The sequence below is a fragment of the Desulfotomaculum defluvii genome, from assembly GCF_054657375.1.
Genome location: NZ_BAAHYV010000004.1, coordinates 115,343 through 173,013, shown reverse-complemented (window position 1 = coordinate 173,013; position 57,671 = coordinate 115,343). Strand labels below are relative to the sequence as shown.

At 41.8% G+C, this 57,671-nt stretch carries 54 protein-coding genes and 1 riboswitch (1 of these 55 cut by a window edge); of the genes, 4 read left to right on the top strand and 50 right to left on the bottom strand.

From position 1 onward, the window contains the following. From ACYQ03_RS02560 to ACYQ03_RS02375, 38 genes are all read right to left on the bottom strand, one after another. Positions 1–841 carry the 5' portion of a 4Fe-4S dicluster domain-containing protein gene (locus tag ACYQ03_RS02560; protein ID WP_459907394.1) on the bottom strand. Its footprint begins 164 nt before the window's first position, so the window shows 841 of its 1,005 coding nt (coding positions 1–841); it begins with the start codon at positions 839–841; its stop codon lies off the left edge, out of view. A 17-nt stretch (positions 842–858) separates the two neighbouring features. Beyond that, entirely contained in the window at positions 859–1,803 is a 945-nt protein-coding gene (locus tag ACYQ03_RS02555; RefSeq protein ID WP_459907393.1) for a 4Fe-4S dicluster domain-containing protein, read from the bottom strand. A gap of 11 nt (positions 1,804–1,814) precedes the next feature. Beyond that, the gene (locus ACYQ03_RS02550; RefSeq protein WP_459907392.1) at positions 1,815–2,237 is read right to left on the bottom strand and encodes a hydrogenase iron-sulfur subunit; all 423 of its coding nucleotides are present in this window, start codon (positions 2,235–2,237) and stop codon (positions 1,815–1,817) included. Between the two features lie 310 nt (positions 2,238–2,547). Then, positions 2,548–5,577 carry an FAD-dependent oxidoreductase gene (locus ACYQ03_RS02545; protein WP_459907387.1) on the bottom strand — a complete coding sequence of 1,010 codons (3,030 nt, stop codon included), beginning with the start codon at positions 5,575–5,577 and terminating at the stop codon, positions 2,548–2,550. Between the two features lie 727 nt (positions 5,578–6,304). Then, on the bottom strand, positions 6,305–6,526 hold the full coding sequence (locus tag ACYQ03_RS02540; protein WP_459907386.1) for a hypothetical protein: 222 nt from the start codon (positions 6,524–6,526) through the stop codon (positions 6,305–6,307). Between the two features lie 308 nt (positions 6,527–6,834). After that, entirely contained in the window at positions 6,835–7,692 is an 858-nt protein-coding gene (locus ACYQ03_RS02535; RefSeq protein ID WP_459907384.1) for an NAD(P)-dependent oxidoreductase, read from the bottom strand. Between the two features lie 205 nt (positions 7,693–7,897). Beyond that, positions 7,898–9,058: a UxaA family hydrolase gene (locus ACYQ03_RS02530; RefSeq protein ID WP_459907382.1), complete on the bottom strand. Its 1,161-nt coding sequence runs from the start codon at positions 9,056–9,058 to the stop codon at positions 7,898–7,900. 5 nt (positions 9,059–9,063) lie between these two features. Further along, a complete protein-coding gene (locus ACYQ03_RS02525) occupies positions 9,064–9,342 on the bottom strand; it encodes a UxaA family hydrolase (protein ID WP_459907381.1) in 279 nt (92 codons plus the stop codon). Positions 9,343–9,440: 98 nt separating this feature from the next. Next, complete coding sequence (locus ACYQ03_RS02520) at positions 9,441–10,478, bottom strand: Ldh family oxidoreductase (protein ID WP_459907379.1); 1,038 nt, start codon at positions 10,476–10,478, stop codon at positions 9,441–9,443. Between the two features lie 21 nt (positions 10,479–10,499). Then, a complete protein-coding gene (locus ACYQ03_RS02515; RefSeq protein WP_459907378.1) occupies positions 10,500–11,441 on the bottom strand; it encodes a hydroxyacid dehydrogenase in 942 nt (313 codons plus the stop codon). A gap of 485 nt (positions 11,442–11,926) precedes the next feature. Continuing rightward, the gene (locus ACYQ03_RS02510; protein ID WP_459907376.1) at positions 11,927–13,213 is read right to left on the bottom strand and encodes a TRAP transporter large permease; all 1,287 of its coding nucleotides are present in this window, start codon (positions 13,211–13,213) and stop codon (positions 11,927–11,929) included. Beyond that, positions 13,213–13,722 carry a TRAP transporter small permease gene (locus tag ACYQ03_RS02505; RefSeq protein WP_459907375.1) on the bottom strand — a complete coding sequence of 170 codons (510 nt, stop codon included), beginning with the start codon at positions 13,720–13,722 and terminating at the stop codon, positions 13,213–13,215. The genes ACYQ03_RS02510 and ACYQ03_RS02505 overlap by 1 nt, the downstream gene beginning before the upstream one ends. A gap of 78 nt (positions 13,723–13,800) precedes the next feature. Continuing rightward, positions 13,801–14,799 (bottom strand): TRAP transporter substrate-binding protein, encoded by a 999-nt coding sequence (locus ACYQ03_RS02500; protein WP_459907374.1) that lies wholly within the window; start codon positions 14,797–14,799, stop codon positions 13,801–13,803. Positions 14,800–14,892: 93 nt separating this feature from the next. Then, positions 14,893–16,221 carry an IS3 family transposase gene (locus ACYQ03_RS02495; RefSeq protein WP_459907373.1) on the bottom strand — a complete coding sequence of 443 codons (1,329 nt, stop codon included), beginning with the start codon at positions 16,219–16,221 and terminating at the stop codon, positions 14,893–14,895. Positions 16,222–16,509: 288 nt separating this feature from the next. Then, entirely contained in the window at positions 16,510–17,682 is a 1,173-nt protein-coding gene (locus ACYQ03_RS02490) for an iron-containing alcohol dehydrogenase (protein ID WP_459907371.1), read from the bottom strand. Between the two features lie 314 nt (positions 17,683–17,996). Further along, positions 17,997–19,406 carry a sigma-54 interaction domain-containing protein gene (locus ACYQ03_RS02485; protein WP_459907370.1) on the bottom strand — a complete coding sequence of 470 codons (1,410 nt, stop codon included), beginning with the start codon at positions 19,404–19,406 and terminating at the stop codon, positions 17,997–17,999. Positions 19,407–19,699: 293 nt separating this feature from the next. After that, on the bottom strand, positions 19,700–21,403 hold the full coding sequence (locus ACYQ03_RS02480; RefSeq protein ID WP_459907369.1) for a formate--tetrahydrofolate ligase: 1,704 nt from the start codon (positions 21,401–21,403) through the stop codon (positions 19,700–19,702). Positions 21,404–21,419: 16 nt separating this feature from the next. Next, positions 21,420–21,809, bottom strand: coding sequence for a thioesterase family protein (locus ACYQ03_RS02475; RefSeq protein WP_459907368.1), 390 nt, complete (start codon positions 21,807–21,809; stop codon positions 21,420–21,422). Between the two features lie 203 nt (positions 21,810–22,012). After that, positions 22,013–22,462 (bottom strand): nucleoside-diphosphate kinase, encoded by a 450-nt coding sequence (ndk, locus tag ACYQ03_RS02470; protein WP_459907366.1) that lies wholly within the window; start codon positions 22,460–22,462, stop codon positions 22,013–22,015. 116 nt (positions 22,463–22,578) lie between these two features. Beyond that, positions 22,579–24,399 carry an ATP-dependent zinc metalloprotease FtsH gene (gene ftsH / locus ACYQ03_RS02465; RefSeq protein ID WP_459907365.1) on the bottom strand — a complete coding sequence of 607 codons (1,821 nt, stop codon included), beginning with the start codon at positions 24,397–24,399 and terminating at the stop codon, positions 22,579–22,581. A 77-nt stretch (positions 24,400–24,476) separates the two neighbouring features. Beyond that, complete coding sequence (gene tilS / locus ACYQ03_RS02460; RefSeq protein WP_459907364.1) at positions 24,477–25,895, bottom strand: tRNA lysidine(34) synthetase TilS; 1,419 nt, start codon at positions 25,893–25,895, stop codon at positions 24,477–24,479. 233 nt (positions 25,896–26,128) lie between these two features. Beyond that, positions 26,129–28,600, bottom strand: coding sequence for a stage II sporulation protein E (gene spoIIE / locus ACYQ03_RS02455; protein WP_459907362.1), 2,472 nt, complete (start codon positions 28,598–28,600; stop codon positions 26,129–26,131). An 88-nt stretch (positions 28,601–28,688) separates the two neighbouring features. Continuing rightward, complete coding sequence (locus tag ACYQ03_RS02450; protein WP_459907360.1) at positions 28,689–29,582, bottom strand: Ppx/GppA phosphatase family protein; 894 nt, start codon at positions 29,580–29,582, stop codon at positions 28,689–28,691. Between the two features lie 70 nt (positions 29,583–29,652). Next, positions 29,653–30,042 (bottom strand): S1 RNA-binding domain-containing protein, encoded by a 390-nt coding sequence (locus ACYQ03_RS02445; RefSeq protein WP_459907359.1) that lies wholly within the window; start codon positions 30,040–30,042, stop codon positions 29,653–29,655. A gap of 98 nt (positions 30,043–30,140) precedes the next feature. Then, positions 30,141–30,590 carry an FtsB family cell division protein gene (locus ACYQ03_RS02440; RefSeq protein WP_459907358.1) on the bottom strand — a complete coding sequence of 150 codons (450 nt, stop codon included), beginning with the start codon at positions 30,588–30,590 and terminating at the stop codon, positions 30,141–30,143. Next, on the bottom strand, positions 30,587–30,823 hold the full coding sequence (locus tag ACYQ03_RS02435; RefSeq protein WP_459907356.1) for a helix-turn-helix transcriptional regulator: 237 nt from the start codon (positions 30,821–30,823) through the stop codon (positions 30,587–30,589). Before ACYQ03_RS02435 ends, ACYQ03_RS02440 begins: the two co-directional genes overlap by 4 nt. A 176-nt stretch (positions 30,824–30,999) precedes the next feature. Then, positions 31,000–31,569, bottom strand: a complete 570-nt coding sequence (gene yabQ, locus ACYQ03_RS02430) for a spore cortex biosynthesis protein YabQ (protein WP_459907355.1) — start codon at positions 31,567–31,569, stop codon at positions 31,000–31,002. 18 nt (positions 31,570–31,587) lie between these two features. Then, complete coding sequence (gene yabP / locus ACYQ03_RS02425; protein WP_459907442.1) at positions 31,588–31,872, bottom strand: sporulation protein YabP; 285 nt, start codon at positions 31,870–31,872, stop codon at positions 31,588–31,590. A gap of 351 nt (positions 31,873–32,223) precedes the next feature. Further along, positions 32,224–33,177, bottom strand: a complete 954-nt coding sequence (locus tag ACYQ03_RS02420; protein ID WP_459907354.1) for a SpoIID/LytB domain-containing protein — start codon at positions 33,175–33,177, stop codon at positions 32,224–32,226. Between the two features lie 151 nt (positions 33,178–33,328). Then, on the bottom strand, positions 33,329–33,577 hold the full coding sequence (locus tag ACYQ03_RS02415; RefSeq protein WP_459907352.1) for an RNA-binding S4 domain-containing protein: 249 nt from the start codon (positions 33,575–33,577) through the stop codon (positions 33,329–33,331). 16 nt (positions 33,578–33,593) lie between these two features. After that, positions 33,594–33,914, bottom strand: coding sequence for an HU family DNA-binding protein (locus ACYQ03_RS02410; RefSeq protein WP_459907440.1), 321 nt, complete (start codon positions 33,912–33,914; stop codon positions 33,594–33,596). Between the two features lie 13 nt (positions 33,915–33,927). Then, a complete protein-coding gene (yabN, locus tag ACYQ03_RS02405; RefSeq protein WP_459907350.1) occupies positions 33,928–35,493 on the bottom strand; it encodes a bifunctional methyltransferase/pyrophosphohydrolase YabN in 1,566 nt (521 codons plus the stop codon). Between the two features lie 117 nt (positions 35,494–35,610). Continuing rightward, on the bottom strand, positions 35,611–36,171 hold the full coding sequence (spoVT, locus tag ACYQ03_RS02400; RefSeq protein ID WP_459907349.1) for a stage V sporulation protein T: 561 nt from the start codon (positions 36,169–36,171) through the stop codon (positions 35,611–35,613). 132 nt (positions 36,172–36,303) lie between these two features. Next, the gene (locus ACYQ03_RS02395) at positions 36,304–37,338 is read right to left on the bottom strand and encodes a peptidylprolyl isomerase (protein ID WP_459907347.1); all 1,035 of its coding nucleotides are present in this window, start codon (positions 37,336–37,338) and stop codon (positions 36,304–36,306) included. A 63-nt stretch (positions 37,339–37,401) separates the two neighbouring features. Further along, complete coding sequence (mfd, locus tag ACYQ03_RS02390; protein WP_459907345.1) at positions 37,402–40,911, bottom strand: transcription-repair coupling factor; 3,510 nt, start codon at positions 40,909–40,911, stop codon at positions 37,402–37,404. Between the two features lie 169 nt (positions 40,912–41,080). Further along, positions 41,081–41,479, bottom strand: coding sequence for a hypothetical protein (locus ACYQ03_RS02385; RefSeq protein ID WP_459907343.1), 399 nt, complete (start codon positions 41,477–41,479; stop codon positions 41,081–41,083). 158 nt (positions 41,480–41,637) lie between these two features. Then, positions 41,638–42,252, bottom strand: a complete 615-nt coding sequence (gene pth / locus ACYQ03_RS02380; protein WP_459907342.1) for an aminoacyl-tRNA hydrolase — start codon at positions 42,250–42,252, stop codon at positions 41,638–41,640. A gap of 165 nt (positions 42,253–42,417) precedes the next feature. Continuing rightward, positions 42,418–43,050: a 50S ribosomal protein L25/general stress protein Ctc gene (locus ACYQ03_RS02375; RefSeq protein ID WP_459907341.1), complete on the bottom strand. Its 633-nt coding sequence runs from the start codon at positions 43,048–43,050 to the stop codon at positions 42,418–42,420. Between the two features lie 135 nt (positions 43,051–43,185). Between ACYQ03_RS02375 and ACYQ03_RS02370 the strand changes: the two genes are divergently transcribed. Next, positions 43,186–44,214, top strand: a complete 1,029-nt coding sequence (locus ACYQ03_RS02370) for a PRC-barrel domain-containing protein (RefSeq protein WP_459907340.1) — start codon at positions 43,186–43,188, stop codon at positions 44,212–44,214. Between the two features lie 122 nt (positions 44,215–44,336). Here the strand turns inward: ACYQ03_RS02370 and ACYQ03_RS02365 are convergent, their stop codons facing one another. From ACYQ03_RS02365 to ACYQ03_RS02350, 4 genes are all read right to left on the bottom strand, one after another. Further along, positions 44,337–44,756: a ferritin family protein gene (locus ACYQ03_RS02365; protein WP_459907338.1), complete on the bottom strand. Its 420-nt coding sequence runs from the start codon at positions 44,754–44,756 to the stop codon at positions 44,337–44,339. A 108-nt stretch (positions 44,757–44,864) separates the two neighbouring features. Then, positions 44,865–45,608 (bottom strand): UPF0280 family protein, encoded by a 744-nt coding sequence (locus ACYQ03_RS02360; RefSeq protein WP_459907337.1) that lies wholly within the window; start codon positions 45,606–45,608, stop codon positions 44,865–44,867. A gap of 1 nt (position 45,609) precedes the next feature. Then, complete coding sequence (locus tag ACYQ03_RS02355; protein WP_459907335.1) at positions 45,610–46,011, bottom strand: NIL domain-containing protein; 402 nt, start codon at positions 46,009–46,011, stop codon at positions 45,610–45,612. A gap of 18 nt (positions 46,012–46,029) precedes the next feature. Beyond that, the gene (locus ACYQ03_RS02350) at positions 46,030–47,229 is read right to left on the bottom strand and encodes a homocysteine biosynthesis protein (protein WP_459907333.1); all 1,200 of its coding nucleotides are present in this window, start codon (positions 47,227–47,229) and stop codon (positions 46,030–46,032) included. A gap of 100 nt (positions 47,230–47,329) precedes the next feature. Then, positions 47,330–47,438: riboswitch (SAM riboswitch) on the bottom strand. Positions 47,439–47,691: 253 nt separating this feature from the next. On the opposite strand from ACYQ03_RS02350, the gene ACYQ03_RS02345 reads away from it, so the two are divergent. Continuing rightward, entirely contained in the window at positions 47,692–47,817 is a 126-nt protein-coding gene (locus ACYQ03_RS02345; RefSeq protein WP_459907331.1) for a hypothetical protein, read from the top strand. Positions 47,818–48,038: 221 nt separating this feature from the next. On the opposite strand, the gene ACYQ03_RS02340 is transcribed toward ACYQ03_RS02345, so the two are convergent. The 7 genes from ACYQ03_RS02340 to ispE all read right to left on the bottom strand — a co-directional run bounded on the left by ACYQ03_RS02340 (position 48,039) and on the right by ispE (position 54,575). Beyond that, entirely contained in the window at positions 48,039–48,989 is a 951-nt protein-coding gene (locus ACYQ03_RS02340; protein ID WP_459907329.1) for a ribose-phosphate diphosphokinase, read from the bottom strand. A 21-nt stretch (positions 48,990–49,010) separates the two neighbouring features. After that, positions 49,011–50,381 carry a bifunctional UDP-N-acetylglucosamine diphosphorylase/glucosamine-1-phosphate N-acetyltransferase GlmU gene (gene glmU / locus ACYQ03_RS02335; protein ID WP_459907327.1) on the bottom strand — a complete coding sequence of 457 codons (1,371 nt, stop codon included), beginning with the start codon at positions 50,379–50,381 and terminating at the stop codon, positions 49,011–49,013. Positions 50,382–50,558: 177 nt separating this feature from the next. Next, a complete protein-coding gene (spoVG, locus tag ACYQ03_RS02330) occupies positions 50,559–50,813 on the bottom strand; it encodes a septation regulator SpoVG (protein WP_333529973.1) in 255 nt (84 codons plus the stop codon). A gap of 117 nt (positions 50,814–50,930) precedes the next feature. Next, positions 50,931–52,148: a threonine ammonia-lyase gene (gene ilvA / locus ACYQ03_RS02325; RefSeq protein ID WP_459907325.1), complete on the bottom strand. Its 1,218-nt coding sequence runs from the start codon at positions 52,146–52,148 to the stop codon at positions 50,931–50,933. 45 nt (positions 52,149–52,193) lie between these two features. Further along, positions 52,194–52,976 (bottom strand): NTP transferase domain-containing protein, encoded by a 783-nt coding sequence (locus ACYQ03_RS02320; protein ID WP_459907323.1) that lies wholly within the window; start codon positions 52,974–52,976, stop codon positions 52,194–52,196. Beyond that, a complete protein-coding gene (locus ACYQ03_RS02315) occupies positions 52,969–53,661 on the bottom strand; it encodes a GntR family transcriptional regulator (RefSeq protein WP_459907321.1) in 693 nt (230 codons plus the stop codon). The genes ACYQ03_RS02320 and ACYQ03_RS02315 overlap by 8 nt, the downstream gene beginning before the upstream one ends. A gap of 65 nt (positions 53,662–53,726) precedes the next feature. Further along, positions 53,727–54,575: a 4-(cytidine 5'-diphospho)-2-C-methyl-D-erythritol kinase gene (gene ispE / locus ACYQ03_RS02310; protein WP_459907320.1), complete on the bottom strand. Its 849-nt coding sequence runs from the start codon at positions 54,573–54,575 to the stop codon at positions 53,727–53,729. 224 nt (positions 54,576–54,799) lie between these two features. Here ispE and ACYQ03_RS02305 point away from each other — a divergent pair, with 224 nt between their 5' ends. Continuing rightward, positions 54,800–55,372: a L,D-transpeptidase family protein gene (locus tag ACYQ03_RS02305; RefSeq protein WP_459907318.1), complete on the top strand. Its 573-nt coding sequence runs from the start codon at positions 54,800–54,802 to the stop codon at positions 55,370–55,372. 279 nt (positions 55,373–55,651) lie between these two features. After that, the gene (locus ACYQ03_RS02300) at positions 55,652–57,019 is read left to right on the top strand and encodes an alanine/glycine:cation symporter family protein (RefSeq protein WP_459907316.1); all 1,368 of its coding nucleotides are present in this window, start codon (positions 55,652–55,654) and stop codon (positions 57,017–57,019) included. Positions 57,020–57,050: 31 nt separating this feature from the next. Here ACYQ03_RS02300 and ACYQ03_RS02295 read toward each other — a convergent pair whose 3' ends face one another. After that, positions 57,051–57,497 carry a DMT family transporter gene (locus ACYQ03_RS02295; RefSeq protein WP_459907314.1) on the bottom strand — a complete coding sequence of 149 codons (447 nt, stop codon included), beginning with the start codon at positions 57,495–57,497 and terminating at the stop codon, positions 57,051–57,053. Between the last annotated feature and the right edge of the window lie 174 nt (positions 57,498–57,671).

The following is a 57,671-nucleotide window of genomic DNA, read 5'->3' as shown; positions in this document are numbered from 1 at the left end:
GTCTTGGGTTGTGACCAGAACCATGCAGGGTAAATAACGGGAACATGCAGGCATCCCAGTTCCTTACACGACAACCATTGCAATCTGTAGCTTCGTCGGCTATGTCAAAGCAGTGGCAGGTGGGGCACAGGTAGGTACAGGCTCCACAGCCTAGACATTTTTCATACAGTTTGTTCCAGTATTCGTGGTCATATATAGTACGTAGTTTTTCAGCCATTCCTTCAATGTTAACGCTTCCATCTGCCTTCACTTCTGCTTGCAGTTTGGCAGCCGCTGCTTTGGCTTCTGCTCCTGCTTCGCTTAAACCAAGTTTAGCCACCAGTTCTTTCCCTTTTTCACTGATACCTTCCACTACATAGGCTTCTCCTATGTCAGTCAGGAAGATGTCGCTTCCCTCTTTGGCAAAGGGACCACAGGCTACGCTGCTGCAGAAGCAGGTGCTTGCTGGTTCATTGCAGCCTAACCCAACCACTAGGGTATTGGCCCGACGTGTCAGATAGTATACATCTGTGTATTGGTCATTTTTAAATACGTTGTCCAGCAGTACCCAGGATTTTACATCACAGGGGTGCATACCAAATACTATGGTTGCCTGCCCGTCAACGTTATCTTGCATCCTTACTCCTTCAGTGTCCACGGTGTAGTTGAATAGTTCTTCGGACTGAGGGAAAAGGATTTCTTTGCCTGGCTTTTTGGTGTTTGCATAGTCTAGTTTTGCTTCTTCTCCCTTTTGGATAGCTGCGAATTCAACCAAGCCGTTCTTTTCCACTGGAGCGATTACTCGGTATTCACTGGCCAGTTTGTCGAGTAAGTTTGTTACTTCGCTTTTGTTTAGAATCATCCTTTTTCACCTCACTCCTATAACATGAAGTCTTCTTTATCTTCGAACTTATGGGTGTTTAGGGCCGGAGCATCTTCCAGGTTCACGCCGGCTTCTGCATCAAATAGTTCTTTAACGTCTTTCACCATCTTGCGGTTTAACAGGGATAACTTAATACCCATGGGACATGCTCTTTCACAGGCACCACAGTCTACGCAGCGTCCAGCTAAGTGCATTACACGCACGGTCTGGAACAGGGCGTTATCATCTACTTTTTGCGCCCCTTTGCCTATCCAAGCTGGTGCACCACAGTCTACGAAGCACTCTGTGCAGTAGCACATTGGGCAGGCCTGACGGCAGGCGTAGCAGCGGATACATTTTTCCATTTCTTTGGCTATGAAGGCATTACGTTCTGCAGCACTTAGGGCTTCAAAGGCTTCTACATCTGCATAGTTGGCTTCTTTGGCTTCTACTTTTTCGCCAACTAGTTCATCAAAGATTACGGGGTTGTTGTGTTGACAGGTTTTGCAGGAGACGAACATGACATCGGCTTTGGCTATGGTTTGTTCAAAGTCTTTGCCTTTTACTACTAGTTCTGCTCCGTTGTCGGTTGCTTCCATGATTTCTTTGCAACCTACTGCCTCACAGATTTGTTTACGGTCTACCATGCCTTCGCAGGGTACTCCGACGATGGTTAGGTTTTCTCTGTTGATTTGACCTTCTTTAATCAGGGCGACGATGGCTCTGACGTCACAGCCCTTGGCAATGACGGCTACTTTCTCGCTACGCTTACGTACGAAGTTGGCCAGGTTGTTTTCGCAGGTGGCTCCCCAAATTAGGTTGTCTGCTTCTTCCGGTGTTCTTGCAAAGTACGGTGTGCTGCGGAGGGGCAGGCTACCTTGGGCAAATCCTACAACCAAATCCACTTTCTTTTCTTCTAACAGTTTTTTGGCAATTTCTCTAATGCTTTCGGTTTTGTTCATTCCCTCTCACCTCACTCCGCTTTACGAAATAGTCCTGTATTGGGACCCATTGCTTTTACTTTTCCGGTTAGGTCTGTTATTAATTCGGCAAATCTTGCCCCTTCGGACGCTGATACCCAGGTGAAATTCACTCTGTCTTGGTCTACTCCCATGTAATTTAGGAGGTTTTTCATCAGCGCAAATTTACGGCGGGCCACCAGGTTGCCACTAACATAGTGGCAGTCTCCAGGGTGTCAGCCAGAGGTCAGGATTGCATCTGCACCAGATCTCAGGGCACCAATGATAAATAGCGGGTTAATTCTTCCGGAGCAGGGCACCCGTACCACACGGATATTCGGGGGGTATTGCATGCGGCCTACCCCTGCCAGATCTGCGCCGGCGTAACTGCACCAGTTGCATAGAAACGCTACAATTTTAGGCTCTCGTTCGGCCATTTCTTTCTTCCCTCCATTCGAGCTGTCAGCTGTCTACTATCGCTTCGGCTGCTTATTGGGTGGTTCCATGTATTGGCCATGGGCCATGGGCCATGGGCCATGGGCTTTTAGGCCTGATTGTTCTTCATAGGATTATTAATATCTTGATGGTCAGGCGGTGCTTGCACCGCCCTGACCAATTATTACTTCTCTTTGTATTGCTATTTAGTAATTACTTGGGTTTAGCCATTTCCTAATGGCTAAAGGCTTTTAGCCCAAAGCTCACGGCTCATGGCCTACAGCCGACCCCTAAGCATTACCAGTTAGCTAACTAGAACGCTACCGCTTGGACCATTGCCATGAGTTGTTGGTTGCTGCAACCTTTAACATTGATGGCTCCGCAACGGCAGGAGGAGGAGCAGGCGCCGCAACCTTTGCACAGGGCTGGGTTTACTTCGGCTGCTGTGTTGCCTCTTTCGTCTGTTACTAGGGTTGCGGCTTTGGCTGGGCAAACTTCTACGCACACACCACAGGCCATGCATTTACGTTTGTCCACAAAGGCGGCTTTACCGTCGGTCTGGATGTTTTCTTTAGCCAAGGCTGTAACCGCACGTCCTGCTGCAGCTTTTGCCTGGGAAATGTTCTCTTCCAGGTTCTTCGGTCCATGGGCCAGTCCACACATGAATACTCCGTCTGTACCAAAGTCCACTGGACGCAGTTTCATGTGTGCTTCTAGGAAGAAGCCTTCTGCGTTTATCGGTACTTTGAACTGTTTGGATAGGGCTGTGTTATCGTTCGATACGATAGCAGTGGCCAGACCAACGATGTCTGCATAGATTTCTATCGGACGGTTCAGTACGTGGTCTATTACGGTTACTTTGGTTCCTGTTGATGTTCCTTCTACCACTGGTTTGGCATCAGTGCTGTAGCGTACGAAGATGACTCCCTTGCGACGGGCTTCGGTGTACAGGTCTTCAAAGTAGCCGTAGGTCCGAATGTCGCGGTACAGAATGTAGACGTTGGCACTGGGCTTGGCTTCTTTGACTTTCAGGGCCAGTTTGACGGACTTGGTACAGCATATACGGCTGCAGTAGGGTCTCTCGTCATCACGGCTGCCTACGCACTGGATGAAGACAAAGTTGTTGGCGTTTTCTATTTTTTTGCCTGCCAGCAGACCTTCTACTTCCAGTAGGGTGTGTACACGGGTGTTATGGCCGTAGAGGTATTCTGTTGGCTTGTATTCTGCAGCACCGGTGGCTATGATGGCCACCCCATGCTTAATTTCTTGTCCATCGGTCAATTTGGTTACGTAGTTACCCATAAAGCCTTGTACATCGGCTATTGCTACGCTGGTGTATACTTTGATCTTGTCATGGGTTGTTACTTTGTTGATTAGTTCTTTCATATATGCCTGTACGTCTTCGCCACCCATGCCATAGTGGATCCGATTGGCGATGCCGCCCAGTTCTTCGGCTTTTTCTACTACGTATACTTGGTAGCCTTGGTCTGCCAGGTTCAGGGCTGCGGTTAGTCCTGATACCCCACCACCAACTACTAGGGCGTCATGGTTCATGGGCAGGGTTACTGGTTGTACAGGTTCTAGTAATGCAGCTTTTTTAACAGCCATTTTCACTAGGTCTTTGGCTTTTTCAGTGGCTTTTTCAGGTTCGTTTTGGTGTACCCAAGAGCAATGGTCACGGATGTTGGTCATTTCAAAAAGGTGTGGATTTAGTCCAGCCTCTTTTAAGGTCTCTTGGAACATGGGTTCGTGGGTTCGTGGGCTACAGGAGGCCACTACGATACGGTTTAGCTTATATTCTTCGATGGCTTCTTTGATCTGGGCGCTGGCATCCTGGGAGCAGGCGTACAGTTTTTCGGTGGCATAGGCTACGCCCGGCAATGTCCTGGCATATTCTGCCACTGAGGGTACGTTTACTACGCCGCCAATGTTAATACCACAATGGCAGACGAATACTCCGGTCCGTACTAGGTCTCCAGCTACGTCTTTTTGTTCCGGGTACTCTTTGGTTAGGGTCATGGTTCCTTTGGCTTCGGTCAGCAATTTTTGGATTTCTCCTGCTGCTGCACTAGCCTGCATTACGGTTTCGGGAATATCTCTCGGTCCACTGAAGGCACCTGCTACATATATACCTGGTTTGTTGGTGGCTACACCAGTTAGTTTTGGTACATCGGCAAAGTTGTATTGGTTCAGTTCTACTCCTAGGTTCTTGGCCAGTTCTACCGCAGCTTTGTTTGGTTCCAGGCCTACGGACAGTACTACCATATCATATTCTTCATTAATTACTGTACCGTCTTCTAGGGCATAACGAATGTTTACGCTGTCATTTTCTCCTGGGTCGATTCCGTAGACACGGCTTCTTACGTAGTTAACTCCATATTGTTTCTTGGAGCGCTCATAGTATTGTTCAAAGTCTTTGCCGTAGGTCCTCATATCCATATAGAAGATGCTTGCGTTCAAATCATAGGGAGCGTGTTCTTTGGCGATGACTGATTGTTTGATGGCGTACATGCAGCATACTGAGGAGCAGTAGCCATGACCAATCTTGCAGTTACGGGAGCCTACGCATTGTATCCAGGCTATTTTTGCTGGTTCTTTGTGGTCGCTGGGGCGTACCAGGTGTCCACCGTAGGGGCCGGACGCACTCAGAATTCTTTCAAATTCCAGGGAGGTAACCACGTTTTTCAGTTGACCGTATTTATATAGTTCCAATTCCTTGGCATCAAAAATTTCGAAGCCTGGTACCAGCAGTACCGAACCCACTTCAATTTGTGTTTCTTCGTCCTGCATATGGTGATTGATGGCTCCGGCCTGACATGCCTTTAGGCATTTTCCGCAGAGTTTATCGTTAGCGAGATTTTTGAATTTTAAGCATTTGCTGTCATCAATGGCAAAGGCATTGGGGAAGGCTTGGGCATACAGTTTGTAGATGGCTTTACGTTTATCCAGTCCTTGGTTAAAGGCATCATCTACCTTTACTGGGCATGCTTCAGCACAGCTACCACAACCTGTACATTTATTCAAGTCTACGTAACGGGCTTTCGTCTTTAGGGTTACTTTAAAGTTCCCAGGTTCTCCTTCGATGCCTACCACTTCTGTGTTGGTCATGGTTTTTACGTTCAGGTGTCGTCCACAGTCTACCAGCTTTGGTGACAGGATACACATGGAGCAGTCGTTGGTGGGGAAGGTTTTGTCCAGCATTGGCATGGTTCCGCCAATGGCAGGCAGCTTTTCTACTAAATACACATAGTAGCCGGATTCTGCTAGATCCAGGGACGCCTGAATACCGGCTATACCGGAGCCCACTACCATTACAGCTCCTACTTTATTGGTTGTAGTCATCTTCGCATCACACCGTCCTCCTATTTCGGCTTTTACGGGGGGATGTGTCCCGCCCTAATAAGATCATTTACCCAAGCTGAAACAATAGGGTAAATTTTAGGTTTAGAGACCTAAGGGTCTAAAGCTAGAAATAAGTCCCTTAGATTATGTAAAAACGTTTTAACTAGTTATTTATACTCCAGGGGGTTTGTACTTAACTTAACAATCTTGGCTACACCTTTTCGATACTTGCTCACACTAAGAGTAGCCTGTCTTTAAAACCATAAGGTAATTTCAGCACAGTTAACCGACACCCTAGCGTAACGAAGATACTATTTATGGTGAAATTTAACATCCTTTCCTAGCTAAAAACAGCTTCATTAAAATCTTTAGCTTGTATACAGAGAACTTAAAAAATACAGTAATTTGGGCAGTTTTTCCCCTATGGCTAGTATATAGTTTATACTAACTAGTGTCAATTATTTTAGAATATTTTAAAAAGAGTATCCCTTTTCAATCAATTTATAGCTTGTTTGTATCCTAGCTATAGACAGGTTATTTCGCTAGCACTATTTATCATATTTGATTAAATTTTCTGCCTTGTATGGCATTTCATTATCATTTCTATATGGTATATAAATTCACCTGCATATTATTGCGGGATAAAAAGTTGGGATAAAAAGGCAGACCAAAAGGATCCTAAAATGGACCTCCTTAAGTCTGCCCTGAGCCTCAATCCTGATATTTTTTATCCTTTTTCCCCCATACCCACGTGATCTTCACTTTTATTTGTCATGTTATTGGGAGGTGTTTTAAAAGGGTTATTTATTTGTTGTTTTTCCCAAGGAGCCATTTCAACCTGACTGGTTTCAGGTTCTGTAGATCCTTTTACTAACTCACTCTTTTTAGTAACCAACTGCTCGTGAAGACCGCCTGCTTGTAAGGTGTGCTTCTTACTGTGTAGAGTCATTTATTCTGCCTCCTTCTAAGTTATTTAGAAAACTTGACCCTACCATGCCCCAAAGAATTGGGAATTCTTTAGACACACTCAACATAAGAGAAAGCGGCCAAGTTTGCTCTAACGCATATAGATAATTTCCGATATGCAAGTTTATTATTTCCCACATATTCTTATTATATAGTACAACATACGGAAAAAACTTATACGAGCCCAAGCAGGAGTAAAATTGTACATTAATAACTCTTATTCTTCTGATTTGTTGAATGAAAACCCCGTTGTATAGTCACTTTGTACAACGGGGTCTAATTACTTTTTGATTAAAGCACTTTATAAACTGCGTTGCAATCTTCCATTCCAAATCCTTTAGCCTCTGCATCTTCATAGAATTTCTTAGCCAATTTAGTAAATCTTGCGTCGTAATTCCATGCATCTGCCATTTCACAGCCAAGACGTACATCTTTTAAGGCCAGACTTACACCAAAACGGTTAGCAAAATCATTATTAATTATCCAAGGCCCTCTTACCTGCAATTGGAATGAATTGGCTCCGGTGTCAGCCAGTAATTCAGTTAATAGTTTAGGATCAATTCCAGCTTTTTCGCCAATACGAATACCTTCAGCTAATACAGCCAAATTAGTCATTCCTACCATGTTACTAATTAACTTGAAGGCATAGGCTTGTTCAACGTCACCTAAGTAGTAGACAGGGTTGCCAACAATATTTAAAGTTTCCTGCATTTTTTCATAGACTTCTTTTTTACCACCTGCAAATATAGGTTGTTCAGCCTTCTCCGCTTGAGCAGGACCCTTACCCAGAGGGCAAGCTAGAAATCCAATTCCTTTGCTTATAGCAAAATCAGCTAAATTTCTGGCAGTTTTAGGATCAATGGTACTAACATCAATGTAAACAGCGCCTTCTTTCATTTTGCTAAGTAGTCCATTTTCACCCAACATGGTTCCTTCCAGATGTCTGGGCAACGGTAAGCTAGTAAATACTACATCACAATCAACCAGCTCGTCAACACTTTTAACAGCTTTCCCAGTGGTTCCAGCTGTTAAGGTTCTTTCAATAGCCTCTTGGCTTAAATCAAAAACACTAACATCTTTACCTGCACGGATTAGGTTACGAGCCAGAGGTCCTCCCATAAGCCCTAAACCAATGTAACCATATTTCATAGTTATACCTTCCCTCTCCGTTTTATGGTTTTAATTTTAATAAGCTATTAATAAAATAATTAACAGGTCTAACTTTTTTCTCTCTATCGATATAAAGTATATTTATATAGTACTTTTGTGAAATTTGCGGGGACTGGATAATATCCAGCCCCCTTTTTTTATCAGTTAGAAAGGATCAACCTTCTTAACCTGGATGAGGGCAAAACTAAGCGGAGCGATAAAGCTTGGTCAGAACGAATTCCTTATGACCCAGAGTTTCAGCATTGGTGTTACGTCCATTCAGAGTACGAATCATCATTTCCATTAACTTATCTGCTGCACCATCCAGATCCATTTCACCGCGCAGAATACCAGTTAGCTCTACGTCAATGTGTTCAGACATGGTTTCTACAGTAATGGGGTTAGCAGATACTTTAATTACAGGAATGATGGGGTTACCTACGATGTTGCCCTGACCGGTTGGGAAGAAGTGTAATACAGAACCAGCAGCAGCCATCAGGGTTACACACTCAGCAGCAGCTGAGGAAGTATCCATGAAGTGCAGGCCTTTGCCCTGGGGTGCTTCGGCAGGTGCCAGTACGCTTTGTACCTTTGCTACTTTACCGATCTTTTGGATGTTACCAAGGGCTTTTTCCTCAATGGTGGTTAAGCCGCCGGCAATGTTACCCTGGGTGGGCTGGGTGCCGCACAGGTCTACACCTTGGTCAAGGATGAACTGGTTATAATCGGTCCAGGTCTTCATGAATTTTTCTCTTACTTCGGGGGTAGCACAGCGATCTGCTACCAGATGTTCACCTCCGGTTAACTCGGAGGTTTCACCAAAGAACAGGGTCAGACCCATGGGATCCAGGCGGTCATACAGACGACCGATGGAAGGGTTAGCAGCTAAACCAGAAGTTGTATCAGATTCACCGCATTTGGTGGAAACGGTCAGCTCATCCAGTTTGCACTCAGTTCTTTGTAATTCAGTGGCATACTGAACGAACTCTTTAGCTTTCCAGGAAGCCATTTCCACGGTTTTGAAGTCACCGTGACGCTCGATGGAGAAGCCAGCAACTGGTTTACCAGTCTTGGCAATGCCTTCAACAATCAGGTTGGTCCAGTTGGGTTCGATACCGATAACAACTACAGCAGCAACGTTGGGGTTGCAGCCAGTACCAATCAGGGTGCGGAAGTGTAGATCTAAGTCTTCACCAAACTGTAGACGACCATAGGGGTGAGGTAAAGCCATGGTGCCTTGAACGTGAGCTGCCACTGCTTCGACAGCTGCGTTGGAAATATCGTCAACAGGTAAAATAATTACGTGGTTACGGCAACCAACGGTGCCATTTTCACGGCGATAGCCCATAAAAGTTGGGATGTTCATTATATTTACCACCTTTCAGTTTTTAAATTGTGAGTATGTACATGTTCACCCTTTTTGATGTCAGCAACGGTTTTACCAACAGGAATATGATACTTGATGATTCTTTCACCGTTAGCAATGTCCTTAAGGGCGATTTTGTGACCCAGGGGAATGTTGCTAATGGCTTTAATGTCGATGGTTTGGTTAGAGTCCTGTACTTTACCTGTTACAGTTTCGCCAGCTTCGATGTTAGCAACTGCAACCCCAACCATATCTTCGGGGTCGTGTACTAAGAACTTAATCATGGAAACTCCTCCTATTTTTTGCGCTACGTTTAATCTCCGTAGCTTTATTATCTTAGCCCGAATAGACCTTAGGTTCTAACCGAGCAAATAATACCTTACTAAACCAATTGAGGTACCCCTATACTCTTCGCTAAATCATTTAATTCAGCCAGCAGTTGATCTGGTACAGGAATGCCCTCCTGTTGACGAGTATTGGCCTTCATAGTTCTACGCTCTCCGGGGATAAATATCTCTTCTACCCCTTCTGCCTTTGGAGTATCTTTGATTTCGGTGATCATTTGATCCATTCGGCTTACAAAACTTTCCGCAGGCATAAATTTTGAGACATCCATAGCTATAAAGGTATGCCCAATGTCTACAGGTTTGGTACTTTCGTCATAGATCCAACCAACTTCTTTACCCACAGCTGCTCCACTTAGAACCCCAGACATGATTTCTACAGCTAACGCCATTGCATAACCCTTAGGACCTGCCATTGGTAGCACGGCACCGCCTAAAGCAGCCTTAGCATCGGTGGTAGGTTTACCATCCTTATCGATGGCCCATCCCTCTGGGATTGGTTTGCCTTGTTTGGCAGCTAAGATAATATGACCTCTGGCTACAATACTGGAGGACATATCCACCACGACTGGTTGTTTTTTGCCAGGGAAACCAAAGGCGATGGGATTCGTTCCAAAGTATGGTTCTTTACCACCCCAAGGCGGAATACCAGAAGGTGTGTTGGTAAAGCCCATGCCAATCATGCCAGCCGCCGCAGCCTGCTTGCAGAAATAAGCAGAAGCTCCATAGTGGTTACTATGTTTAACTGTTACTGCACCCATACCAGTTTCTTTAGCTAAGTTGATGGCCACTTCCATGGCTTTTACTCCAACTAGTTGTCCTAGCCCGTTGTCCCCGTCAATAACAGCCACCGCAGGAGCAGTTTTGTTTACTGCGATATTGGCAATAGGGTTGATTCTACCATTTTGAATACGAGTTGTGTAAATAGGCAGTCTACTAATGCCATGGGTATCCAAACCTTCTAAACTGGTGTCTACCAGAACATTTGCTACAATATCGGCATCAGCTTTGGGAACACCAACACCTTGCAAAAGGTTCGAACAGAATTCCAGCAATCTTTCTGCAGAAAAATTCATTGTTAACCCCCCGATTTTTATTTATCTTACAATACACATGGAACCTTGACCGCGTAAAACCTTGGTACATTCATGGGCCACCAGTTCTGATGTGCGAACCTGTGCCTCTTCAGTAAGACCAGCAATATGTGGTGTCAAAATAATGTTATCCAGTTCCAACAGTTTGTTGCCTGTTGGCGGTTCCTTTGCTAAAACATCCAAAGCAGCACCAGCTATGGTATTGGACTTTAGTGCCTCATAAAGATCTTCTTCATTGATCACGCCACCCCGGGCAGTATTGATAATGTAGGCTGTCTTTTTCATGGTGCCTAGACTTTCTTTATTAATTAGGTTTCTGGTCTGATCATTTAGAGGAACATGCAGACTTACATAGTCAGACTCAGTCAGCACTTTCTCCAAAGAAGTCATGCTTACACCGATGTCAGTACAGGCAAGTTCATAGGGTGGTAAAAAGGGATCAAAACCAACCACCTTCATCCCCATCGCCCTGGCTCTAGAAGCTAACCGCGCACCGATTTCCCCTACGCCGATAAGTCCTAAAGTCTTGCCATAGATTTCTTCCCGGGTCCAGAGTTTACGGTTCCAGTTACCCTGTTTAACATCCTGGGTAGCCTTTTCCAGTGGACGGGAGAAAGAAAACATAGCCGAAAAGACATACTCAACTACGGATATGGCGTTAGCATTGCGAGCAAACACTACGGGTATACCTTTGGCTTTAGCTGCGGCCACATTGATATTGTCCAAGCCTACTCCTAATCGACCTATGACTTTCAAATTAGGGGCCTGGGTCATCAATTCTTCGGTTACTTTAGTCTGGTTCCTAACAATCAGAGCATCGCAACCCTTAACAACATCAGCTAAGTTGTCACTTTTCCATAGATTCTGGTCGTAAACAACTTCTCCCAACTCCCGAAGGATCTCTAGACCCTCTTCCCAGATTAATTCGGTAACAACAATTTTCATTTCTTCACCCACTCATTCATATTTATTACTTCACCTGTAACGGCCTTAATCTTTGTTGCAGTGTTCTATATGTATTTTCTGACAACAATACATCAAGGGGTTTTATTTTCTTTGACATTTATATGAAAATTTATCCTTTAAGCTTTGATTACCTATACAGCAAATGCCGTGCCAATTTAAAAACTCAATAGTTCCGAGGTTTATATGAACTTCAATTTGTTTACTTGTGCAAATTTGCAATATTCGTTTCAAAGCCAACGGCTATTTTTCTATTTAACATGTCATTTATGCAACGTTTTAGGGATTGCACCTTCGCAACGTTGTTGATGTTCTGCAATCCCTTCGCCGTGTTACAATTAAACACCACTTAACTTAAAAAAATTTAAATTTAAAATATAATCCGCTCAATTTGAATTTGGCAAAACTCATCTTAACTAACTTATAGACAGTACGTTAAATTTTACAAATATTTTAGATTACAGTGGTTACTTTATACCTAACATTTGTGGTAACCATAAAACGATTTGTGGGAATTGAATAATCAACAGAACACAAGCTACTAATACTGTCACATAGGGAATTGCTGCCTTGGCGATCTTTTCTAACGATAGCTTGCTTATTCCCATGGCCACGAACAAGTTAACGCCCAAGGGAGGAGTCAGCATAGCAATTTCGTTGGTCATGATCATAAAAATACCAAAGTGAATGGGGTGAATGCCCAATTGACCCAGTAGGGGTAACACAATAGGGGTAATGATTGCGATAGTAGCTAGGGTCTCCATGAACATTCCCAAGAAAAATAAGAAGACAAAAATCAATAACATCACAATAGTCGGTTCTGTACTAATGGAAAGCATCATTTCTGTCAACCGCTGGGGTACCTGATACATAGTAATAAAACGACCAAATAACATGGATACACTAACCACTACTAATACGACACCCGTAGTCATACTGGTTAATTTTAAGGACTCCCATAATTCTAAAAAATTTAATTTGCGCGTAATCACAGTTCCTACAAAAAAAGCATAAATGATCGCAATCATGGAAGCTTCTATGGGAGTAAATATCCCTGCATAAATGCCACCTAAAATAATAATAGGCGTCATTAAGGACCAAATACTTTTGCGGATCACCTGCATTGCTTCACCAAAGGTATAATTTACTCCGGTAGCCTTATAGCCACGTTTACGAGCCAAAAGATAGGCTGTGACCATCAGAACGGTACCCACCATTGCCCCGGGAATAAATCCCGCCATAAACATACCCGAGATAGAAACGTTGGCAATAACACCATAAACAATCATGGGGTTACTGGGGGGAATTAGAATGCCCAGTGTCCCACCGGTGGCTGTTACCGCCGCTGCATAGTCTTTGTCGTATCCCGCCCTCATCATTGAAGGAATCATTAAGGCACCCATGGCAGCCACTGTACTGGGACCAGAACCAATCATAGCTGCAAAGAACATACAGCCAAGAATCGTTACTAAACCTAGTCCACCACGTATACGTCCTACAAAAATTGAACATACATCCACAATTTGTTGAGCAATACCCCCCCGCTCCATCAAAGCCCCTGCCAGAATAAAGGCAGGCACAGCAATAAGGGAAAACATTTCAGAGACCTTAAAAAGGTCCAGCGGGATAATGGACAAGGGAATATTTGTTGCTGATAAGGCTATAAAGGTAGCCATCCCCAAGGAGACAAAAATAGGTACTCCCAGGAATAAGGATAAAAATAGTAATAACCAGATACCTATATCTAACGTCATTAGAACTCCTCCCCATCTAAGGCTAATTTATCCAACTCACCAGCACGGTACAATTTATAATAACGTTCCAGTATTCGGATAGATTGCAGTAAAAAAGCTATGGGGATTGCCGCAAAGGCATACTTTAAATTCCAACCTAATACAGCAGATTTAAGAGGAAATTGCCCCATGTTTTGAACTAGAAGGAAACCCTGCCAAATAACTATCCCATTAAAAAATAACCAAACTAGATCCGAAAACATGATAAAGTACTTTCTCCAAGACTGGGGAAACAACCTGAATTGTGCTGTAACTCTTACATGGCGCCCGTGCTTACAAGCATGGGCAGTGGCTAAGTAAACCATGACTAAAAATGCAATACGCGCTAATTCCTCGGCGGAAGCAAAAGACTTACCAAGAAAGTACCGGTAGAAAACTTGAGATGACATTAAAATTACCGTACAAAGAAGAAAGAAGGCACATAATACTTCTTCAAAGTTGTCGATGATCCATTTAATACGTTGTTTCATTAATTTCCCCCCAAGGGTATAGGGTACCTTATCCGAGATAGGTACCCTATACTGTTATGCAGTTAATTAACGCTAGTCTTATTTAGGCATTTCTTTGTCTAAGATTGTCATCGCCTTCTCTACAAGTTCTGTCCCACCAACTTGGTCGTAGAATTTAGGCCAAGTAGCCATGGCTCGCTTTTGCCATTCTGCTTCATCTTTAGGTGCACCTAATTGCTCCATACCATTACTCTTTAAATTTTCCAAAGCCTTCGTTTCTAGCTCAACAATAAAATCACGTTCAGCAAGGGCAGTATCTCTACCTGCCTTGATCAAGGCATCCCGGATATCAGCCGGTAGACTCTGTAGCCATTTTTCTTGAACGACCACAGGTCCGATCCACATTTTGTAGTGAATATCAGTGATATATTTCTGTTTAGCTTCATAAAACTTCATTGAGTTGTTAACAGTATGGGGATTTTCCTGTCCGTCTACTAGACCCTGCTGTAATGCGCTGAAGGTTTCATCCCAGGCGATGGGAGTTGGCTCGCAGCCCCAGGAAGAGAATGCGCCGAGCATCATCGGGTTCTGAGGCACACGAATCTTTAGACCTTTTAGATCATCTAAGGTGGTCACTGGTTTCTTGGAGTTGGTTAAAACACGGAAACCCTGTTCAAACCAGATTAGAGCACGGGTTCCGGACTCTTCAATCATCTTCTTATCCAAATCATCCCAGATACCATCCATTACTTTGTAAGCCTCATCTCGGTTCATAAACATATAAGGCAAATCATAAATTCCTACAGAGGGAGTAAAAACTGCAGCATTGTTGCCTGCAAGCGAGGTTGCCTGCACAACACCGTTTTGAACATCTTGGAAGCCCCGCTGCTCACTACCCAACTGACCACCAGGGAAAATCTGAACTTCAACTCGATTGTCAGTGTATTGTTCAGCCAGTTCCTTAAACTTTAGAGCAACCCACTGGTGAGGATCAGAGGGGTCGGTCCCAACACCATGGGTATACTTAATAATAATCTTTTCTTCTTTGCCGGCAGCTTGATCTTTATCAGAGTTGCCACATCCACTTAGAAGGAACACTAGCGGAACCAATAATACCAAAAATAATGTTGTTAATTTTTTCATGCCGTTACTAAAGTGGACCCTATGTCAAGGACAGTTTAAAAAAGAGAATTAGGCTGCTAAAAGCTGGTTCCTGTATTGTACAGGGGCCAGCTTTTTTAATCCCCATTGATATCTATGGTTGTTATAGTAATTGATATAGTGGTCAATTAGTTTTTCTACTTCTTGAAACGTATTACAGGTTCGATAATCAATTTCATCCTTCATGTGACCAAAGAAGGATTCTTGTGGAGCGTTGTCCCAACAGTTGCCACGCCTAGACATAGATTGGCCTAAACCATATTTCTTGAGAAGCCTCTGGAACGTTGGACTGGTATAATGGCATCCTTGATCGGAATGAACAAATGCTTCAGAATGCAGTAGTTCACTGTTATGATTTATCAAGTTTTCAATGGTTTTTGTGGCAATATCTAAGGTGATGCGCTCAGATACATGATAAGAAAGAATTTCATTTGTAGAAGCATCTTTAATTGTTGATAAATAGGCCATTTTAGATACACCAAATGGAAGATATGTAATATCAGTTAGAAGTACCTTTCCAGGAATACGCTGTTTGAATTGTCTATTTAAAAGATTGGGAACTACCCTATGTTCTTTTGTGGCTTTTGCCATCCGTCGGTAAGGATTAGCCTTCCTGATTGGACATTTAATATCATATTTACGCATGATTCTTTGTATCCGTTTTCTATTAAACACCAATTCGAATTCCTGTTCTAATACCATTTTTATTGAACGTGAGCCTTTCTTGTATCCATGCTTGTAATAGGCGTTAAGAATCATATCCCTTGCATGGAGGTCTTTTTCTTCCTGTAACTGTCGAGTTTCTTCAGACGACAAGTAATTGTAATACCCAGACCGTGAAACCCCCAACATATCACAGAAATACGATACCATACCCTTCATTTTATATTTTGAAATGGTGTCGTTAATTAACTGAAATATATCACTTGTTGCGAGACTTTTTCCTGTGTTTACCATCCTCCTTTCGATTTTGTCTAACTTTTTTAGCAGTTCTATTTGCTCCTCGAGTAACTTTATCTTTGCCTCCTGGCGGGTAATAATTTCTTCTTGTGAAAGTTCATTAATCCGTGGACGACCGGAATTTTCTGTACGAGTATCTCTTAGTCCTAAGATTCCATCTTCATTATAGGACCTAATCCATCTGTAAGCAGCCTGCTCATATCGTTTTACTCCAATAATATCAATATCGAATCCAGCATCCGTAAATATAGCTCGAGGCAACTTACCCTTCAAGTATTGGTCAATGAACAAACGCTTAAAATCATTGGTGTATGTGATGGAACGTTCAGAAACCTTAGCAACATAGGGGTTTGTCTCCAGTTTTTTGATGTCATCGGATGAAAATATAATTTTGCTCACTTTATCCTTCCTCCTGTTGCTATGATTGTACAAAAAAAGAACCCTATGGGTAAAACACTTTTTTTCAAGTGTTCATTCCATAGGGTCCATTTTATACCTCCCATTTTTTATTTATTACATCCATTAATACATTTTTTAAGATTAATGGCGCAACTACTACTTTAATTTCTAGACCTCCGATAGCAGAGTAAACTCCGTCGTTTTTATATTCTTATTTATCTGATTTATTGTGTTGTTTCTTCTTTAAGGTTTTCTATCACTTATAAATATAGTACCTATAATAAAGACCTAGATACTTTCCCTGTAAAGCTGAATTACGTCTTGTAGCGTCGTTTCCCTTGGGTTTGTTACCTGAACATCACTTTGGATTACCTGAAGAGCCATTTGCTCTATCTGGTCAGTAGTTATGCCCACATCCCCCAAGCGATCTGGTATTCCAACGCTCTGGGATAAACTCTTTACAGCCTTGACTGCTTTTAGCGATGCTTCAGTCATCGGTAACTGATCAACTGGTTCACCAAAACTTTTAGCAATCTCAATAAATTTGTCAGGAGCTGCCATGCTATTAAACCTCATCACTGCGGGTAGCATCACAGCACAAGCAACACCATGATGAATGTTATAGTAACCTAATAAAGAATTGGCCATGGCGTAAACATTGCCTAAACCAGAGTTGCAAGAACCCATAGCTGAAAACAAACAAGCATTTTGCATGCCTAGTGCCGCTTCCAGATCCTTGCGGTTAGCAAAAAATCGTCTTAAATATTTGGCAACCAACTGAATCGCCTTAAGGTTTAATAGGTCTGTCAACGCAGATGCCCCCAACGAAACATAACCCTCTATTGCATGGGTTAGAGTAACCATGCCTGTGGATGCCACGATATTGGCCGGTAACGTTTGTAGCATAATTGGATCAAGAATTGCCACCTTAGGAGCTTGCCCTGGAGAACTGACGCAGATTTTACAGTTCCTCTGCTTGTCCACAATAACAGCCCCACCCAATACCTCCGAACCAGTACCAGCTGCAGTGGGCACTGCAATGACGCAGGAAGAGATATTTTCTCTTTGTTTTACATCAATGTTTCCACAGAACTCCACCGAGTTGGGTTGATTAATCAGACCACAAATGGCCTTGGCTGTATCAATGGCACTCCCACCACCCACAGCTACCAATACATCACACTGTTCATTACGATAGATATTTAACCCGTTTTCTACGGTTTCAATGGAAGGATTACTATCCACTTCATCGTAAATTACATAAGCCAGGTTTTCTATACTCAAAGACTCGAGAATATCAACCAACAAGCCAGCATTTATAATCCCTCTATCAGTACAAACAAATACCACATTGCCGCCAAGCTTCTTTACTTCTTTGCCTAGTGTCTTTCTAGCATCCACACCACTTATAATCTTTGTAGGAGTAGCAAAAGAACTGACCACTGTTGCTATTTTTGTCACCCCCTTGATTGCTCTATTGAATAGTTTAGTGATATATATAGCAATGATCATGCCAAGGTGTAAAAGTCAGTAAATTCAAAGATTTTAGATCGTATATTTTTTCACTGCTGTGTAGGTTTGCAACACAACAACAATGTTTTAATCAATATTCTGTGCCAAAAATGTTTCTAAAACTTTCTGATTTTTTTTAAAAAAAAGGGGGGTTTCAGACAGGTTTAGACTTTGTTAGACACATATAAAACATTTATACTAATAGAATAAACGACCTGTGCGTCTTTGCAATAGTACTATGCAAAGACGCACAGGTCGTTTTGTTATGTTAATGAATATTTTTTTAGTTTTCTAAAAATTGTTGATCTATCCATGCGAAACATTCGAGCAACATTTGTAATACTCCCATGCTGATCCAGTGCTTTTTTAAGCAATTCCTTTTCTATATCTTCCATAATTTCACTTAGGGTCCTGTCCTCAATATTCAAGGCATTGGGTTGAAATATCTGTTCCTTATGATTATCATCTATCAGAATATAATTAGGTAAATCATTTATGTCTAGGATTTCCTTTTCCTGGGTAACCACTAAACCCTGAATTAAATTTTCCATTTCTCTGACATTGCCCGGCCATTTATAGTACATAAGGTAATTTAATACCTTTGGGGAAAAATGAATATGCTTTTTATATTTTATATTGAATTTATCCAGAAAGTAATTGATAAGTGGCATAATTTCCTCCCGTCGCTTTCTTAGCGGCGGAATGTCTAATACAGCAACCCTCAAACGGTAATACAAATCACTTCTAAAACGTCCTTCTTTTATAGCTTTTTCTAAATTTTGATTAGTGGCAGCAACGAAACGAACATCCACCTTTTTTATTTTTGTGGATCCAACCCGCATTACTTCCTGATCCTGTAACACCCTAAGCAGTTTAGCCTGCATAGATAATGGAAGTTCACCCATTTCATCCAAAAAAAGTGTTCCTTGATCAGCCAACTCAAAATAACCAGGTTTTCCCTTAGCACTTGCCCCGGAGAAGGCCCCTGGTTCATAGCCAAACAACTCAGATTCAATTAAATTCTCGGGAATGGTAGCACAGTTTATTTTAAAAAAAGGTTGATCCTTACGATTACTATTTTCATGAATTTTTCTGGCAAAAACATCTTTACCCACACCGGTTTCACCCAACAAAAGAACTGTTGTATCAGTTACGGCTATGCGTTTGAGCAGTTGCATTAAATTCTTCATTGTAGGATTTTCTATAATGGTTTGGTTCCCCTGGTAACCAGTTTTTCGAAGGTATTGTGCTTCCTGATGATATTTCTGGATAAGCTCCCCCTGTGAGGCTATTTGTTCCTTTAATTGAGAAAGTACTGTCACATCACGAACATAGGTAACAACATAAGCAACCTTACTATCCTTTCCAAAAACAGGATACCCGTTAATTACTACTCTTCGGCCTTCCTTAATGACCTGTACCGATGTTTGTGGTTTTCCTGTTTTAACAATAGTTGGGTTTAGGGGAGAGGTAAAAACCCCTTCTTTTTCTAAGTCTGTAACCAATCTTCCTAGCAAGTCTTCCTTTTTTAAGCCTGTTAAGCGTTCGTACATACTATTAACCTTTATAGTTTTACCATTGGCATCAGTAATGTAGATCCCATCATAGAAGATATCTAGAATACTGTCAAAGAAATCCTCAATTTTTTGTGTCTTAACAAATTGCCCAGGCATTATATTTAGACTCCTTTTTTAAAAATCCTATGTAGAAAGATATTGGCTAATCATCATATTTTAAGTATATCATCTTTACCACCTAACAGAAGCATTCATTTTTTTACAATAGTGTAATTAGTCATACCTTATACCTCATAATACTTCTTCAATTGATTTTTGACAACTTACTGTATGTAGTAGATTACTAATATTTATAAGTTTGCACTTCAGATATTATATTGGTTTTCTAATGCATACTGATAATTAAACAAAACTCCTCTGCAATCAAATTTACAGAGGAGCTTTTTAATCTAAAATAGTCCGATGGTTCTTCCATATTCATCTATGTCCACTTTGTGGGCAGCAGGCTTTGAGCCTAAGCCAGGCATCGTCCGCATAGAACCAGCCAGCGGGTAGAGAAAACCCGCACCCACGGAGGCTTTAATATCCCGAATTGGGAAGATATAATTGCCTGGCGTTCCCTTCTTGGCTGGGTCGTGACTGATGGATAGGTGTGTTTTGGCCATACAAATGGGTAGATGGCCAAGTCCCAATTCCTCAAATTGTTTGATCTTTTTCTCGGCCAAAGGTTCATATACCACGCCATCAGCATTATAAATCTTAGTTGCCAGAATTTCTATTTTTTCTTTAATACTTATGTCATCAGGATAGATAAATTGAAAATCAGTTGGTTTTTCACAGGCAGCTACAACAGCTTCAGCTAATCCAACAGCCCCCGCTCCACCGTCAGCCCACACTGTAATGGGGTAAGCACCTAATGCCCCTGCCTCTAGTGCTTTTTGACGAACCAGTTCAACCTCTGCATCGGTATCGGTAGTAAACCGGTTAACCGATACAACCACTGGCACACCAAAATAACTTGCTACCTTAATGTGGTGCGCTAGGTTAGTGCACCCCTTTTCAAGCGCAGCGAGGTTTTCTCTGGTTATTTCCTCCGGTAAAGGTTTACCTGCCACTACATTACCCAAACCTCCATGCATCTTCAAGGCACGAATAGTACAAGTTAGGACTACGCAACTGGGACGTAACCCAGATTGCCTGCACTTAATATCCATAAACTTCTCCATTCCAAGATCAGAGCCAAAGCCACTTTCGGTAACAACATAGTCAGCTAATTTTAGTGCAATCTTGTCCGCCAGAACGGAGTTATTGCCATGGGCAATATTAGCAAAGGGTCCCGCATGCATAATGCAAGCTTGTCCTTCCAATGTCTGTACTAGGTTTGGTTGCAGAGCTTCCTTCATAATGACTGTCATTGCTCCAGCTGCTTTAAGATCCTCCGCTGTGACAGGCTTTCCGTCGTAAGTATAGGCAACAACAATTCGCCCTAAACGCTGTCTAAGGTCATGTAGGTTTTCTGCAAGGGCTAAAATTGCCATTACCTCTGACGCCACTGCCATATCAAAGCTAGTTTGTCTGGGGTAGCCATTCTCTTTACCACCTAAGCCAACTACAATATCTCTCAGAGCACGATCATTGGTATCCAAAACTCTATTCCACATAACTGTCATGGGATCAATATTTAAAGGATTACCTAGTAATATAGATGTGTCAATCATCGCAGCCAAAAGGTTATTGGCTGCCTCCACTGCATGAATATCACCTGTAAAGTGAATATTAATATCTTCCATGGGAACCACTTGGGAATATCCCCCGCCAGCAGCTCCCCCCTTAATACCAAACACTGGCCCCATGGAGGGCTGTCTAAGGGTTGTTATCACCTTTTTACCAATCTTCCCTAACCCCTGGGTGAGACCAATTGTTGTAACCGTTTTTCCCTCGCCCAAGGGTGTTGGCGTAATGGCTGTAATAACTATGAATTTACCTTGGGAATGATCCTTAAATTTCCTCAATACATCTAAGTTTATTTTTGCTTTATATTTCCCATAAAGATTAATATCTTCTTCCTCTAGACCAATATTCTGTGCAATTTCAGTAATAGGAAGCATTTTATGGGCTTGCGCAATATCTAGATCGCTGGGAACAACTTTCATCTAAACACCCTCCTACCTAACCAATTTTACTCTCAGCTCTTTTAATAAATTTATCTAAGTTGATAATTACCCTTTCATGGGTACCGGTACCAATGGGACCTGTTTCATCCTTGGCTTCAACAATAAAGACCAACTTCTTGCCATCGATTTGAATTAATTCGGCCTTGGCTATGACGTTCATACCAACAGGTGTGGCGGCTGTGTGCTTGACATTCACCAGAGTTCCCACTGTGGTTTCTCCATCAGGCAAGTGTTGATCTGCCAGTTCTAAAGCTGCTTTTTCCATCAAACCAATCATGGCAGGGGTAGCAAATACCCGAACTCCCCCACTGCCATAGGCAATGGCTGTATTATTCTCATCAACCATGGTACTTACCTCATGGATTAAACCAATTTTTAACTCCATTTATCTCCCTCCATCAATTACCTAGTTTCTTATTAATAACCATAAATAAAAGGGAGTGTCGCAAAACTACTTATTAGTAGGCAAGCGACACTTTTATTTGTTATTCAAAATTTGTAAATATAACATTCTAGGGAATGACTCCCGGGTCGTTCCCGACAATTATCTCACAAGGACTACTAGTCACTGTGCAAAACACTGGATTACTACTCGTAGATCCAGGTATCTATGGCACGTCCGTAATCCACCAGTTCCTCTGGCTGAAAGAAAATTGCTATCTCTCTTGCGGCACTCTCCAAAGAATCGGACCCGTGAATAATATTACGTCCCACATCAACTCCGTATGTTCCACGAATGGTCCCGCAAGCTGCTTTAAGGGGATTGGTTGCCCCCATCATCTCCCTGGCCGTAGCAACAACTTCCTTACCTTCTATTACCATTGCTACTACCGGACCTGAAGTAATAAATTCCACTAGGTCAGCAAAAAAAGGCTTCCCTTTATGTTCCCCATAGTGTTTTTCTGCAACTTCACGTGATATTTGCATCATTTTCAAACCAACTATTTTATACCCTTTTTGTTCAAATTTACTGATAATTTCCCCAACTAATCCTCTTTGAACTCCATCGGGCTTAACCATTAAATAAGTCCGTTCCACGCTGTCTCCTCCTCTAATATTAAGAACAGGGTGCCAGAAAGGCACCCTGTATACTTTACAGTACTTTCTCTGTGACAATAAGCTTCAACTGGAGATGTAGCAAGCTAATGCTATGATTAAACTGGTTTATCAAGACCAGCTTCCTGCATTAGTTGTGCAAATTCCTCTGCTTCAATTGTTTCTTTATCCATCAATACCATAGCAATTTTATCTAAAGTATCTTGATGTACAGTTAATAATGACTTGGCCTTACTGTAGGACTGATCGATCATTTTGCGCACCTCACGATCAATGGCAAAAGCAACTTCTTCTGAATAGTTCCTGTCACGATTAATATCCCTACCCAAGAACGGAGTATCCTGTTTATGTCCCAACGTAAGCGGGCCTAACTCATCACTCATACCATATTCCATAATCATCCGACGAATAATGCTGGTGGCTCGTTCCAGATCATTTTGTGCTCCTGTACTAATTTCCTTTAGGACCACATCCTCAGCAACCCTGCCACCCAGTAACATGACAACTTGATCCAGTAACATTGATCTGGTCATGTAGTAGCGATCTTCCTTCGGTAACAATAGTGTATATCCACCAGCTCGGCCACGGGGAATAATTGATACTTTATGCACCGGGTCAGTATTTGGTAACAGATACCCTACTAAGGCGTGACCTGCTTCGTGGTAAGAAACCAAACGTTTTTCCTTCTCGGAGATCACCTTTGATTTTTTTTCTGGCCCTGCAATTACTCTTTCAATAGAGTCTTCTAACTCGTGCATACCGATTGTCTTTTTACCTGAACGAGCCGCTAACAAAGCTGCCTCATTCATTAGGTTAGCCAGATCTGCACCGGTAAACCCGGGAGTTCTACGGGCTAACACTTCTAAATCCACAGTATCTTCCAAAGGTTTTCCTTTAGCATGGACTTTTAGGATTTCTTCCCGTCCTTTAACATCCGGTGAGTCCACTACAACCTGTCGGTCAAAGCGACCGGGGCGTAAAAGCGCCGGGTCAAGAATATCTGGACGGTTAGTAGCAGCCACAATAATAATCCCTTCATTAGGATTAAACCCATCCATTTCAACAAGTAATTGGTTTAAAGTTTGTTCACGCTCGTCGTGACCGCCTCCTAAACCAGCACCCCTTTGACGTCCCACAGCGTCTATTTCGTCAATAAATACAATACAAGGGGCATTTTTCTTAGCTTGCTCAAATAAATCCCGTACACGAGAAGCACCGACGCCCACAAACATTTCAACGAAATCGGAGCCTGAAATAGAGAAGAACGGGACTCCCGCTTCCCCAGCCACTGCACGGGCAAGTAATGTTTTACCAGTACCAGGAGGTCCAAACAAGAGAACGCCCTTAGGTATTTTAGCACCAATCTCATTAAACTTCTTTGGGCTCTTTAAGAAATCAACAATCTCAGACAGTTCTTCTTTAACCTCATCGGCACCTGCAACATCCTCAAAGGTTACCTTTTGTTTTTCATCCGTATGTAATTTGGCCTTACTTTTACCAAAGGACATTACTCGATTGCCGCCACCTTGGCTTTGCTGCATCATAAAGAAGAATAGTAGTACAAAAATAAGTATAGGTAACATTGTGGTTAATAATCCAGCCCACCAAGATGGTTCCGGAGGTAACGCTTGCCTGTATTGAATGTTTTTCTCACGTAAAAGAGGAACTATGGTTTCATCCAGTATAGGTCCATTAGTTTCAAAATCTCTACCATCTTTTAATTTACCTACGATGATGTTAGTAGACTTATCTGTTGTCATCTCCACACTCTGAATCTTGTTTTGTTCCAAAGCTGTCATAAATTCATCATACCGTAACGGAACAACGGTAGTCTTTTTTTCTCCAGTGAACTGGATCAAAAATATGATTACCAATACAATTAATAGATAGATGCTAAGGTTTTTAAGAACCTTATTCAAAAATGTCACTCCTCCCTACAAGGCCCTAGAATCCCAAGGTAATGAATATTTTACCACAACAGTTATTTGTTATCAATTTATCTGATACTATCATTCCCATTTTCTAGACTTAGTAGAATTACTTTTTGCGTTAAACTTGTTAATCCAATGTGATCTGCCAGTCGAATACCACAAACCCAAATAATCCGCCCTGATGTTGTTTCAACGACTAATGGTATTTGGTCTCTTAAATGTCTCGGAATCTTACTGTCTATCAAAAGTTTTTTTAGTTTTATTTTTTTTCCTAAACCAAAGGGAATAAAGACATCTCCCTCTTTTCTAAATCTTACCTCCAGCGGCTGTGAGACACAATTATAATCGATAGCTACAATATTAGGTGGAAGTTCCCACGGTGCCATAGACATTTCATCTTTATTAATAATCCGGGAGCTAACTTTTATCCCATCAATAGTAACGCTCCCTGGCACCTCCAAAAAATAGGATACCGTCATTGTTTGCCGCTCCATCATACCCTTACTTACATCCAACCTATCTGATGCTAATCTAACTATTATTCCTGCCGGCATTTCAATAATTTTTTCCGGTCCACCCCTGATCAAATGGTTAATCAAGTTATCCACGTGTTCAAAAGCTAGCCCCTGTTTAGTTCCATTAAGTTGTTGATAAACGATTCGTATGATTCTTCGTAATAGAACTACTGGCTGCTTCATCAATTCATTTCTATCCAATATCAGAACCGATTCATCCATTCCGCGTAATACCTTTTGGTATATTTCTCGGGCAAGGCATTCCAAAAATTGGTCTTCCTCACGAATTTGTTCTGCCATACGGGATAAATTGCCGACTAAACCTGGTGCATATTCTTTTTCTAATAAAGGAATTAATTGATGTCTTAACTTATTCCTACGATACTTTGTGTCTAAATTAGACCTATCAATTCTGTATGAAAGCCCTTTCTGTTGACAATATTGTTCAATTTCATAACGACTTATTTTTAACAAGGGCCGTATATAAAGATTGTCTCTAATTGGTGTTATTCCCGATAAACCCTTTAGTCCCGAACCTCTTAATAAATTCATCAACACTGTCTCTGCCTGGTCGTTGGCATGATGAGCCAGTGCTATTTTATCTCCCGCAGTTTTTTTTAATACCTTGCAAAAAAATTGATACCGAATCTCCCTGGCTGCAACCTCAAAGGATACTTTTTTAGTTTGGGCATAGGCAGGTACATCTCGTTCTTCCGCAGTACAAGGTATCCCCCATTCTTGACAAAGTGCCTGCACAAATAGAGCATCCTCTTTAGCTTCTTCCCCACGTAACATATGATTTAAGTGAGCTACATGAAGGAATATCCCCAGATCCTTGCGTAAACAATTTAAAATATGTAAAAGCACTACGGAGTCCAGACCACCCGAAACCCCCACAATAACCCTTTGCCCTCTTATTACCATCGGATTTTGGGTAATTTCAGTGTATACTCTTTCTAACACCTCCATACGTTCTATCTCCTTATATTTCTTTCTTTTAATATAGTTTCAACATTTCCCAATAATCTCCTCCCCTAGACTCACAATATTGCCCAATTCCAAACCTAATCATATATACTCTGCTTTTCTCTATAATATATCCAACTAGCTTTAGTCTTCGACTAAAGGCTAATGACTAACGGCTAACAGCAAAAAAGCTGACACACAATGCGTCAGCCTTAGTTTACTCATATAATTCTTCATCATTCCTCCGGTGTTAGCACTCTTGCCACAATAACAGTCATATCATCGGGTATTCGCCCTCCAGCAGCATTTTGGGCTACTTCTAAAATAACGTCAGCTGCCTCTTGGGCCCCTATCTTTCCTAAGCTCTGCAGAATACCCGTTATCCACTGGTCTTGATCTTCGTCAGTACCCCGATAAGCATCTAGAACCCCATCACTGATCATAATTAAGAGGTCTCCCTCCTCTAAAACTTTACTTACAGATACAAATTGTAAGTTCTCCACAACCCCCACAGGCAAAGCACTGGTTTTTATTACAGCCACCCGGCGACCCCTGACTAGGTAACTGGGAACTGCACCAATCTTTAAAAAGGTTCCGTTCCCATTGTATAAATCCACTACGGCTAAATCTACAGTTGAAAAAGTTTCTTCGGCGGTTCTTAACATCATAATTGAATTTACAGTCTTTACAGCTAAATCTTGCCCAAAGCCAGATTCTAATAAATGTTCAAGTAGAGAAACAATGGTCCCACTTTCCTTAGCTGCCTTGGGTCCAGTACCCATGCCATCTGATAAAACCAATGCCATCCGTCCCTCTTTTAGCTGAAGAATTGAATGACTATCACCACACACTGCATTCCCGTCTTTACCGATTTTTGCTACACCTACATCTAAACTATATCTCAAGGAAGGATAAAGCTTAAAGGCACAACGATCCTCACCGGTCCTAAGTTGACAGTTTGTACTGGCAACATTGAAACCTCTACCCACAACTTTAGAAACAATGGGTGCAATTGTAAAACGGCATTCCATCCCACCCCGGCATGCCTGTTTTACTACCCCAACTTCCATCAAACCATCTTCCTTATGTAGTGTATAGACCTCCTGTACTGGTATGCCCATTTTGGCAAATTGATTTTTGAGAGCTTCATCGATTTCCCCGTCCAATTCAACATCAAATTCCAACTCACTGGACATACTTTCCATTATTTGCGAAATTCCCTTTAATTGTTCTGATACCAATTCCCGACTTTCCAGTAGGCGCTGATGCCAATACTTGTTTACTTTATATGTTTCATAGAGACAGGTAATAGTTATGGACATCTCTTTTAATCTAGCACAACGTTTTTTAAGCTCCTCTGAAAGATCCTCTATGGTAATTTTCCCTTGCAGCTCAACTGTAGAAAGCATATCAAGCATATTTTGATAGGTCCGATAAAAGTCCCTTTCCCAACAAGTTCGGTAAAGGGCACAGCCCTCACATACCTTTTTACTAACTTCCGTAAATAATTGTTGTAGTCCATGTTCCTCTTGGCTCTGTTGAACTGTACTGGATACCTGTTCAAAACTTCTTGAAAGTTCCGTAAATATGGATGACCAGTTTCGAATACGATCTACCGTTAACTCCCTTAACCTAGTATCTTGTATTGGTGTTACCGTTGTAGGTTCTTTTCTACTCTGGGGAAGATGCTCAATAATTTTTTCTTGCAGCCGTGCAGGAAATAATAAAAACAGCATACTGGCAACTACTGTTTCAGTTATTACACCTTTAAGGTCACCATAATTAGATACGTAAACAGCCAATACAATATTCCCCAATAAAAACCCACCGACCACAGCAACCTTACCAAAACCCCTTACAGCCCCTGCTAATACCCCGGCGAAGGAATAGGCCCCTACAATAACGGGAGTTACCATAAAGGCTAAACCCGGAATAACACCCATAACTGCCCCTGTGGCAGCGCCAACTCCCGAGCCTCCTAAATAAGCCCCCAGAAGAATAACAAAACGGCTAATAATACCTCGAAGGGTCAGAAATTCGTAATTTAAACCACCTGTACCTGCTATTAACCCCGCTAACAAAATTAAAAAACAAAAAATGGTTTCCCCTGACATCAAACGTGGCATATTCCCCCTGGCAAAGGGGGTCAAAGCCTGCAGATAAACAAAGGTTAAGACCCCTGCAAACACTGCTTCGAAGCAAGCTGTGATATAGGGATAAAGGGAAGGTGTCTGTAAACTAATAAAAATACTCTTTATAGTAATCGTTGTAACAACAACAACCCCAGGTATCACAAGCCAAGGACGATTAACCTGAGGCTTCACTGACAATACCACAAAAAAAACAGTTGCAATAATGACACAGGAATGCCAAAAATAAATGCCCTCAGTGACGGTCACTAAGCCACCAATAACAGCTAAAGGAATTAATGGGAGGGGTCCAAACACCCACACAGTAGCACAAACAAAACTGGTACCAAAGGGAGAGAGTTCACCCAAAAGAACTGCCCGGCCCAGGAAAAAAGCCAGAATATAAAGAATTATCCGTTCCTTAGTTAAAGCTCGTCCAACAAAAGCTAAAGAAAATTTATTTGCCTTACCTTCTATTTTTTTTGCCTTCTCAGGGCCCTTCCGTCCCTTTGCTTCCTTCTTTTTATTTGAACCCTGTCCCGTCCTATGGTAGGTATAAATATCCACTCGTTCAAACAACAGACCCACCCCTTACCTTGTCACTTTTGCTCCATTATAGTATAGCGGGTGGGAAATATCTGTCATTATTGGTAGGTTATTCCAGTTTTTATTTCGACAACTCCTGATAAAATTCTAATAGCAATCCCTGTAGGATATCACTTTCAGAAACCGTTAAACCAGCTAGCCCTAAGGCTTCTGCAACATTTTTTATAATAGTAACTCCGGCCGGAATAATGTCGGCTCTTTGGGGTTGTAACCCAACAATCTTTTTCCTATCCTCCAAGCTCGTTTCCAATAACAGCGTTAATAAGCGATTTATTTCTGCTGCAGGCAGAAAATATCCGTGTACCAATTCAGGTTGGTAGGGCGACAAGCCTAATGACATTGCCGCAAGAGTAGTGGCTGTTCCTCCCACAGCCACCAGGGATAAATTCCCCTTTTGCTGCTCTTTAATCTTGCCTAGAGTAGTACCCATGATTTCTCTTACTCTCTCTTCGGAGTAGGTGCCTTCCGTTATTCGAACAGCCCCTAGAGGTAAACTTACATAATGAATTTCTTGACCATTTTGCCAAATAAATTCTGTACTTCCACCACCTACATCCAGTACAACAGTAGAATTTCGGTCAACTCCAGGCAACCCGTTCACAACACCCAGATAGCTGGCAGCAGCCTCCCTTTCACCAGAGTATACTTTCACTTCTAGACCTGTTCTGGAGTAAACCATTTGCAAAAACTCATCCTTATTGACAGCATCCCTCACTGCACTGGTGGCAGCCAAAATCATACCCAATGGACTATAGGGCTGAATCTCCTGCAAGAAAGTTTCAATAGCTGCCACAGTCCTTTCCATTGCAGCCAATAATAGTTTCCCTTCATTTATCCCCTGCCCTAATCTTGTGGTTATAAGACCGCTTTTTATAACGGATATATGGTTTTTTTCTACCTCAGCCACCAAAAACCGTGTGGAATTAGTACCAATATCTATACTGGCAAGACGCATAAACTACCACCCTCTTCTTAATAAATAAGCATTCCCTAAAAAAGGGAATGCTTATTAGCTATACTATCTTTTAAAACTTTGAGCCCCGTCCGCCCCTTTTGGAATCGGTCTGCCTTTTAAGGTCAGATAGACGTTCATCACTTTCTTTCATAAACTTGGCCAGCTTATCTTCGAAGGAAGGTTGGAATCTTGGTTTACGATTGCCCCTGTTCGCGGTATTAGCAGGAGCATTTACTTGCTTTATGGATAATCCAATCTTCCCTTTTGGATCCACCGATATAATCTTTACTTTTACCTTGTCCTGAACCTTTAAAAATTCATTAATGTCTTTAACATAGACTTCGGCAACCTCAGATATGTGCACCAACCCGGTCTGGCCACCCGGTAACTCTACAAATGCACCAAAATTAGTAATCCCTGTTACGACTCCCTCTACAATACTACCTTGTTCCAAAGACATGTACTTGCAAGTGCCCTCCTTAATTGGCAAACCAACTTTTACTTAGTAAAAGTATATTGTAAGAGTGTTATAAGTGTCAATACACGAATACTTTTAAATCAGTCATAGATGTTCTTATACTTTACATTAAAAGCCTCACCATTAGAGTTATTTTGCTGAGCAGGTTTACCTGACTCAGAGGGTGTATTCTCCTGCTCTGTTTGTGCCGGAACAACTAACGTCTCACCGGGTTTAACAAGTCCCAGTTGCTCTCTTGCTGCCTGTTCAATGTAAGACTCTGATTTAATTTGTTTAATTTCAGCCCTTAGTGCTTCATTACGGGTTTTTAATTCCTCTACCTGGCTTTGTAGTGTCTTGACACTACTTTGCATATTATCCACTCTGGTAAACTGATTAAACAAGGAGAAGGCCATATATCCAACAATAGCTACAGAAAGAAATAGTATCAGTCTACCACCTTTTTTTCCCCGGCGTACCTTTAGCCCCTGTTCATTAATGTCACGGTGGAGTCTAAGTTCTGTCACCTTTCCTTTCCCAGTGGAAATCATTCATTCATTTCCTCCTCTTCCTCCGGTCCAAATAAGCCTAAACTGTCTCCAGGTATCACAATGACAACCTGATACCCTTTAGATTTGGCTCGGTTAAATAAGGTAGCAACAGTATTAGGGCTAAGTTTTAGCTTGGCTGCAATTTTATCAGTAGAATGCCCCATTTCTTTAAGAGTTACTACTTGACGTTCTCGAAAACTTAATTTTTCTGCGCCTCGTATTTCCAATTGCACCCCGCCTAACCCCCGACCATAACCCACAGTTTATCCACAGGATATGCACATGTTGTGTACAACCTTAGTACGTTTTTATTACAATTTTACTACAAAGAAATATTTTTTCTAGACCAATATAAAAAAATAAACCAACAAATTCACTAATAAAATAGAATAACAGGACATTAGTCCCGTTATTCCTTCTTTTTATATTCAAATATAGGGAATATTGAGGTTATTCGCTGCCAAATACCTCCTTTGATTACTTTTATGGGTTTACTAAAAACTCTTGTAATAATTCTTTTTACCCATGATAAAACTTTTCCAAGAATGCGGCTGACGAAAATCACGGGGACCGTTACCAACAGGTACAGCCCTTTAAAGGGTAAACAAATTATTCTCCAGATAAAGGATATCGTTTTCAATAGTCCTACCCAAATCTGCAAGGTGGTTTTAAATAACCATTGAATCAAGACCGTAGTACGACGACTAAAGATATTTAAGTAACATACTGCTCCAAGGGCTAAACCCAAGAAAACATATAGGCGAACTTCGCCCCAATTTCCTAGTAAAAGCAATACAAAAACGACACCTGTAAGGATAAGCCAGAACAAAACATCCCCCAGAGCAGTTCCTATCTTACGCAGCCCTAAAGTGCCCCTGGTCACCTTGTACAGGTCATAACATAACCCTGCCACCATACCAATGGTTATTGTCAAAACAAAGTAATAAAACTGATCCTGCAAGGGAACCAATTGTTGCACCACCTGTCTTTTAGTTTACTACTTAAGTATCCGGTTAATAAAACCTTTGCTCTTAGACTTATTGCCTCGGGTGGATTTACCCTCAATATATTCTAAGCCGTTAATAAAACCTTCTACCACTAAACTCCCTTTGTCCAGGTTAAGATTCGTAATATGCATTCCCTCACCCTTTAACTGCAAAAAACCCATATTAGTATCTAGGGTTATCTCCTGTTCATCAAAACTGCCTACATGTTGTACTCCTTCAAGTTGTAATTTCTTGCGCCCTTCAATGGTTAAAACATGTTTTCCGTATTCCTCCACAGTACCCCTCCGTTCCCAGGGAAATAAGCCGTCAGCCATCAGCCTTCAGCTCTTAGCTCTTAGTCGCTAGCCTTTAGTTTTTAGCCATTCTAGGCATGGAGGTTTGAGACATTTAGCCATATCAAAAAGCCCATGTCTCACGGCTCATGGCTGACCCCAAAGACCATCTCTTAAGCTGATATATATGCATGTATACCAGGGGGTATGCCTCGAAAAAAGTAAAACAACCTACTAATATGATAGCGGGTTGTTTTAAATAGTCTCTCTGTATAAAACACTGATGAGAATACAGCTCGGCTCATGGCCCAGGCCCTCTGCCAAGGATTTTAGAGCTGATGGCAGATGGCTGAATTAATCGTATAACTTCGTAATGTTTATGTCTTTGAAGTAAAATTTTATTATATCTTGGGGTGAAGTCCCTTTTTCTGCCATGTTTTTGGCTCCCCATTGAGACATACCTACTCCATGCCCGTAACCTTTTCCGGTTAGAACTAGGTTACCATTCTGTACTGCAACGTTTGTTAACAACATAGATCTAGCATCCGTACTTCCCACAGCAAGTCGAAAAGCCGGGCCTCCAACAACTGCCTGATTTATTTTCATCTTGATCACTCTGCCAGAAGGCCCCTGCTCCATAATACTAGCTGCGGTTATAGGGCCTGGATCCGAACCAGCTATGCTTTTAACAGCTTCACGGACCTTAAACCCAGGGATAGTTGCAGTCCAGCTTTGAATTTCTGGCAAAGTATTCTGAACAGACATGGGGTCGTCTACATTGGCCCTAATATAGGGAGTAGGAGTTTTATAGTAGGCCAATCCTTCAGCAGCACTGGCAGTTTTCCCCCCATTGCTGGCAGAAAACCATGCCTTAATGTACTTTCCTTGATAGGTTATGACCTGTCCTCTGGTTTGATCTACAGCCTTTCTTACATTCTCAGTAATTCGAGAAGGATCATAGGCCTGGGATTCTTCAATACTGGTTGAAACATCAGTACCATGAAGTTCTTTCACCCGGCCAGATTCAATATTTTCCATAGTAAATGTACGGGCTAAAATGGCCTGAGCAGCCAAAGCCCCAGTAGTCCATGCGGGCTCCATTTCTGCTGCCACAACCCCTGTAACATATTCTTCAAGCTTGATTTGTTGCTTCTGTCCTGTCTCATTATTATAAAGGCTAATAGTTGGCTCTTCCTTAAAACGTTCCGGTGCTTCTTCCTGTGGCTTCTTGGCAGCTTGCTGGCAACCCAAGGAAAACATACCTATTACGATAAATAAAGAAATTAATAGCAAAATTTGTTTTCTCAAGTGGACTCCCTCCATTTTTCTATTTGCTATATTGTCTCACTCCAAAACAAAAATATGCTATTTAGATAAAACTGGCTTGAGAAGCAGCGGGCATCTCTCACTAGATAATAAAAAGATAAAGACACTTCAATGGACGAAGTGTCTTTATCTTTTATGCTTGCTCAATAATTTTATAAAGACTGGCTGCTTCCTTTGCAGGAACAGTTTCTTTAACTTCTATAATCTCAAAGCAAGTTTTTCTTGAACCAAAATTAATTTCCACCCTATCTCCTGGTTTAACCTCAAGGCTTGCCTTTGCCACTCGACCATTAACCTGAATATGGCCACTGTCACATACTTCCTTAGCCAGAGTACGTCGTTTAATGACCCTGGAAACCTTAAGGAATTTGTCTAATCTCAATTTTCAACCCCCAGAATTATTCTACAGGGAGATTGGCTACAGCGTCCTTTAATGCCTTGCCAGCTTTAAACACAGGTACTCTGGTGGCAGGAATTTGAATTGTTTCGCCTGTTTGAGGATTGCGACCTTCACGGGCTTTACGGGGCTTAGATTCAAAGGTGCCAAAACCCACCAGTTGAATCTTGTCGCCTTTGGCCAAAGACTCTTCAATGCAACCAAGGACAGCGGAAACAGCTTTCTCAGAATCTTTTTTGCTTAATTCGGTTTTCTCTGCAACTGCAGTAATTAGTTCGGCCTTGTTCAAATAAGGACCCTCCTTGAACTCAGAATAAACTATTTTTGCTATTTCGCTATTTTATTAGCTTTTCCTCCCTAGAAGTAAATATTTCCTCTTCTTTTTCTAGGTTTTTATATGTTTTAGCTTCTTCCCACCATTGATCCATTTGCTCAAGAGTTAATTCTGGTAATTTTCTTCCAGAAAGTAATGCTTGTTGCTCTATATAATGAAACCTTTTGATAAACTTATTGGTGGCTAAAGAGAGCGCGTTTTCGGAATCTACCTTCAGCAATCTTGCTAGATTAACTACAGCAAAGAGTAAGTCTCCCAATTCTTCGGCCACTGCCTGTGTATCGCTGTTCTCTTTGGCCTGAAGAACTTCCTGTAGTTCCTCCTTTACCTTTTCCAATGCTCCATGATAATCTGGCCAATCAAAGCCTATACGGGCTGCCTTGGCTTGTACCTTGCCGGCTCGTAATAGTGCCGGTAGGGCTCGTGGAACACCTGATAAATAAGGCTGCACTTGGACTTCTTTGCCTTGTTCCTGGGACTTAATTTTGTCCCAATTAACCAATACCTCTTGGCTATCCTTAACACTGACAGATCCAAAAACATGTGGATGCCTTCGTATCATTTTTTCAGTAATAGATTGAATTACGTCATTGATATCAAAGTGATCCTTTTCATTAGCGAGTTGTGCATGAAAAATAATTTGTAATAATAAGTCTCCCAATTCTTCACAAATTTTATACATTTGTCCTTGTTCAAGGGCTTCCAAAACCTCATATACTTCTTCTATTAGGTAAGGTTTAAGGCTTTCATGGTTTTGCTCTCTATCCCAGGGACAACCTTGTTCCCCCCTTAGGGCGACCATAACATCAACCAGTGGATCCAAGGGAAATAAACAAGGAGTAGGGTATCGTTCACCCTGTTCACAAGGGCGGGTATTTACATTTGCTTGTTTAGGTAGGGGTTCAATGTATAGACTGGTTAAATGATCAATCCAATCCAAACGATCCAATTCATACAGGGGAACCCGTTGAATCCTTTCTTCGTTAGGTATTCCCGCAGCACGTACAACGGTAATAATATACTCATCCGGATAGTAATCCATTAGGCTTAGTTTAGTTTCCCCAGCAACAATTCTGTCGTATATTTGTGTCACAACTGTACCTACAGTAGGATCCGGTTTCTGTTCATCCAAGCGCAGGGCGTCAATAATATGTAGTCCCTTTGACGGGTCAAAGCTAATGGCTGACGATAAGGCATCCAAAAAACTCATTGCCGGTATTATTCGACAGCCAATTCCTTTGGCCGACGCTAACTCCACCACTCTACCTACAGTGTCTTCGGCAACCATAGGATGCCCTGGTACACCATAAATTACCGAATGATTTTGAGCTGCCTCCACGACCTCCTGAGCAATATTTGTGTATACTTCTTCAAATGTTTCAGAGTTTTCGTAATGGTGATCTAAGGAAAAGAATTTTATCCCCTTTTGTTTTAACCAATCAACAGTTGGGTGAATTTTCGTACGCAAATAAACTGTAGCTTCACCATTTAGGATTTCCCATACCCTAAGCGGTAGCATTCCAGGATCACCGGGTCCAAGCCCAACAATAGTAATAAACTTGTCCATATTCTTACCCCACTTTCTATACCTTATTAAATGAAACAGGATAACCACCTTCGTATTTTACACTTTTTGTAAGTATAAAAGAAAAAAAAGGGCCTTTTCGGCCCGTTTGTTTCTGTTTTATTGTTCCATTTGTTTTGCAAGAAAACCAGCAGCAGTCTCGGCTAACTTAAGTTCCATTTCTCCCATTTTAATATCTGGGTCCTTCGAAGCTAGGATAACTGCTCCAATTGGGTCACCTTCGGAAATAATCGGTGCAATTACTTCAGAAGAGTATTTACACTCGCCATCCTCTGTAATGCCGCATTCTTTGCAATGAGGATCATTACCCGGTGAGTTAATTACAACGGCTTTGCGATCTTCCATTACTTTTTCTACATTGGGGCCAATGGGTTTATTGATAAATTCTTTTTTAGGAGCCCCAGCCACAGCAATAATGGTATCCCGATCTGCAATACAAGCAATGTGACCCAGGGCTTCATATAACGAATCTGCGTATTCTTTTGCAAAATCTCCTAATTCTCCGATCGGTGAGTACTTTTTAAGAATTACTTCACCCTCACGATCCACAAAAATTTCGAGGGGATCACCTTCACGAATCCTCAATGTCCTTCTAATCTCTTTTGGTATAACAACTCGACCTAAATCGTCAATACGACGAACAATACCCGTTGCTTTCATATAAGATTACTTCCCTCCTTTTTCTGCATAATCTACGCGGATTAACTTTCATTGATAGTATATAACGGGAGGGAAGGTGTTATTCATAATTTTCCATTGTTAGAAGTTTATTTTCGGGTTTTAGTTTATTATCTATTTTTTTGCCGAATCCCCTGTTTTTGGGGCTAATTTGTTATCTATCTTGGCATTTTTTCTTAGGTCTTCGATAAATTGGTTAAATTTGGCTTGTTTAGTCTCGCCCTCCAACTGGGCTGCTATGCTTTCTTTTACTTCATCCAGAGTCTTTGTCGAAGCTGGAGTAACTTTTTCAAGTTTAATAATATGATATCCATAGGTACTCTTTACTGGTTCCTTAGTAATCTCACCGGGCTGCAAGGATGTTGCAGCTTTTTCAAAGTTGGGGTCAGTGGTATTTGTACCTTTATCAATTGTATAACTTCCGCCATTTTCACGAGTTCCCAAATCATCTGACTTTTCCCGAGCCACAGCAGCAAAATCCCTGCCCTTTTGGGTAACCTCTGCTAAGGCTAATTTGGCTGCTTGAAGGGCTTCTGCTTCGCTTCGTTTGGGGATGCCTTGTTGATCACTGTTAATGGCAAATAACATATGCTTTACCTCAAGACGTTCAGGAGTACCAATAGGCTCCCTGTTCTTATTCTCATTATAAAATGCGGTAATTTCTTCTTCGGTGGGTTTCTTTACATCGGCAGTTACCTTCTCATAGAGTTTACGTGAGGACTCTTCCAATACTAATTGTTCCCTTAAGTATGCTTCGGTAACTTTGGTTTGTTCTAAAGCCTTTTTATATTCCTCTTCATTGGGAAAACCTTTTTTAATTTCAGCTAATTTCTTATCAATTTCTTCTTTGGTTGGGGCTAATTTTTGCTTTTCTGCCTCCTGCAAGACCAATTCTTTGGTAATCATATCTTCTAAAATGTTTTGCTCTAACTGAGTCCGCATCTCTTTATTTTCTTCAGTAGTTACATCAAAGCCTTGTTGCTTGTAGCCCTCAAATACTAAATTGGCCTGCTTGTCCAATTCTTGCCGGGTAATATCTTTACCATTTACTGTGGCTACGATATTGGCCTTATTATTGGCACAGCCTGTAAATAAAAGTATCAGGCTAAGAAGTACCGGAATATAGATCCGAAAATATTTGTTTTTCACTAAAATAGTTCCTCCTTTTACATGATATGGCCATTATACAACGGATTAAGAATGGCCGGCAAGTTATTTCAGCCGGCCCATAAAACTCTCCAATTGCTCTAACTTCCTTAGTGTTAGATCACCTTTGTCTCTTGTTATTAGCTTTATCTCAAATCCCTCGGTAGAAGTGTGAAATTTAACATTGTTCTTATATTTCTCACTGACTGATACTAACTTTTCCCCATCTAAAGGAGCATCCGGTACAAAGAGTAACCGGAAAGTACCCTGGGACCGACTGATGGTTTTGATCTTTAGTTGCCGGCCGATAATTTTTAACTTGGTTACCTGTATTAGGCAACGTACACTCTCGGGCAAATCACCATAGCGATCCACCAGTTCCTCCTCTAAATCAGAAACTTCATTCAGTCCCCACATCGCAGCTAAACGGCGATAGAGTTCTACCTTTTGGTTCCCGTTGGGCACATAGGTATCTGGGATATAGGCCTCCACCGGGAGTTCCACCGATGTATCTATAATCTGCTCAACCTTTTGCCCCCGGGCCTCTTGTACTGCTTCTTCCAATAAGCGACAGTACAAATCAAAGCCCACCTCGGCAATATGACCATGTTGTTGTGCTCCTAATATATTCCCTGCTCCCCGAATTTCCAAGTCCCTCATGGCAATCTTATAACCGGAACCAAATTCGGTAAATTCCCGAATGGCAGATAACCTTCTCTCGCTAATTTCTGTAAGTACCTTATCTCTCCTAAAGAGAAAATAAGCATAGGCCAGTCGATTTGTTCGTCCAACCCTTCCTCTTAATTGGTATAGTTGTGATAAGCCAAAATGATCTGCCTCTTTGACAATTAATGTATTAACATTGGATATATCTAGACCGGTCTCAACAATCGTGGTACAAACTAGAACATCATATTCTCCATCCATGAACTCAATCATAATTTGTTCCAGTTCATCTTCCTTCATTTGACCATGGGCTAAACCAATTCGCGCCTCCGGAACCAAATTTTGCAACCAACCGGCAAGTCGATCTAAATCCACAACCCTATTATGAACAAAATATACCTGCCCTCCCCGATTCAACTCACGCCTTACCGCTTCTCTAATTAATACGGGGTCTTCTTCTAAAACATAGGTTTGGACCGGGAAACGCTCCTCAGGAGGTGTTTCCAACAGGCTGGTGTCCCTAACCCCCACCAGTGACATATGCAGTGTCCGAGGAATAGGTGTAGCTGACAGGGTTAAAACATCTACATTTTTACGTATTTGCTTTAACCTTTCCTTATGACTTACTCCAAAACGCTGTTCTTCATCTACAATCAGCAAACCCAGATCCTTAAAAACAATATCATCCTGTACTAAGCGGTGGGTACCTACAACAATATCAACCTCTCCCAAGGCAAGTCCCGCCAGAACTTGCCGCTGCTCCTTAGGTGTCCGAAAACGAGATAACATTTCTATACGAATTGGGTAATTGGCAAACCTCTCCCGAAAGGTATTGAAGTGCTGCTGCGCTAAAATAGTTGTGGGAACCAATACTGCAACCTGCTTGTTATCCATTACTGCCTTAAAAGCAGCCCTTAGGGCAACTTCTGTTTTGCCATAACCTACATCACCGCAGAGAAGTCGATCCATTGGCCGTCCCTTTTCCATATCCAGCTTTACTTCTTCAATGGCCCGTAGTTGATCAGGTGTTTCTTCGTAGGGGAAAAGTGCCTCAAACTCGGATTGCCAAGGAGTATCTTTAGGGAAAGCATGGCCTTGGACAGTTTGACGAGAAGCATAAAGAGCTAATAACTCATCGGCCATATCCTTTACTGCTTCTCGTACTTTAGCCTTTGCTTTAGACCATTCTGTACCCCCTAGACGGGATAACTTAGGATGGTCTGCTTCTGCTCCCAAGTATTTCTGCAACAAGCCCACTTGATCCGTTGGAACATAGAGCTTATCTTCCCCTGCGTATTGTAGTTGTAGATAATCCTTCTGTAACCCTCCAATATCCAGGGTAATGACTCCCAGGTAACGCCCGATGCCGTGATTTAAGTGGACCACATAGTCCCCTGCCTTTAACTCTGCCAAAGGTTCCATTTTGGCATCTGGCCGCGAACGTTGTTTGCGTGCTTTTTTTCGTTGACCAAATATCTCAGCATCTGTGATAACAACTAGGCGCCCTGATATCAATTCAAAGCCATTGGCCAATTGACCAACAGTAATGACTACATTACCTTCCCTTACTTCCTGATCAAGTTGTTTTACCCGAAAGGCATCTATCTTGGTATCTTTTAGCGATTGTAACAGACTGGCTGCCCTTTCCTCCGAAGACACTAATAGTACAATGGCATAATTTCTGCGACGCCAATGACGGATTTCGTCAGCTAAAACCTCAGCATGGCCTAAAAAACTGTGCATTGCTTTAGCTGGAAAATTGACAACATTTTGAGGTTTTAGGTAATGGGGGTTTCTGGGCAAAAAAGAACAGAAAATGCTCTGCCTTCTCTCTATGGCTGCTAAAAGTTGTCGCCACTCCAGATAACTATTAAAATGTCCTGGTAAGACCTTTCCTTTGCCTAATAAATCGGTATAGGTTTCATTTCTCTCTTTGAGAATTGTATCAACCACTTCTTTAAAGCGGACAGGATCATCCACTAGTAAAAGGGGCTGTTCTATAAAATAATCAAGTAGTGTCACGGGTTCTGGATAGAAATAATACAGTAACTGTTCCATCCCATCAAAGGGTATTCTCCTGCGTATCTGCTCCCGTATCATTGATCCCTGGGAAGAAAGCTGATGTACGGCATCCACGGAGCCAGATCGTTGCAGCTTTTTTAGTTGGTTTTTAAATTCCAATTCATAACTTTCTTCACATCTTTGCCAGACCTTTGAGTTCACTATTAATTCTCTACAGGGCGAAATATTTATGTCATTTAATTTGTCCAAACTTCGCTGGTTATCCACTTCAAAGTGACGAATTGAATCCACTTCATCATCAAAAAACTCAATACGTACCGGCAAATCCTCGGTCATCGGGTAAATGTCAATAATACCGCCCCGGCTTGAAAATTGTCCTCTCCCCTCCACTAATTCCACTCTCTCATAACCCAACTCCACCAGGTTTAACCTCAGTTTTTCCAGGTCTACCCGTTGGCCCAAGGTAAGTTTCAATTTAGCACAGCGAAATACTTCCGGTGGTGTCAACCTTCTCAGAAGAGCTTCCACCGAAGTAACAACCACCATGGGCTCTCCTTCTGAAAGCTTTTCCATAACCCTTAATCGCTGGGCTAATACCTCATTGCTATGAGCTAAAACCTGATAAGGTAGCAACTGCCAAACTGGGAAAGGCTGTACAGAAACACCAGGCAACAATGAAACTAAATCATCTAATAGAATACCCGCTTCCGTCTCGCCCGGTGTTATCACAAGAATTGACCGATTTGTATAGGAGAGCCCTGCAAATAAATAACTTCGCTGGGACCCAGCTAAACCAAAAACCATTTGTTGTTTAAAGCCTTTTTCCAAACCCTGAAGTAAGTGTTGATATTCAATTGTTAACTCTAACGGCCGTAATAATCCGTTCATATTTTCTCCTGCATTATGGACCCATATAGGCCACTGATGTTTTTCTGGTAGCTAATATAGTAGTTTAAATAGCTTCAGCCTGGATGGCATTGGGAGTATCCCTTTATCCACCAGGCAAAAAATAAACTTATCCTATGTCGGCAAATTATACTCTGTCATTATTCCCTCGTCAAGTTACCCTTGTTTGTTTACTATAGTATACTATGAACCAGTTCCAGATGGTATGTACTAGATAAGTCACAATTAGAGCTACCAATAAATTACTTGCCGAATAAACCCTCACTGTAAGTAAACCAAATAAACTATGGGCTATGATGGCTGTACAGGCCGCCCAGACCCCTTTCACACCTCGGCGTTTCAATTCCACCAGGGCTTCTACTAGGCCAAAACCTATGTGAGTATAGACAAGGGAGGTTTTTAGAAGGATTGCCCAAAATGTCTTTGCAGTTTCTTCTACCAGCGGTGTTAAAAAGGCAATCCCTCGATTACCCAAAAAATTCAAAACCCACCCGTTGATAACCCAAGAGGTTACAGCAGCCAGTAAGGTTGCAGCAGCTATGACAATCATTTTATTATCAATAACTCCTCTGTTTCTTCTTGACCCTGTTAGCTGTTAGCTATTTGTGGAGCATTTGTTAATGGTTGTCAATAATTCATAATGCATAGCCTATGTAAACTGTAAATGTCCCAAAAAAGCTGACGGCTGATGGCTAAGGGGGACTCAAACTATTCTGCCAAAGAGTTATCCTTACTTTCTAACTCTGCCTTATTCTTCTTCGTCTTATTCTTCTGATTATATTTATTCATAACCATCTGAGTACCTTCCAATACCCAAACTCTTGCTGCTTCCGCCGCGTTCTGAATGGTTGGGTCAATTATTTTTGCCTCTTCTTCACTGATCTTACCCAGTACATGACCCACTGCACCATATTCAGGGCGACCAATACCCACTCGCATGCGGGTAAATTCCTTGGTACCTAATAATTCGATAATACTTTGCAAACCCTTCTGTCCACCGGCACTACCATTTTTGCGGATTCGCATGGTCCCTGGGGGTAAATCCATATCATCTACAATAACAAGCAAATCCTCTGTGGCTATTTTATACCAGTTCATTATGGCTACCACCGCCTGACCGCTTAAATTCATGAATGTTTGAGGCTTCGCCAAAATTACTTTTTGAGTTCCAATATTAACTTGACTGATCAAGGCCTTATGCTGATTTTTTTCCGAGGTTAGACCCAAGTCAACTGCCAATTTATTAATAACCATAAATCCAATATTATGTCTAGTTTGGGCATACTCTACTCCCGGGTTACCCAAGCCAACAATTAATTTCATTTAATTATTACCCCCTTATCGAAGGTATTTTACCTTAGCTTTTGCTTGAAGGCAATAGAATTACTGACTAGGGAATCTATGAGTAAAAGAAAAGGTTACCCCATGGCCTTTTTAGGGATAACCCAGTCCTTTATAATTTGACAATATGGCTAGATTTTAGGCTTCCTACTCCTTTTCTATAGTTTTAGCCTTCGCTTCCGCTTCAGGTTCTGGTGGTACCTCTGGCTGACCAGCAGGCTCAGGGGCCTTCATGGTGGCTACACCTACTACAGTCGTATGTTGATGATCCAAAATTTTAACACCCGATGGAATGTTTAAATCGCTTACAGATAAGGTATCGCCAATCTCTAAACCGCTAATATCCACTTTAATTGCTTCTGGTATTTCGTTGGGTAAGCATTCAATTTCTGCACTGCGCAGGTCATGCTGAATAACTCCACCAAGGGCCACACCTTTAGGTGTACCTACTAGTTGGATGGGAACCACTGTCTTAACCTTTGTATCTTGAGATACCTGCTGAAAATCCACATGCCTGATATTTCGGTCTACAGGATCCATCTGTAAACTCTTTACCATAACAGTCTGTTTACCGCCATTTACGTTCATATTAATAAGTGTGTTGCGCCCAGTTACGGAATTTAGAATCTTCTTTAAATCCTTAGCATCAACGGAAATATTCATGGAGCCAATTTGTTTTCCATAAACTACTCCGGGCACACCACCATTGTTTCTAATTTGCTTAACTATAGATTTTGTATTTGTTTCCCTCATGTTGGCATCTAATACTGAACCAGTCATAAAATTAACCCCTCCATTGAATATAAAGAAAATCTTATCATGCCATCTATTATTCCCTATTATTGGTCATATCAAACAACATCTGGGCATAAAGATGAATATAATAAGTTTTGATTTAAAGGGGGGGCCTTATACATGCGCAAGAGCAAAAAATTTATTGGTATGCCTATCATCAGTCTTGCCGAAGGCCAAGAAATGGGCACAGTCAAAGGGTTAGTGGTAGATCCGGTTGAGCAAAGAATAGCCGCCCTAATCATAGAGCAAAAAGGTTGGTTTAAAGATCAAAAGTTTGCCCCGTATAGTAAAGTTCGTAGCGTTGGAGCCGACGCCATTACCATTGATCAGGGAGCGGTTGTTGAAAAAGGTACTAGTTTACCAGACATTTTAAAGCTTTTCAAAGAAAAAGTTAACATTATTGGATGCAAGGTTATTGTAGAAAATGGTTCCGACCTTGGTGAAGTAGATGAATTCTTTATTGATGAAATCACCGGTCAAATTGTTGGTTTAGAAATTAGCGGCAGCTTCTTAAATAGCTTGATTAAAGGCAAGTCCTTTTTGGAAGTATCGTTTATTAAAACCATTGGTAAAGAACTAGTTGTAACATCGGTGGATGCCCTAGATAATCTGATCAAAGTTGATGGCGGTCTGCAAGAAACAGTTAAACAGCTAAAGGATAGTACAAATCATATCTGGGAAAGCACTTTGCAAAAAACAAAGGAAATCGGCAATATAACCAAAGAAATCAGCAGTAAAACAGTGGAAGAAATAGAAAGTAAAACCAAAGATCTAGGAGAAAGCCTAAGAGATAGGGTTAAGAAAAAAGGTAATGATGACTATATTGAAGACGAGGTTACGGTTCAAGATTTACCTTTAGGAGCTCTAAGGAAAGAGGAAGAAAAATTACAAACCAGAGAGTCTATTCAGGATGAAGTTATTATTGCAGATTTGCCACCAGGCTCACTTCCCCGTCAAACCGATGACTTAAGTAGGGCAGAACAAGTTGAAGATTTTGTTGAAGTCCATGAATTACCTCCAGGTGCTTTACCCCGTGAAGAGAAGGAACCCGAGGACGAAAAGGAAGCTACCGAGGAACCTTTGGTAATAGAAGAATCACCTTTGGTTTCTGAAAAGTTAAGCAAAGAAAAGGAAGAAAAAACCGATTAGTATGGGGTCACTTACTTTTAAGCATTAGGTATCATTAAAAACCTAAGGCTAAAAGCAAATAGCTAACAGCAAAAAAGCAGTGTCGCTAGCTACTGAAAAGTAGTTTTGCGACACTGACCTTTTTACAACTCTTCCATTAGTTTTGCCACAGCTGCACGGTGGTGTTCCTCTTCCCTAGCCATACGTTCAAAGATAAATTTTTTATCCTGTTGGGCCTTAAAAATATCTGCCATTTGATTATACATTTTAGCTGCTGCATCTTCACGTTGCGTGGCAATGGTCAGTACTTCCTCGGGTGTCATGTCGGGGTTTAGCTCCCCGGCCTCTTCGAAGCCATCAAAATATACTTCTTCATTGATCGGTTCACCAGATTTTAGCCAGAGAAGGTAATCCAAATGGTCCTTTTCATCCTGGGCTAATCTTTTTAAAATCTTCTCAGTTTCTACAAGCTTCGCCTTGCCTGCCATTTCACTGTAAAATTTATAGCTGCTTTCCTCAGATTTAATGGCTACATCTAAAATATCATTAATAGTTAAATGCAAAATCATTTCCCCCTTTTGCGTTATTATCTTAACCCATTGTAAGTTACGCTGGGGGAATTTACCATGACAAAAGTCTTGCATTTTTCTTGCATTAAAATAAAGATGCTCCTAACCCATGGGAACCAACTTAATTTGGCCCCAAACAGCCATCTTCTCTCCTTTAATGGCCACAGCACCAGTTATCCCCTTTATGGAAGCAGCATAGTCCACCGCCCTTTGTACATCTTCTTCTACCTGCACAAAATTGCCAGCGGCAGTGGCCACTGCATCAGCCAAAATGGGTGAGGAAGAAAGAATGATCACTGCATCAGACTTACCAAAACTTAGGGAATGACCTACCGTACCGGATGACGTGCAAATACCCAATGGGCTCTGCCACGGTTGAATTTCCAGTGCAATTTTATTACTAAAGGGGGAGGTTCCGGCAAAGATTCCTACCTTTCGTGCACAGGAAGTTTTAATAAAAATATCTCCTCCATTTTCCACTATCACATCACGGGAACGCCGACTCAAAGCTTTTCCCACTACTTGAGAAAAAGCACCCGCCACCGCAGCCATGGGCCCCACACCAGCCAATTGACCAGCTTCAGCCATTTCTATGGCGATATCCGGGGCACCTGGCAAAACTTTGTGGGGATTTAGGGTGGTTGGAAAAACAGTGTCCCTATTAATATATTCTTCCAACAGTGACCGTTGCTCTTTAATTAATTTCTCCACCCAGCTTACCAGTTCGGGAGTAAAACGATCCCGCCGCACACCAATATCTAGATCTGTTTCTTTAACTCCCACCTGGAAATGTATCAAATCTCCTTGACGATGCAAATCACGATAGGTGCGCTCGATATAATCCATTCTATATTCGTACCTCCATCGCTCGAACCGGGCAAACCTTTAAGCATTGTAAGCACAATACACACTTGTCTCCATCAAACTGCACTTCCATGGAAGGACGTTCTATATATAGAGCTCCCGCGGGGCAATGCCCTGTGCAAGCCCCACAACTGGTGCAACGATCGTTATTGCGGACTACTTCCTGAGTAAGGGGATGTACAGAGATACCCTGATTCCTTAGATACTCTATACCTTCCTCATATTTCTCCCCCCAAAGGTCTAAAACTAAAGTCCCTTCTAGGTGAGGATTAATTTGTGCCTTGACAATATTTACCACCAAATCATAGTCCTTTACTAAGTGATAGATAATAGGTTGATCAGATGTTGATGAAGTGAAACGCAAAACAATTTTATGAGGTGCCATTTACCGACACTCCTTCCATTACTTAATATCTAATGTCTTACCCGTTAAACCTGCTGCAGGGCCAGGTAGAAGCTGTACTGGTTCACCCAATAAAAAGTCTCCTTTTTCAATCCAGTTCTTTAACTGATTAGCGATTTCCCTAGCTTTTGGGTAACTAGATAGGGGTGCCGTAGGGATTTCTTTACCATTTATAGTAATTTTCCCTGATTTTAATTGGGCATAGCTGACTAAACCTAAATTCCCACCAACCCGATTCGGGTAAGCATCACTGTAATCAACTACCGGAGCATGCAGTTCCTCATCTGATAATGCAGCATAACGTAGTATTTCTTCGTTAAGTATAGGAATAGGTATTCCTAACCCTACGGTTAGAGTAGCACCATAACCTCGGAAACTGGTTCCCCTTAGCCACTGGGCTTTCATCTGCTTTAGGTCACCTAGAACAGAAAGTGTCCCACCTGCTGAGCCCACCACGTTTCCCTCTTGGTCCTTTAGCCAGCCGGGGAAATGCTGGGTGCCATTCCAAACCACATAGCCTACACCCCCACCCAGAAAGATTCTGGTGCCTACGCCTATGGTAGCAAAATTAGGATCCTTCATCAGGGGACTTAATTGTCCAGAGGTAGAATAGTTGGCATTTCCTAAGCGGGGTTTAAGTGTTCCCATATAGGTATAGATAGTTTTATCACTTAGGTTAACGGCACAGTTATAGTTTTGATAACCATTGCGAGGGTTAAATAAAATAGCCTCATTTATCTCATTCAAGGTAAGGGTTGTTTCTATTTCTTTTCTGGGGTAACAATCAGTACCGTAGGATAAAGCTTTCAGCTTTATTTGCTTTCCTGCTACCAAATCCTCTATAACATGACCCCCACCGTAGCGAAAATCCCCTGGAAAATCTCCATTTGCCGGATCCTCTTCGGGAATTTCCGTGGCGCCGATAAATGCATCCACTGCAGCTATGCCAGTATAGGCAGGAACATTATTTAGAGATACTTTAGTCATTCTAATCCGAGGAGAAGAATGTCCAAAATTCAAAAACGCACCAGAAGAACACATGGGGCCAAAGGTACCAGTAGTTACCACATCAACTTCTGCAGCCGTTTTAGACAGTCCCTGCTCTCTCACTTTTCCAATCACTTCTTCAGCAGTCAATACCACTGCCTTTCCCGCTTTGATACGGGCATTAATTTCTGCATAGGTTCTCTCAACAGCCATTTAAAAATCCTCCTTCTGCGCGCTCTTCCAGTCCATAATAAAATAAACAAGCCCCTTCTTAACAGAAGAGGCTTATTCCCATATCACGGTCATAGCTCACCTCTTATCTGTCAGAAGAAAATCTTCTGCAGGAATTAGCACCTGTCCGGGTTCTACCGGACGGTTGCTGGGTTTCATAGGGCCAGTCCCTCCACCTCTCGGGATAAGAGCGCATATTTAATTGGTTTGTTTAATTTAAGATACTGTTTAGTTTAGCAAGGCCAAGTTATATTGTCAACTATTTTTTTTTGGTAAAAAGGAATAGTCATCAGCCGTCAGCTAAATCACCTTTGGAAAAGGCCATAGGCTTTTTGTGCTGGTTACACTTATGGGTCTTTTGCTTTGACCAGACAACTTAGTTAGTCTGCATAACCATACGATAATCATCAAAATATATTATTCAACCAGAAGGAGGTGAGTGCTATGTATAACCTGGAAGAGTCCCGCCCGGACATGCTTAAAACTGGTATCGTTGGTTGGGGGTCACCAGAGGAACAAGAAGATGAAACCGGCATTGACTTTTATGAGAATTGGCATGGGCACTGGTAGATATATAAAAAATGCGACAGGGGGAACAGTCCTCCACGTCGCATTTCTTTTATAAAACCCCTTTGACCTACACAAAATATGAAAATGCAGTGTGCCATGAGCAAGAGACCCCTAAACAGAACAGGCAAAAAAGCCCAAGGCCCATGGCTCATGGCCCAAGGCCACCTACCAACCATTAGCGATAACTTACAGCTAAAAGCTGATGGCAAATCTATCTCTTATTAAGAGAATAGCTTGCTAACCGAAAGGTCTTCGTGGATGCGTATAATTGCCTCACCAAGTAATGGAGCCACAGATAACACTTTAATTTTATTAATCATTTTTTCCGGAGGTAATGGTATGGTATTTGTGATAATCACTTCTTTAATAACAGACTCTTCTAACCGCTGTATGGCCGGACCAGAAAGTACTGCATGGGTACAGCAAACATAGATTTCTTTGGCACCACGATCCATTAGCGCAGCCGCTCCCTTTGTGATGGTTCCAGCAGTATCGATAATATCGTCAATCATAATAACAGTTTTCCCTTTAATATTGCCAATAACATTGGTAACTTCGGCTACATTGGGTTCCGGGCGACGTTTGTCAATAATAGCCAAGGGTGATCCAATTCGCTCAGCCAAATCTCTAGCACGGGTAACCCCACCAATATCAGGTGAAACCACAACTACATTTTCAGGGTCCTGTGTTTGTTGAAAGTATTCCGCCAAGATAGGTACAGCAGGCAGATGATCCACAGGAATATCAAAGAAACCCTGAATCTGACCCGCATGTAAATCCATGGTTATCACCCGGCGACAACCACTGGCTGATACAATATTAGCAACAAGTTTAGCTGTGATGGGGTCTCTGGCACGGGTTTTACGATCCTGACGGGCGTAACCATAATAAGGAATTACAGCTGTGATGCGTCGGGCAGAGGCTCGGCGGAGTGCATCAGCCATGATTAGTAATTCCATTAAATTCTCGTTTACTGGTGTACATGTAGGTTGAATAATAAAGGCATCAGATCCCCTTACACTCTCATCTACTTTAACCCTAATTTCCCCATCACTAAAGTGTGTTACTTCGGAAGATCCCATGGTAACGCCAAGATACTGGCAAATCTCCTGGGCTAATTGAGGATTAGCATTTCCTGCAAAAATCTTTAATCTTTTACTATTGGAAGACATCATTTACCTCCGAGATTTAATTTAGCTTTTTTTCCTTTGTTTCTTTGCCCAATCAGCCAGATTGGTTTGGCGTCCCCTGGCCACTCCCAGGGCTTCGTCTGGTACATTTTTGGTAATAGTAGAACCCGCGGCAATGACAGCATTCCGGCCCACTTTAACCGGTGCCACTAAATTTGTATTACTACCAATGAATGCTCCATCTTCTAAAATGGTTTGATACTTGCTCTTGCCGTCGTAGTTACAGGTAATCGTCCCGGCACCCACATTTACATTTTCCCCTATGGTTGCATCACCCACGTAACTTAGGTGGGGTATTTTACTGCCGCTTCCAACCTGCGACTTTTTGATTTCTACAAAGTCCCCCACTTTTACTTTGTCAGCTAATATGGTACCCGGCCTTAGATAGGCATAGGGCCCAATAATCGTATGGTTCCCAATTTGGCTGTTTAAGAGTACAGAATATTGAATTTCATTGTTATTCCCAATAAGACAATCAGTTATTTTGCAACCTGGCCCAATCACACAATCGCTACCAATTTTAGTATCCCCTATTAGGAACGTAAAGGGAAGGATAACTGTGTCTACTCCAATCTTAACACTACGGTCCACATAAGTATTATTTGGATCCATAATGGTTACTCCTTGAGCCATTAGATCTTCAAGAATCCTGCGGCGCAGAACAGTTTCAGCTTGAGCTAATTGAATACGATCATTAATGCCCTGAACCTCTTGGGCATCTTCTAATGTTACTGCTTTAACGGTAAGTCCCTTTTTTATAAGAATCTGTACTATATCCGTAAGGTAATATTCGCCTTGGGCGTTAGCTGGAGATATTTCCTTCAAAGCCGCAAATAACCCAGGTACCTTAAAACAGTACACGCCGGTATTAATTTCTTTTACTTTTAATTCCTCTGGCGATGCATCCTTCTGTTCTACAATATGAGATACATCCCCTACTTCGGTGCGTAGAACCCGACCGTAACCGGTGGGATTTTCCAGTTGAGCTGTTAATAAGGTCGCTGCTGCCCCGGATTGACTGTGCATCTCGGTCAGTTTGGCTAAGGTTTCCCCCCTTAATAGCGGGGTATCCCCACAAACCACTAGTAAGTTACCAGGGTAATCATGCAATTCTTCCTCAGCTTGGATTAAAGCATGGGCCGTCCCCAATTGCTCCCTTTGTATGACCACCTTAGCCTTATCGCCAACAAAGTCAGTAACCTGATCAGAGCCAAACCCTACCACAACTACCTTTTTGGTTACTCCGGCTTCAGCTACGGAATTTAACACATGGCCCAGCATAGGCCTGCCACATAGTTGATGTAAAACCTTAGGCAAGTTTGATTTCATTCTAGTGCCTTTGCCGGCAGCCAAAATTACCGCAGCAAGTTCCATTCCGCGCCCCCCTTTTTTCTTCTTTCTATAGGATATCCTATTACGGCATGTTTTTTTCTACCAACCGTTATCTTTCAACAAAAAAATACAATCTCCTTTTATTAGAGGCAATGACACAATAAAAAGAAGATTGCGAAAATAAAAAGGGAGCAAAAGCTCCCCTGTATAATCATTTACCTATATCGCCTCTTGATATGCTTGCAATACGGCGTTCTGAATTATTTCCCTTGCGGATGAATTTATCGGATGAGCAATATCCCTAAATTCACCGTCCGGAGTTTTTCTGCTGGGCATAGCCACAAACAAACCATTTTGTCCTTCAACCACTTTTACATCGTGGATAACAAATGCATCGTCCAGTGTTACTGAAACAATGGCCTTCATTTTGCCTTCCATGAGTACTTTACGTACCCGCACGTCAGTCACATGCAAAATTCTTCACCACCTTCCGCTGCATCAACTGCTGTTGGGCTACTAAATTCTGCAGCGAAAGTGAAAATCCTTCTTAATTGATAACTTTATTTAATAATTTTAGATCATTTTTTTGTATTATCTTAAAATATCTAACTCATACCCCATTTTACCCAAAGATTCGACAATTTGCGATATGTGCTCGGCATTCCTGGTCTCTAAAGAAATTTCAACCTCTGCTTGTTTTAACGGTACATTGGGCTTTATCCGATCGTGAACAATGGATATTACGTTTGCTTCTGAATCTGCAAGGGCAGATAGGAGTCTTTGTAAAGAACCAGGTTTATCGGTTAAGATTGTCTTAAATCTTAGATAACGTCCAGCCTTTACAAGACCTCTTTCTATAATTATCGAAATAACATTTACATCTATATTCCCACCGCTGATTATTACAGCAACCTTTTTACCATTGAGGTCACACTTTCTATGGAGTAATGCAGCTATACCCACTGCACCTGCACCCTCCACCATCAGTTTTGAACTTTCTAACAACATCAAAATGGCCCAGGCAATTTCTTCATCATCCACAGTGACGATTTGGTCCACATATTTGCGAACCATTTGAAAGGTAAGATCTCCGGGACGACGTACTGCAATGCCATCGGCAATGGTATTAGCAGATTTTAATTCATGAACTTCCCCGCTTTTGTAGGCCTCCAGCATACAGGGAGCACCAGCAGCCTCTACGCCGATGATTTGAATCTCGGGCCTTTGTTCTTTAACCGCACAGGCCACTCCTGCGATTAAACCACCCCCGCCAATGGGTACAACAATGGCATCTAAATCTGGTATCTCTTCTAATACTTCCAGACCTATGGTACCCTGGCCAGCAATCACCAACGGGTCATCAAAGGCATGTACAAAAACAGCATCATTTTCCTGTTGAATTTCCTGGGCTTTACGGAAGGCATCGTCGTAACCTTGTCCTGCAAGAACTACATTGGCCCCATAGGCTTTGGTACGCTCTACTTTAGTGATGGGAGCACCCTTAGGCATTACAATGGTGGCAGGAATGCCTGCTTGACTGGATGCAAAGGCTACTCCCTGGGCATGATTGCCTGCGGAAGCTGCCACCACTCCTTTACAGGACTCCTGAGCTAAGACAGCTATTTTATTATAGGCACCCCTCAACTTAAACGAACCAGTTTTTTGGAGGTTCTCCAGTTTTATAAATACATTTGCTCCTGTCATCTTACTAAGGACCTCAGAGGGCTCGAGAGGTGTTAACCGACTGACTCCCTTTAGCCGCTCTTTTGCTTCTAAAATGTTTTGCAAAGTTATCAGGTTATTATCCATGATCGCTGCTCCTCATAGTGCTAATACTTTTTATTTATCTTATTATTATTCAACCCCATATAGTTCATACTTAGCTACTTTACATCTTTCATATCCCAATGCCCGACATATTAGTTCCAGATCAGCTGGTTTATCAATATCCATTCCAACCTCGGGATAGGGGCAAATTATAGCTCTACCTCGAATATTAAGCATCTTAGATACCCTTTCCTGAGCCTCCTGTAATGTCAGAACTCTGAATAATAGCTTTAATAGGAGGGGTATACCTACCCGCCAAGCCAGAGCAAACACTTTCTTCCGTAAATCCACTAATTCCTGTCCTATGGTAAGACACCGCTCTACAACTCGAGGATTAACCAAAAAAAGATTCCCCCCCGTAAAAACCCCTTCTCTAAAAGAAACATAAGTCCTTTGGGCTCCGGGAAAAGCTTTCTCCACAGTTTCCCTAGGAATTAGAGGATAATAAAGATCATCTGTTAATTCCTTACAAAGCTCCAGAAACCCCGATATAGACTCTGACGTCAATAAGGGAATGTCCGAAGATGCCACTAAATAGTGGCTCTTCATCAGAGCATTACCCCGTTGTATGTTTTCTATCATAGTAAGACCAGACTCTACCCAAAGAACATCCGGTGGTAATTCTTTTTTTACTTCAGGGGGACCAACAACAACAATCCGCTGCACTTCATTACAGTTTCTTAGGGCACAAATGACGTACCAAAGCATTGGAAGTGGCCCTAACCTAATGAGTGCTTCGTAGGCTTCTGAGCTGTTATTTTTTAAATGTACATTATTCATACTGCCGGCCAAAACCAGCGCATCAATCATTTCTCTTTTGTGCCCCCTTGAGGGAATTTAGCATGATGTTTTCTGCACTGTAAATATGTTCTCTTGCTAAGTTCTGTGCCAACTCTACATTACGATCGGCAATGGCATCCACAATTTGACGGTGCTCTTCAATGGCATCTTTACTTCTACCTGGTTGGGATAAAGACACAGTCCGTACCCTCTGAATGATTTCCCTTAGGTGAGTAATAATAATTTGTAATCTTTCATTTCGGCTGGCCTTATATAATAATTCATGAAAATCGGTATCAGTTTCCACAATTTTGTTGATATCTTGTTTATTTGTCTGTTCAGAATAAGCCAATAACGACCTTTCCAATTCCTCAATTTCTTCATTGGTTGCCCTCTCTGCAGCTAACCCGGCTGCCAAGGCCTCCAATGATGCGCGAACTTCAAAAACATCTGTTACGTCTTTGAGAGAAATACCGGCAACATAGGCACCTTTACGCGGTATCATAACCACAAAGCCTTCCAACTCTAGCTTACGAATAGCTTCCCGCACAGGCGTCCGACTAACACCCATTTCCTCAGCCAGTTGAATCTCCATTAACCTCTCACCTGGTTCTAACTTACCAGAGAGGATCGCCTCTCGCAGGGTTTCAAAAACAATTTCCCTCAAAGGTTTATATGCATCAAGCTTTATTGGAGCTAATCTGCTATCACTCATAATATCTCCTGCCCCCTATTTTAATTACTTAATCTCTACATAATTTACACGTCTAATACGCAAAATCAAATCATACAAGTAGCCAATATTGTGCAGTTCGGAAGATGCATTTGATCTGCAATTTTATTAGCCCTTGCTAGATTTTCTGTTAAACCAAATACTGTAGGACCACTGCCAGACATTAGAGCCCCTTGGCAACCATAATCGATCAAATGCTTTTTTATCGAAATTAGTTCCGGATATAATTTTAACGTTACGCTTTCCAAGACATTTGCTAATTCTTTAGCTACATTGCAAAGATTATGCTCCTTCAGCGCTTCTATCATAATTTGAGTTTCCGGTCTCTTTCCTAGGTGTCCCATTCGAAGACCTTGATATACTTGAGCTGTACTTACACCAAAGGATGGTTTTACCAAGACCACGCCAAAGGGCGGTGCCGAATCCAATGGGGTAAGCTTTTCACCTATTCCCCGGGCAATAACAGTACCTCCCTCTAGGCAGAAGGGAACATCGGCACCTAGTTTAGCGGCTAATATCATTAGTTGTTCTTGACCTAGCCCTAAGTTCCAGAGTTTATTGAGACCCTTCAGTGCAGCTGCTGCATTGGTAGATCCTCCGGCTAAACCGGCAGCCACTGGTATGTTCTTATACAAACAGATGTTTGCACCAGCTTCAGGATGAGCAATTTGTTTCAACAGGTGTGCTGCCTTTAACACTAAGTTATCCTCCCCAGTGGTTACTGGGATTCCCGAAACAGATAAACTAACCCCTGTAGTTTGTGAATCAATTTCCAAAACATCATGCAAATCAATACTCTGCATAATCATTTCTACTTCGTGGTAACCATCGGGACGCCGGGCTAGAACATCCAATGTTAAATTTATTTTACCATGTGCCTTTAGCCTGATTCCCATGCGCCTATCTCCCCCTAAAGCAATTATATATTGCTATTCCCTAAATGAGGTGGGAAAACCTTCTTTTCCCCCTTCCTTTTGGCTGAGGAGATCCGCATATTAGCTGCGAAGGTTATTTTTACTATTATTTGCACTAAATAATTAAAAAATACCGCAACCCAACGGGCCCAAATCCTAAATTATTCATAATATAAAGTAATTGGGACATGAAAGGAGGTGGTTAGATGAATACCACCATGTTTTATCGGGCCGGCATTACATTACAGATTGATCCTAAACTAAGACAGTTGAATGTTTATATCGGTGATAAGTTGTCTAAATCTTACCCTGTTGGTGTGGGCAAGGTAACTACCCCTACTCCCGCTGGCGAATATAAGGTTATTAACAAGGTCACAAATCCTGGTGGCATATTGGGCACTCGTTGGTTGGGCTTAAATATTCCCGGAGGTAATTATGGAATCCATGGAACCAGTAATCCTTCTTCCATTGGTAAATATGTTTCCTTAGGTTGCATCCGTATGCATAATAAGAATGTAGAAGATCTTTTCCCTCAGGTTCCTATAGGTACTATGGTTGAAATTAAAGCAGTTCAAGGTTATAACCAAAAAGTATTGGTATCCCCTTCAGCTCCAGGCAGCGGTCCCCCCCTAGATCATTCGGCCTATACAGTTCAAGCTGGCGATACCCTATGGAAAATTGCTCATAAATACCATATAACAACGGAAAAACTCCTTGCCATTAATACTATCCCTAACCCTAATATGCTAGAGGTAGGACAAATAATTTTTCTTCCATAGTAAGTTGTTTTTTATAAAGACTTAATGATTTGGTCATTTACCTTTCATTAAGTCTTTATATTTTTTTGCACGTTCGTTAGAAAAATTTGTCCACATTATGGCTATCAAAGGCATTAAATTTTGTCAACATGGTTAACCAATATATGTCAATTAACTGTACATCAATGGTTAATAATAAAATTTTAAATTTATCGAATTTTGCAGGATTTTTGGTCACTCCGGAAGAATATATATCCACCGTATAAATACATTCTTTAATTAAGGTAGGTGGACTTATTTATGGATTTTGCAACTCTAATTAGTGACATCAACAGTTTTGTCTGGGGTCCTTATATGCTGGCTCTACTGGTTGGTACAGGCATATATTTGACCCTACGGTTGGGTTTTCTTCAAGTAAGAACCCTGCCCTACGCCTTAAAACTAGCTTTTTCCCCAAACAAGCAGGATAAAACGTCGGAAGGTGATATCTCTCACTTCCACGCCCTGATGACAGCTCTAGCTGCCACCATTGGTACAGGTAATATTGCCGGGGTAGCAACCGCCGTCTTTACTGGTGGACCAGGGGCGGTTTTTTGGATGTGGGTAACAGCGTTCTTTGGTATGGCTACCAAGTATTCCGAAGCAATATTAGCAGTTAAATACCGCACTGTGGATGAAAAGGGAGAAATGGCCGGTGGCCCTATGTATTATATTGAGCGGGGCTTGAAATTGAAATGGTTGGGTTGGATCTTTGCTCTCTTTGGTTCCCTCGCCGCCTTTGGCATAGGTAACATGACACAAACCAACTCAGTGGCCCTTGCTATGAATGGTACCTTTGGCGTCAGCCCCATTGTTACTGGTATTATTTTAGCAATTCTTACTGGCGCCGTTGTCCTTGGCGGTATTCGAAGTATTGGCCGGGTAACTGGTTTTGTAGTTCCTTTCATGGCTATTTTCTATGTATTGGGCGGTCTAGCAATTATTGCCATGAACTTGGATAAACTGGTTCCAGCAATTTCTTTAATATTAACAGACGCCTTTACTGGTCAAGCAGTGGCCGGCGGTGCACTAGGTACTGTAATCCGTTATGGTGTAGCCCGTGGAGTATTCTCTAATGAAGCTGGTTTAGGTTCTGCTCCCATTGCTGCTGCTGCTGCAAAAACTGACCACCCTGGGCGCCAGGCACTGGTATCTATGACTGGTACTTTTCTGGATACAATTATCGTCTGCTCAATTACCGGTATCGTATTAACAATGTCCGGTCTTTATACCGGCGAAGTATCAGGTGCTGAACTTACCATTGCTGCCTTTGACTCTTTCCTCCCCGGTATGGGTAAATATATCGTCAGTATCGGTCTTATTTTCTTTGCCTACTCCACAGTTTTAGGATGGTCCTATTACGGCGAAAAATGTTTCCAATATATCTTTAGTCGCAGTGCCGTTAAATACTATCGTTACGCCTTTGTTATTGCAGCGTTTATTGGCTGCACCTTGGAATTAGAACTGGTTTGGAATATTGCCGATACATTAAATGGTGCTATGGCTATTCCTAACCTCATTGGCTTGCTCGGTCTTTCTGGTATAATTGCTGCTGAAACAAAAGATTTCATGGCCATAAGAAAACGTGAGCTTCAAGCCGAACGTTCCGGTAAAAGGGTAAGTGCATAAAAAATAATCACCCTTACGCTTGTAAGGGTGATTATTTTTTTAACAACAAGAAGGCTCCACTAGCCATCAAAAGTGTGCCGCCCACATGATACCAATTAAAGGGTATTCTCTGAAAACCAAAAAGTCCAAGGTGATCAATGGCCGCGGCAGTAAGCACTTGCCCAACAATAATAGCTGTGGTTGCAGAAGCTACTCCGACAAGGGGCATGCTCCTTGCAACCATATAAATAATGATGACACTTAATAAACCACCCAAATATGTATACCAGGGTGCACTTACCCATTTGTCTAAATCGCAGGCTCCCAAACGACAGACAAAAACCAATATACCGACAAACAGCGTTCCAACGGCATGAACTATAAAGGTCGTTTCCCATAACCCCACTACCTTCCCTAAGGCTGAGTTCAATGTCCCTTGCAAGGCCATGGTAAGTCCTGATGTCGCAGCAATAATAAGTGCTAAAAGCTTTCCGTCCATTTATACCTCCATCATTAAGTGGCTAGCCTTTACTTTTTACTTAATTAACCGTACGTTACTTAAAATCACAAACACTGAATAAAAATACAAACAGGCCATGGGCCGTGGGCCTTGTGCCGTGGGCCATTAAGACCCCTTAGCAAAACATGCACAAAAAACCCAAGGCCCATGGCA

Excerpts from the sequence above, each read along its gene's own strand:
- ACYQ03_RS02360 (WP_459907337.1), bottom strand. The coding sequence starts at position 45,608 with ATGGATTATATCGAGCGCACCTATCGTGATTTGCATCGTCAAGGAGAT.
- ACYQ03_RS02370 (WP_459907340.1), top strand. The coding sequence starts at position 43,186 with ATGCGCAAGAGCAAAAAATTTATTGGTATGCCTATCATCAGTCTTGCC.
- ACYQ03_RS02485 (WP_459907370.1), bottom strand. The coding sequence starts at position 19,406 with ATGCCTGGGCAATTTGTTAAGACACAAAAAATTGAGGATTTCTTTGAC.
- ACYQ03_RS02505 (WP_459907375.1), bottom strand. The coding sequence starts at position 13,722 with ATGAAACAACGTATTAAATGGATCATCGACAACTTTGAAGAAGTATTA.
- ACYQ03_RS02375 (WP_459907341.1), bottom strand. The coding sequence starts at position 43,050 with ATGACTGGTTCAGTATTAGATGCCAACATGAGGGAAACAAATACAAAA.
- ACYQ03_RS02320 (WP_459907323.1), bottom strand. The coding sequence starts at position 52,976 with ATGATTGATGCGCTGGTTTTGGCCGGCAGTATGAATAATGTACATTTA.
- glmU (WP_459907327.1), bottom strand. The coding sequence starts at position 50,381 with ATGGAACTTGCTGCGGTAATTTTGGCTGCCGGCAAAGGCACTAGAATG.
- ACYQ03_RS02480 (WP_459907369.1), bottom strand. The coding sequence starts at position 21,403 with ATGAAAGTTGTTCCCAGCGATCTAGATATTGCGCAAGCCCATAAAATG.
- ilvA (WP_459907325.1), bottom strand. The coding sequence starts at position 52,148 with ATGGATAATAACCTGATAACTTTGCAAAACATTTTAGAAGCAAAAGAG.
- ACYQ03_RS02545 (WP_459907387.1), bottom strand. The coding sequence starts at position 5,577 with ATGACTACAACCAATAAAGTAGGAGCTGTAATGGTAGTGGGCTCCGGT.
- ACYQ03_RS02300 (WP_459907316.1), top strand. The coding sequence starts at position 55,652 with ATGGATTTTGCAACTCTAATTAGTGACATCAACAGTTTTGTCTGGGGT.
- ACYQ03_RS02540 (WP_459907386.1), bottom strand. The coding sequence starts at position 6,526 with ATGACTCTACACAGTAAGAAGCACACCTTACAAGCAGGCGGTCTTCAC.
- ACYQ03_RS02345 (WP_459907331.1), top strand. The coding sequence starts at position 47,692 with ATGTATAACCTGGAAGAGTCCCGCCCGGACATGCTTAAAACTGGTATC.
- mfd (WP_459907345.1), bottom strand. The coding sequence starts at position 40,911 with ATGAACGGATTATTACGGCCGTTAGAGTTAACAATTGAATATCAACAC.
- ispE (WP_459907320.1), bottom strand. The coding sequence starts at position 54,575 with ATGGGAATCAGGCTAAAGGCACATGGTAAAATAAATTTAACATTGGAT.
- ACYQ03_RS02305 (WP_459907318.1), top strand. The coding sequence starts at position 54,800 with ATGAATACCACCATGTTTTATCGGGCCGGCATTACATTACAGATTGAT.
- ACYQ03_RS02475 (WP_459907368.1), bottom strand. The coding sequence starts at position 21,809 with ATGGAGTTAAAAATTGGTTTAATCCATGAGGTAAGTACCATGGTTGAT.
- ACYQ03_RS02385 (WP_459907343.1), bottom strand. The coding sequence starts at position 41,479 with ATGATTGTCATAGCTGCTGCAACCTTACTGGCTGCTGTAACCTCTTGG.
- ACYQ03_RS02515 (WP_459907378.1), bottom strand. The coding sequence starts at position 11,441 with ATGAAAATTGTTGTTACCGAATTAATCTGGGAAGAGGGTCTAGAGATC.
- ACYQ03_RS02355 (WP_459907335.1), bottom strand. The coding sequence starts at position 46,011 with ATGGCACCTCATAAAATTGTTTTGCGTTTCACTTCATCAACATCTGAT.
- ACYQ03_RS02440 (WP_459907358.1), bottom strand. The coding sequence starts at position 30,590 with ATGATTTCCACTGGGAAAGGAAAGGTGACAGAACTTAGACTCCACCGT.
- ACYQ03_RS02340 (WP_459907329.1), bottom strand. The coding sequence starts at position 48,989 with ATGTCTTCCAATAGTAAAAGATTAAAGATTTTTGCAGGAAATGCTAAT.
- ACYQ03_RS02445 (WP_459907359.1), bottom strand. The coding sequence starts at position 30,042 with ATGTCTTTGGAACAAGGTAGTATTGTAGAGGGAGTCGTAACAGGGATT.
- ACYQ03_RS02535 (WP_459907384.1), bottom strand. The coding sequence starts at position 7,692 with ATGAAATATGGTTACATTGGTTTAGGGCTTATGGGAGGACCTCTGGCT.
- ACYQ03_RS02315 (WP_459907321.1), bottom strand. The coding sequence starts at position 53,661 with ATGAGTGATAGCAGATTAGCTCCAATAAAGCTTGATGCATATAAACCT.
- ACYQ03_RS02530 (WP_459907382.1), bottom strand. The coding sequence starts at position 9,058 with ATGAACATCCCAACTTTTATGGGCTATCGCCGTGAAAATGGCACCGTT.
- ACYQ03_RS02555 (WP_459907393.1), bottom strand. The coding sequence starts at position 1,803 with ATGAACAAAACCGAAAGCATTAGAGAAATTGCCAAAAAACTGTTAGAA.
- ACYQ03_RS02520 (WP_459907379.1), bottom strand. The coding sequence starts at position 10,478 with ATGAATTTTTCTGCAGAAAGATTGCTGGAATTCTGTTCGAACCTTTTG.
- ACYQ03_RS02525 (WP_459907381.1), bottom strand. The coding sequence starts at position 9,342 with ATGATTAAGTTCTTAGTACACGACCCCGAAGATATGGTTGGGGTTGCA.
- yabN (WP_459907350.1), bottom strand. The coding sequence starts at position 35,493 with ATGGACAAGTTTATTACTATTGTTGGGCTTGGACCCGGTGATCCTGGA.
- ACYQ03_RS02510 (WP_459907376.1), bottom strand. The coding sequence starts at position 13,213 with ATGACGTTAGATATAGGTATCTGGTTATTACTATTTTTATCCTTATTC.
- pth (WP_459907342.1), bottom strand. The coding sequence starts at position 42,252 with ATGAAATTAATTGTTGGCTTGGGTAACCCGGGAGTAGAGTATGCCCAA.
- spoVT (WP_459907349.1), bottom strand. The coding sequence starts at position 36,171 with ATGAAAGCAACGGGTATTGTTCGTCGTATTGACGATTTAGGTCGAGTT.
- tilS (WP_459907364.1), bottom strand. The coding sequence starts at position 25,895 with ATGGAGGTGTTAGAAAGAGTATACACTGAAATTACCCAAAATCCGATG.
- ACYQ03_RS02295 (WP_459907314.1), bottom strand. The coding sequence starts at position 57,497 with ATGGACGGAAAGCTTTTAGCACTTATTATTGCTGCGACATCAGGACTT.
- ACYQ03_RS02350 (WP_459907333.1), bottom strand. The coding sequence starts at position 47,229 with ATGGCTGTTGAGAGAACCTATGCAGAAATTAATGCCCGTATCAAAGCG.
- ACYQ03_RS02450 (WP_459907360.1), bottom strand. The coding sequence starts at position 29,582 with ATGCGTCTTGCCAGTATAGATATTGGTACTAATTCCACACGGTTTTTG.